This window comes from Streptomyces sp. S3(2020) (assembly GCF_013044505.1).
GTDB lineage: Bacteria > Actinomycetota > Actinomycetes > Streptomycetales > Streptomycetaceae > Streptomyces.
Genome location: NZ_JABERD010000013.1, coordinates 56650 through 99279 on the forward strand (window position 1 = coordinate 56650; position 42630 = coordinate 99279).

The 42630-nt window shown below is 70.8% G+C and carries 35 protein-coding genes and 1 pseudogene (1 of these 36 only partly in view); 23 read left to right on the top strand and 13 right to left on the bottom strand.

The annotated features are described in order from the left end of the window. A protein-coding gene (locus HLK59_RS07070; protein ID WP_171140422.1) for a glycosyltransferase crosses the window boundary here: on the top strand, nt 1-126 show its 3' end. 1104 nt of this gene lie to the left of the window's left edge; the window shows 126 of its 1230 coding nt (coding positions 1105-1230); its start codon lies beyond the left edge, outside the window; its stop codon occupies nt 124-126. A gap of 88 nt (nt 127-214) precedes the next feature. On the opposite strand, the gene HLK59_RS07075 is transcribed toward HLK59_RS07070, so the two are convergent. Further along, nucleotides 215-862, bottom strand: a complete 648-nt coding sequence (locus tag HLK59_RS07075) for a TetR/AcrR family transcriptional regulator (protein WP_171140384.1) — start codon at nt 860-862, stop codon at nt 215-217. A gap of 177 nt (nt 863-1039) precedes the next feature. On the opposite strand from HLK59_RS07075, the gene HLK59_RS07080 reads away from it, so the two are divergent. Beyond that, the gene (locus HLK59_RS07080; protein ID WP_171140385.1) at nt 1040-2281 is read left to right on the top strand and encodes a YncE family protein; all 1242 of its coding nucleotides are present in this window, start codon (nt 1040-1042) and stop codon (nt 2279-2281) included. 32 nt (nt 2282-2313) lie between these two features. On the opposite strand, the pseudogene HLK59_RS50825 reads toward HLK59_RS07080, so the two are convergent. From HLK59_RS50825 to HLK59_RS07090, 3 genes and pseudogenes are all read right to left on the bottom strand, one after another. Further along, nucleotides 2314-2533 (bottom strand): annotated as a pseudogene (locus tag HLK59_RS50825) (glycosyltransferase); the annotation flags it as partial. Nucleotides 2534-2655: 122 nt separating this feature from the next. After that, entirely contained in the window at nt 2656-4506 is a 1851-nt protein-coding gene (locus tag HLK59_RS07085; RefSeq protein ID WP_171140386.1) for a cellulase family glycosylhydrolase, read from the bottom strand. 93 nt (nt 4507-4599) lie between these two features. Beyond that, nucleotides 4600-6564 (bottom strand): TetM/TetW/TetO/TetS family tetracycline resistance ribosomal protection protein, encoded by a 1965-nt coding sequence (locus tag HLK59_RS07090; RefSeq protein WP_171140387.1) that lies wholly within the window; start codon nt 6562-6564, stop codon nt 4600-4602. A gap of 272 nt (nt 6565-6836) precedes the next feature. On the opposite strand from HLK59_RS07090, the gene HLK59_RS07095 reads away from it, so the two are divergent. From HLK59_RS07095 to rfbC, 9 genes are all read left to right on the top strand, one after another. Next, the gene (locus HLK59_RS07095) at nt 6837-7316 is read left to right on the top strand and encodes a (2Fe-2S)-binding protein (RefSeq protein WP_171140388.1); all 480 of its coding nucleotides are present in this window, start codon (nt 6837-6839) and stop codon (nt 7314-7316) included. Then, complete coding sequence (locus HLK59_RS07100; RefSeq protein WP_171140389.1) at nt 7313-9673, top strand: molybdopterin cofactor-binding domain-containing protein; 2361 nt, start codon at nt 7313-7315, stop codon at nt 9671-9673. Before HLK59_RS07095 ends, HLK59_RS07100 begins: the two co-directional genes overlap by 4 nt. Beyond that, nucleotides 9670-10524, top strand: a complete 855-nt coding sequence (locus tag HLK59_RS07105; protein WP_171140390.1) for a xanthine dehydrogenase family protein subunit M — start codon at nt 9670-9672, stop codon at nt 10522-10524. The genes HLK59_RS07100 and HLK59_RS07105 overlap by 4 nt, the downstream gene beginning before the upstream one ends. Before the next feature lie 33 nt (nt 10525-10557). Further along, on the top strand, nt 10558-11421 hold the full coding sequence (locus HLK59_RS07110) for a MoxR family ATPase (RefSeq protein ID WP_171140391.1): 864 nt from the start codon (nt 10558-10560) through the stop codon (nt 11419-11421). A 203-nt stretch (nt 11422-11624) separates the two neighbouring features. After that, nucleotides 11625-12581 (top strand): VWA domain-containing protein, encoded by a 957-nt coding sequence (locus HLK59_RS07115; RefSeq protein ID WP_346779667.1) that lies wholly within the window; start codon nt 11625-11627, stop codon nt 12579-12581. Further along, on the top strand, nt 12574-13671 hold the full coding sequence (locus HLK59_RS07120; RefSeq protein ID WP_171140393.1) for an XdhC family protein: 1098 nt from the start codon (nt 12574-12576) through the stop codon (nt 13669-13671). The genes HLK59_RS07115 and HLK59_RS07120 overlap by 8 nt, the downstream gene beginning before the upstream one ends. A gap of 11 nt (nt 13672-13682) precedes the next feature. After that, on the top strand, nt 13683-14267 hold the full coding sequence (locus tag HLK59_RS07125; RefSeq protein WP_171140394.1) for an SRPBCC family protein: 585 nt from the start codon (nt 13683-13685) through the stop codon (nt 14265-14267). Between the two features lie 684 nt (nt 14268-14951). Further along, nucleotides 14952-16904: a glycosyltransferase family 2 protein gene (locus tag HLK59_RS07135; protein WP_171140395.1), complete on the top strand. Its 1953-nt coding sequence runs from the start codon at nt 14952-14954 to the stop codon at nt 16902-16904. 4 nt (nt 16905-16908) lie between these two features. Then, entirely contained in the window at nt 16909-17517 is a 609-nt protein-coding gene (rfbC, locus tag HLK59_RS07140; protein WP_171140396.1) for a dTDP-4-dehydrorhamnose 3,5-epimerase, read from the top strand. 72 nt (nt 17518-17589) lie between these two features. On the opposite strand, the gene HLK59_RS07145 is transcribed toward rfbC, so the two are convergent. The 6 genes from HLK59_RS07145 to HLK59_RS07170 form a co-directional block, all read right to left on the bottom strand. Beyond that, nucleotides 17590-18444 (bottom strand): class I SAM-dependent methyltransferase, encoded by an 855-nt coding sequence (locus HLK59_RS07145; RefSeq protein WP_206326864.1) that lies wholly within the window; start codon nt 18442-18444, stop codon nt 17590-17592. A 25-nt stretch (nt 18445-18469) separates the two neighbouring features. Further along, nucleotides 18470-19330, bottom strand: coding sequence for a dTDP-4-dehydrorhamnose reductase (gene rfbD, locus HLK59_RS07150; RefSeq protein ID WP_171140397.1), 861 nt, complete (start codon nt 19328-19330; stop codon nt 18470-18472). Then, complete coding sequence (gene rfbB / locus HLK59_RS07155) at nt 19327-20307, bottom strand: dTDP-glucose 4,6-dehydratase (protein ID WP_171140398.1); 981 nt, start codon at nt 20305-20307, stop codon at nt 19327-19329. Before rfbB ends, rfbD begins: the two co-directional genes overlap by 4 nt. Continuing rightward, a complete protein-coding gene (locus HLK59_RS07160) occupies nt 20304-21371 on the bottom strand; it encodes a glucose-1-phosphate thymidylyltransferase (protein WP_171140399.1) in 1068 nt (355 codons plus the stop codon). The genes rfbB and HLK59_RS07160 overlap by 4 nt, the downstream gene beginning before the upstream one ends. 131 nt (nt 21372-21502) lie before the next feature. Continuing rightward, a complete protein-coding gene (locus tag HLK59_RS07165) occupies nt 21503-23959 on the bottom strand; it encodes a SpoIIE family protein phosphatase (RefSeq protein ID WP_171140400.1) in 2457 nt (818 codons plus the stop codon). 185 nt (nt 23960-24144) lie between these two features. Then, nucleotides 24145-25509: a S1 family peptidase gene (locus HLK59_RS07170; RefSeq protein WP_171140401.1), complete on the bottom strand. Its 1365-nt coding sequence runs from the start codon at nt 25507-25509 to the stop codon at nt 24145-24147. Between the two features lie 189 nt (nt 25510-25698). Between HLK59_RS07170 and HLK59_RS07175 the strand changes: the two genes are divergently transcribed. The 5 genes from HLK59_RS07175 (at nt 25699) to HLK59_RS07195 (ending at nt 32733) form a co-directional block, all read left to right on the top strand. Continuing rightward, nucleotides 25699-26112 (top strand): PaaI family thioesterase, encoded by a 414-nt coding sequence (locus HLK59_RS07175; protein WP_171140402.1) that lies wholly within the window; start codon nt 25699-25701, stop codon nt 26110-26112. A 445-nt stretch (nt 26113-26557) separates the two neighbouring features. Next, on the top strand, nt 26558-26773 hold the full coding sequence (locus HLK59_RS07180; protein ID WP_171140403.1) for a type A2 lantipeptide: 216 nt from the start codon (nt 26558-26560) through the stop codon (nt 26771-26773). A 116-nt stretch (nt 26774-26889) separates the two neighbouring features. Next, nucleotides 26890-27696, top strand: coding sequence for an HlyD family efflux transporter periplasmic adaptor subunit (locus HLK59_RS07185; protein WP_171140404.1), 807 nt, complete (start codon nt 26890-26892; stop codon nt 27694-27696). After that, nucleotides 27693-29915, top strand: coding sequence for an NHLP family bacteriocin export ABC transporter peptidase/permease/ATPase subunit (locus HLK59_RS07190; protein WP_171140405.1), 2223 nt, complete (start codon nt 27693-27695; stop codon nt 29913-29915). Before HLK59_RS07185 ends, HLK59_RS07190 begins: the two co-directional genes overlap by 4 nt. Nucleotide 29916: 1 nt before the next feature. Then, nucleotides 29917-32733: an NHLP bacteriocin export ABC transporter permease/ATPase subunit gene (locus HLK59_RS07195; RefSeq protein ID WP_171140406.1), complete on the top strand. Its 2817-nt coding sequence runs from the start codon at nt 29917-29919 to the stop codon at nt 32731-32733. Nucleotides 32734-32821: 88 nt separating this feature from the next. Here HLK59_RS07195 and HLK59_RS07200 read toward each other — a convergent pair whose 3' ends face one another. Then, complete coding sequence (locus HLK59_RS07200) at nt 32822-33652, bottom strand: alpha/beta fold hydrolase (protein ID WP_171140407.1); 831 nt, start codon at nt 33650-33652, stop codon at nt 32822-32824. 124 nt (nt 33653-33776) lie between these two features. Between HLK59_RS07200 and HLK59_RS07205 the strand changes: the two genes are divergently transcribed. The 3 genes from HLK59_RS07205 to HLK59_RS07215 all read left to right on the top strand — a co-directional run bounded on the left by HLK59_RS07205 (nt 33777) and on the right by HLK59_RS07215 (nt 36421). Next, nucleotides 33777-35279 (top strand): MFS transporter, encoded by a 1503-nt coding sequence (locus HLK59_RS07205; RefSeq protein ID WP_171140408.1) that lies wholly within the window; start codon nt 33777-33779, stop codon nt 35277-35279. A 70-nt stretch (nt 35280-35349) separates the two neighbouring features. Continuing rightward, nucleotides 35350-35844, top strand: coding sequence for an isoprenylcysteine carboxylmethyltransferase family protein (locus tag HLK59_RS07210; protein WP_171140409.1), 495 nt, complete (start codon nt 35350-35352; stop codon nt 35842-35844). Between the two features lie 175 nt (nt 35845-36019). After that, nucleotides 36020-36421 (top strand): STAS domain-containing protein, encoded by a 402-nt coding sequence (locus HLK59_RS07215; RefSeq protein ID WP_171140410.1) that lies wholly within the window; start codon nt 36020-36022, stop codon nt 36419-36421. 134 nt (nt 36422-36555) lie between these two features. On the opposite strand, the gene HLK59_RS07220 is transcribed toward HLK59_RS07215, so the two are convergent. Beyond that, entirely contained in the window at nt 36556-36978 is a 423-nt protein-coding gene (locus tag HLK59_RS07220) for a protease inhibitor (protein WP_171140411.1), read from the bottom strand. 314 nt (nt 36979-37292) lie between these two features. Between HLK59_RS07220 and HLK59_RS07225 the strand changes: the two genes are divergently transcribed. The 4 genes from HLK59_RS07225 (at nt 37293) to HLK59_RS07240 (ending at nt 41041) form a co-directional block, all read left to right on the top strand. Further along, nucleotides 37293-37844 carry a hypothetical protein gene (locus tag HLK59_RS07225; RefSeq protein WP_171140412.1) on the top strand — a complete coding sequence of 184 codons (552 nt, stop codon included), beginning with the start codon at nt 37293-37295 and terminating at the stop codon, nt 37842-37844. A 204-nt stretch (nt 37845-38048) separates the two neighbouring features. Continuing rightward, a complete protein-coding gene (locus HLK59_RS07230; protein ID WP_171140413.1) occupies nt 38049-39632 on the top strand; it encodes a cytosine permease in 1584 nt (527 codons plus the stop codon). 81 nt (nt 39633-39713) lie between these two features. Then, a complete protein-coding gene (locus tag HLK59_RS07235; protein ID WP_171140414.1) occupies nt 39714-40883 on the top strand; it encodes a lactate 2-monooxygenase in 1170 nt (389 codons plus the stop codon). Beyond that, on the top strand, nt 40880-41041 hold the full coding sequence (locus HLK59_RS07240; RefSeq protein WP_171140415.1) for a hypothetical protein: 162 nt from the start codon (nt 40880-40882) through the stop codon (nt 41039-41041). Before HLK59_RS07235 ends, HLK59_RS07240 begins: the two co-directional genes overlap by 4 nt. Here HLK59_RS07240 and HLK59_RS07245 read toward each other — a convergent pair. After that, nucleotides 41038-42630: RICIN domain-containing protein (locus HLK59_RS07245; protein ID WP_240982258.1), on the bottom strand; the 1593-nt coding region annotated here is incomplete at its 5' end. The two genes, HLK59_RS07240 and HLK59_RS07245, sit on opposite strands and share 4 nt — an antisense overlap.

Sequence of the window (42630 nt, forward strand, 5' to 3'; positions counted from 1 at the left end):
TCGGCGCTGGAGCGGGTCACCAGCGATCCGGGCTACCGGGATCGGGCCCGCGCACTGGGCGCACGCATCCGGGAGGAGGACGGAGTAGGCCCGGTACTGAACACACTGAACCGACTGGGAACCTGACAGAACGCGCCCCAAAGGGGCGCGGGGCTGTATCCATGTGCGGCTCCGCCGCGCGGGCGCGCCCGGCCCCCACCGGCCCGCGGGCTCTTCACCACCCAACGGGCCGCAGAATCGCCAACAACTGCCGCACCAGTTCCTCCACCACCTCGTCCAACGTCGCGTCCACCCACCCCGCACTCCAGTCGTGCAGCAACCCGTTCACCGCACCGATGAACGCCGCCGCCGGCAGCCGATAGTCCCGCGCCACCGCCTCCCCCCGCACCACGGCCGCGTTCGCCTCGGCACACAGCAGGTCGATCCACCCGGCGCGGCGGGCAAGGCGCTGTTCCTCCAGCCGCGGACTGACCCCGATGATCTCGACGAACGTGATCCGCACCCGGCGTGGATCTGCGGTGACGTTCGCGGCGTACGCGCGGAAGATCGCCTCCACGCGCTCGGCCAGCGGCAGCGACCCCGCGTCGGCCACCGCGGTGACGACCGCCGCCTCGGCCCAGCCGTTGACCTGGAGGTGGAGGGCGGCGAGGACGTCCTCGATGGTGCGGAACTCCTCGTAGAACTGCCGGGTCGACAGGCCCGCGGCCTCGCTGAGCGCGGCGACCGTGGTGTTGCGGTAGCCGGGGGTGTCGCCGAACAGCTGGAGCGCGGCGTCCAGGAATCTCCCGCGCCGCAGCGCCTGCCGTTCTTCGGCGGTCTTGCCGCCGTAGCGGCCGGTCGGCGCCTTGAGCCTGCCCGCCACTGTCACCTCCGTTGATCGTCCTCCGACTGGGCAAGTTTGTCGTGTGCGCAGTCTTGTGGACAGGGCGCCCCTTCCTTACTTTTCAGTAAGTTGATTCTGAAAGCGTCTGTATTCAGATTCACGAGCTCCGTCTTGGCATGTCCTACTCATGAACCCCACTCGGAGGAGAGAGCCGTCATGCCTGCCTTCAGACCCCGGCACCTTTGCGCCCTGGCCGCCGCCGTCGCCCTGACCGTCACCGCCCCGGCGACCGCCGGCGCCGCGGACGCCGCCGCGCTGCGCGAGGTGCTGTTCGTCGGCAACAACTGGGACGGCACCGCCGACGTCCTCAAGTCGACGGGCGACCTGGCGAAGATCGGCCGGATCAACGTCATCCCCGACAAGGACGCGCGGATGGCGGAGATCAACGCCGATCCGATCAAGTGGATCTACTTCATGGCCATCCGCAACGGTGTCGGCGAGGGCCATGACCAGTTCGTCGACGACATGTACACCACGCCGGACGGGGCGTCGGTCGTCGTCTCCCGGCCGAGCTTCGCCGACGTCGTGTCGATCAACCTGTCCACCGGGGCCATCAACTGGCGCTTCCCCGTGTCGGGTTACCGCTCGGACCACATGGCGGTCTCCCCCGACGGCACCCGGGTCGCGGTGTCCGCCTCGACCTCGAACACCGTGCACGTGCTGGACATCAACACCGGCAAGCAGCTCGGCAAGTTCACCACCGGCGACAAGCCGCACGAGAACATCTTCACCAAGGACGGCAAGTACATCTACAACATGGCGATCGGTGACGTGAACACCGACACCGACGCCCCCTGGCTGGACTGGACGAAGGGCGACCGGCACATCACGGTCGTCGACGCCACCACGTACCAGCAGGTCAAGATCATCGACATGCGGCCGAAGCTGGACGCGATCGGCCTCACGGACTACTCCGACGCGGTCCGCCCGGCCGTGTTCTCCCCGGACGAGTCCAAGCTCTACTTCCAGGTGTCGTTCTTCAACGGCTTCTTCGAGTACGACCTCGCCACCGACACGATCACCCGCACCAAGACCCTCCCGAAGAACCCGGCGACCAGCGACGACCGCACCACGTTCGTCAACGACTCCCGCCATCACGGCATCTCGATGAGCCCCGACGGCACCAAGCTGTGCGTCGCCGGGACCATGGACGACTACGCGACCGTCGTCAACCGCACCACGCTCCAGGAGGGCCCGCTCGTCACCGCCTCCAAGCCCTACTGGGCCACGGTCAGCGGCGACGGCAAGCTCTGCGTGGTCTCCGAGAGCGGCACCGACCAGGTCACGGCCATCGACTTCGCCACCGGCCAGAAGACGGTGTCCGTCCCGGTCGGCGACCACCCCCAGCGCGTCCGTCTGGGCCATGTCGCGACGAACTGGACGAGCCCGGCCTCCTGAACACGGTCGAGCGCGCCGGCCGTGAGCGACCGGAACGGCTGGTCCGCCGTCACCGGCCCGGGAATCGCGGGCACCCCGGCACGCAGTCCCGCCGCGGTGCCCGCTCCGGGGTGCTGGACCCAGGGCCGCGACCCGCGGGAACGGCGGAGTACGCGGCACCGACCCGACGGTCAGGACGTCATCGGCGTCGGACGCGAGTCCGGCCCCGCCGTTCTTCAGGTCGCCGCGCAGCCGGGTCCGCCGCAGGGCCCGTGGCGTAGCCGGGCCGGGTACCGCCTCGTCGTAGAGGTGGTACCCGGCCCGGCCGTGGGTGCCGGCGTGAGGACGCTGCCCTTACGTCGGGGTCCGGCCTCGACCCCGACGTACGGAGCAGGTCAGGCGAACTTCGCCGCCATCCACGCCGCCAGTTCGGACTTGGCGGCGTTCAGCACGGTGGCCGAGGGCGCGGTGGCCCCGTTGGTGACCAGTGCGTAGTGCAGGGTGCCGCTGTCGGTGTCGGTGAGCAGGAGGCGGCGGCTTCCGGTGCCGCCCGGTTCGGCGGTCGTGCCGACCGGGGTGGTGGAGGTGTACGCCGGCGGGGCGTACGCCGTGCCGAGGTCGGAGACCACGGTGGTGGAGGCGTTCGGGAAGGACGCCGGGAGGTGCAGTTCGGTGGGTGCCGAGCCGCTGCCCGAGCGCCAGACCTGCAGCGAGTACTGGCCTGAGCCCACCAGGCTGGACACGTTGGGCAGGCTGCTCGGGACCGGGTTCCAGGTCAGGGTCGTGGAGCCGTCGCGGGAGCGGTCCTCGTAGGTGAAGGCGAGGGTGCTGCCCGAGGTGGCGCTCGGGTAGATCCGGTCGAGGAGCCGGGCGTCCTGCCGCAGCACCGCCGTACCGGAGTCGTCGAGGCGGACCGCGGACAGATCCTCGTCGTTCCAGGCGTCCCCGGTGGTGAGCACCTTGTCGGGGTTGCCGTTCATGAGCTCGCTGTGACGGCCGTTGTAGATGTCCCACTGCCACTGCGAGCCGGACAGTACCGGTCCTGAAGTGGCGGGCGTGGTCCACCAGTTGGCCCCCTTCACCCGGGAGTCCAGGGCCTGGTACATCGCCTTGAGCACCGTCGGCGCCTTACCGGCGGTGGAGCCGTTCAGCGGGTGGCCGAACTCGCTGACGACGGCCGTGGTGCCGAGCGCCGAGGCCCGGTCGCGGACCGTGCCGAAGTCGGTCGTGTACTGGCCGTCTGCGGCGTTGCCCCACATGAGGATGCCGGAGATGGCCTTCTGGTCGTAGAAGTGGGTGTTGAAGACGTACCGGGAGCCGATGCTGCCCGCGTCGAGGAGGCCGCCCTCCTCCTTGCTGACGTTGCCGTTCCAGAAGAGGTTCGGCTCGACGAAGGCGGGTTTGTCGGTCCAGCCGGCCGCGTCCATCCGGGCCCGGAACTTCACGTAGAAGGGCCACAGCAGATCGCGTTCCCAGGTGCGGCTGGCCTGGCCGGATTCGTAGGTGCCGGCGTAGGGCTCGTTGTAGGGGTCGAAGCCGACGACGCCCGTGAACTGCTCGGTGGTGAGGTTCTGCTTGATGTACGCCATGGTCTTCTGGGCCATGGTGAGGAAGGAGTCCTGAAGGCCGTAGGCGTTGTGCCAGAAGTCGTACTGGGCGGCCTTCACCGCGCCGTTCTGGGTGATGTTCTGGCCCCAGAGGAAGCAGATCCCGCAGGATTCGTCCGGATAGTTGCCGAGGTCCACCGCCCATTGCGGGGCGCCGTCGCCCGTGTACCAGCTGTCCGGGTCGAAGAGGTAGCGGGAGTAGAGGTCCTGGTGGAAGTCGGGATAGACGCGGATGCCCGCGTCCAGGAAGGCGCCCATCTGTGCGGTGGCCGCGGCCAGGTAGGCCGTGTCCACCTGGCCGCGCACCGGCTCGGCGTACGCCCAGGAGAGCAGGAAGCGGACCGAGTTGCCGCCGCCGAGGGCTCTGAGGGCGGTCGCCGACTTCTTGGCGTCGGCCACGGAGGCGAAGGGGAGTCCGTGGTTCTCGTCGAGCTTGGTCTCGCCGGAGACGTTGTATCCACGGAGGACCACCTCACGGCCTTGGCCGTCGACGAAGCGGCCGTTCGACACGGTCAGCGCCGTGCCGTCGAACCAGAGGGAGTTGGGAACGGCGGCGGTGGCGGGCCCGGCACCCGCCACCGTCAGGGATCCGAAGAGGACGACCAGAACAGCCAGCAGACGCAACCGGATATTCGGCATGTCCACTACAGTCGGGCGATTTCCGGCCACCGTCAACACTTGTGACTCATGAGTAAGTCTCAGGTTTTCTTCACACGTTCTTTCTCAGCCACCTCAACTCCCCACTCGTCGCATCACGTTCAACAGGTACTCCTTGCGGTTCAGCGGGTTGTGGTCGGTGCGCGGACGGCGCGGCACATCACCGCGCACGACGGGCGCGTAGTGGTCGAACCCGCTCTCCAGCTCGCCTTCTCCCCGCGTGAGTCCGGGCAGTCGCTGCTCCAGTCCGTGCACCCGGGCCGCCGGCACCGCACCCTTGAGGACGCAGCTCCCGCCGCGCGTCTCGGTGGTCCGCGGCACGGCCTGGAGTGCGGCCAGCACCGGCAGCAGGGCGCCCAGGGTGTCCGCCGGGGCCTCGATCCGGAAGCGGTGCATCGGCTCGTACACCTGGCTCCCGGCCTGGCGCAGCGCCTCGGTCAGCACCAGCGGTGTCAGGCCGCGGAAGTCGGCTCCGGTGCTGGACATGCTCTTGTCGAAGCCCTGGTGGGCGTGGCTCTGGCGGGGCCAGTAGCCGGAGTGGGTCATGGTGACCGTGCAGTCGGTGACCTGCCAGCCGTTGAGGCCCTGGCCGAGGGTCTCGCGGACGGTGTCCTCGACGGCCTTGAAGAAGGCGTACGGCATGGCGCCCAGCTCCACCTCCAGCCGGAAGGCGACTCCCGACCCGGCCGGCGCGGGGTCGACGCGCAGGCCGACGGTCGCGAGGAACGGGTTGGCGTCCTTCTTGATGAACTCGGCGGCGGCCCCTGTCCCCGCCAGTCTCTCGATGCACAGCGGCGTGGTCTCCCGGAAGCCGACGGCGAGCCCGAACTCCTCCGCGAGAGTGGCTTGAATGACCTCCTTCTGAACCTCCCCGTAGAGGGAGACGGAGGTCTCCTGGCGTACCTCGTCGTGGCGCAGCGCGATCAGCGGGTCCTGCTCGGCGAGTTGGGCGAGCGCGAGGTGCAGGGCCCTGCGGTCCGTGTCCGGGCCCGGCACGACCACGGTCTCCAGGGTCGGCGGGGCGAAGAAGTGCCCGTGCGCCTCGCGGGGGTCTCCGACGGCGTCGCCGATCATGACATCGGTGAGGCCCCACAGCCGCGCGATCCGCCCCGCCACCACCGCGTCCTCGCGGACGTCCGTCCCGTGGTCGAAGACACTGACCGCGGTGACCCGGCCCTCGTCCCGCGCCTCACCGAACAGGACGCGGTCCCGGGTGCGCAGGGTGCCGGAGAACATCCGCACGTAGGCCACCTTCTCCCCCGCCGGACCCCGCTCGACCTTGAAGACGGTCCCGGAGACCGGACCGTCCGGGTCGCCGTCGGCACGCGGCAGCAACTCCCTGATCCCGGCGACGAGTTCGGGAACGCCCGCACCGGTGACCGCGGAGCCGAAGAACACCGGGTGGACGAGGGCCTGCCGGGTCCGGGCGACGAGAGCCGTGCGCACCCGGTCCTGCGAGAGCGTCCCCTCGACATAGGCCGCGAGCAGCTCGTCGTCATGGTCGGCGAGGACGTCGACGGGAACGCGGTCCGGGGCGAACGCGGCCTGCCGGGTGCCGAGCCCGACGGCCCGCCCCATCGGGACGACCGCGGGCGTGAGCCGCTCGGAGAGAGCGCGCAGGACACCGTCGTAGCGCGCCCCGCGACGGTCGATCTTGTTGACGAAGATCAGCGTGGGGATCTTCAGCCGCTGGAGGGTGCGCATCAGGACGCGGGTCTGCGCCTGGACACCCTCGACGGCCGACACCACAAGCACGGCGCCGTCGAGCACGCCGAGCACCCGCTCCACCTCGGCGATGAAGTCCGGGTGGCCGGGGGTGTCGATGAGGTTGACGGTGACGTCGTCGACCGCGAAGGAGACCACGGCGGACTTGATGGTGATGCCGCGCTGCCGCTCCAGCGCGAGGGAATCGGTCCGAGTGCTGCCGGCGTCCACGCTGCCGAGCTCGTCGATGACTCCGACGGAGTGCAGCAGCCGCTCGGTGAGGCTGGTCTTACCGGCGTCGACGTGGGCGAGAATTCCGAGGTTGAGCACGTGCACGAAGCGTCATGTCCTTAGAAGAGGGGGTCGTTCCTTCTTGGGTGGACATGCGTGCTCCTCGCATTACCGCGCTCCTCCGTCGATCGACTGTCGGTCCCCCGCAGTGCAGCAGACCCCCGCACCGGACGCCAACGAATTAACGGTCAACAAAGCCGCGTCCCAGCTCTCGCCCCCTCCCCTGGCCGGTCCTAGAGTGACGCCCATCACGTCAGGTGGCCGATTTTCCCCGCCAGCCCCCTGCTATCCCCTCGCACGGTTCCCTGGGAGGGCACATGACCCGTATCTCGGTGAAGGTGGACGGCACGAACTACCAGGACGAGGTCGAACCCCGTCTCCTGCTGATCCACTACCTGCGTGACCGGCTGGGCCTGACCGGCACCCCCGTGGGCTGCGACACCTCCAACTGCGGGGCCTGCACGGTCGACCTGGACGGCGCGAGCGTCAAGAGCTGCTCGGTCCTGGCCGTCCAGGCGGACGGGAGCGAAGTGACCACCGTCCAGGGGCTGACGTCGAACGGGGAGTGGACGGGACTGCAACGGGCGTTCCACGAGCGGCACGCCCTCCAGTGCGGCTACTGCACACCGGGCATGCTCATGGCGGCGCGGGACCTGCTGCGGGACAACCCGCACCCCACGTCGGACGAGGTCCGCCACGCCCTGGAGGGCAACCTGTGCCGCTGCACGGGCTACCAGAACATCGTGCGGGCGGTCCTGGACGTCTCCGAGAACGCCTCCGAGGAGGTGCGGACATGAGCGAGACCGTCGAGCGCGAGGTCGGCCGCTCCCGCCCGCGCAAGGAGGACGCCCGTCTGCTCACCGGGCAGACCAACTGGACCGACAACATCAGCGTGGGCGGACTGCTGCATCTGGCGATCCTGCGCAGCCCCATGGCCCATGCCCGCATCGACCGCGTCGACGTGACGCCCGCGCTCCGACGCCCGGGTGTCGTCGCGGCGTTCAGCGGAAGCGACCTCGCCGAGGGGATGGGCTCGCTGCCCTGCGCATGGCCGGTGACCGAGGACATCGTGCTGCCCGACCACCCGCCGATCGCCGTCGAGGAGGTGCGGTACGCCGGGGACCCGGTGGCGGTCGTGGTGGCCCGCGACCGGTACGCGGCCGCCGACGCCCTCGAAGCGATCGAGGTCGACTACACACCCCTGCCACCGGTACTGGACCTGGAGGCCGCGCTCGCCGAGGACTCCCCCCTGGTCCACTCCGACAAGGGCACCAACCGCAGCTACCGCTGGCCGCTGCGGACCGGCGAGGACTTCGACGCCGTACGCCGGCGCGCCGAGGTCACCCTCAAGCGCCGCTACGTCCACCAGCGGCTCATCCCCAACGCCATGGAACCGCGCGGAGTCGTCGTCACCCCGCTCGCCGCGTCCGGCGAGTACACCCTCTACTCCTCCACCCAGATCCCGCACATCCTGCGGATCATGCTCGCCATGGTCACCGGGGTCCCCGAGCACAAGCTGCGGGTGATCGCCCCCGACGTCGGCGGCGGCTTCGGCTCCAAGCTCCAGGTGTACGGCGAGGAGGTCATCGCCCTCACGGTCGCCCGCCGCCTCGGACGCCCGGTCAAGTGGACCGAGTCCCGCTCCGAGGGCTATCTGGCCACCCACCACGGCCGCGGCATGATCCAGGACATCGAGATCGCCGCGAACCGCGACGGCACCCTGCTGGGCCTCAAGGCCGACCTCCTCGTCGACATGGGCGCCTATCTGATGCTGGTCACGCCCGGCATCCCGATCCTGGGCGCGTTCATGTACCCGGGGATCTACAAGATGGGTTCCTACGAGCTCGACGTCACCGGCGTCTTCACCACCCGGACCCCCACCGACGCCTACCGCGGCGCCGGGCGCCCGGAGGCGACGTACGCCATCGAACGGATCATGGACGAGCTGGCGGTCGAACTCGGCCTGGATCCCGTGGAGTTGCGGCGCCGGAACTGGATCGGGCACGAGGAGTTCCCGTACACGACGATCGCGGGCCTGACCTACGACAGCGGCAACTACGAGGCCGCGACCGAGAAGGCGCTCGCGCTCTTCGACTACGACAAGCTCCGCGCCGAGCAGGCGGACCGCAACCACCGGGGAGACTCCGTACGCCTCGGCATCGGTGTGTCGACGTACACCGAGATGTGCGGGCTCGCGCCGAGCCGGGTGCTGCGGGACCTCAGGTACGCGGCCGGCGGCTGGGAGGCGGCGAGCGTGCGGGTGCTGCCCACCGGCAAGGTCGAGGTGGTCACCGGGACCAGTCCGCACGGACAGGGCCATGTGACCTGCTGGAGCCAGATCGCCGCCGACGTCCTGGGGGTGCCGTTCGACGACGTCCAGGTCGTGCACGGCGACACCCGGGCCGCCCCGCAGGGCATGGACACCTACGGCTCGCGCTCCCTCGTGGTGGGCGGCACGGCCGTTCACCACGCGGCGCTCAAGGTGGTGGACAAGGCCCGGAAGGTGGCCGCCCATCTGCTCGAAGCGAGCGAGCGGGACCTGGAGTTCACGAACGGCGTCTTCTCCGTCAAGGGCTCCCCCGACGCCCGAAAGACCCTCCAGGAGCTCGCCTTCGAGACGTTCTCCTCGCACGACCTGCCCGACGGCATGGAACCCACCATCAACGCCGGACACCTCACCGACCCGGACGACTTCTCCTACCCGCACGGCACCCACCTGTGCGCGGTCGAGGTCGACACCGAGACCGGGCGGACCCGCATCCGGTCGTACGTCTGCGTCGACGACGTCGGCAAGGTCGTCAACCCGATGATCGTCGAGGGCCAGGTGCACGGCGGCCTCGCGCAGGGCATCGCGCAGGCGCTGTACGAGGAGGCGGTCTACGACGACCAGGGCAACCTCGTCTCCGGCACGATGGCGGACTACCTCGTCCCGTCCGCGGCCGACCTGCCCGACTTCGTGACGGACCGCACCGAGACGCCGTCGACCACCAACCCCCTGGGCGTCAAGGGAGTCGGTGAGGCGGGGACGATCGCGTCCACGCCCGCCGTCGTCAACGCCGTCGTGGACGCGCTGCGCCCGCTGGGCGTGACGGAGGTACGGATGCCCTGCACCCCCGAGCGGGTGTGGCGAGCCATCGAGGAGGCCTCGGCATGATTCCCCCGGCATTCGACTACGCCCGTCCGGCCGACGTCGACGAGGCGGTACGCACGCTCGCCGGGGCCGGCGAGGACGCCAAGGTACTGGCCGGCGGGCAGAGCCTGCTGCCGCTGCTCAGGCTCCGCCTCGCCTTCCCCGAACTGGTCGTGGACGTCGGCCGCATCCCCGAACTGCACGGGGTCCGCGAGGACGGCGGCACCCTCGTCATCGGCGCGATGACCACGCACCACGAAGTGATCCGGGACCCGCTGGTACGCCGTCACGCGGGCCTGCTCGCCGCCGCCACGGCGACCGTCGCGGATCCCGCCGTACGGCATCGGGGCACCCTCGGCGGTTCCCTCGCGCACGCCGATCCGGCCGCGGACCTGCCCGCGGTGGTCCTGGCCCTGGACGGCGAACTGGTCGTCCAGGGACCGCGCGGACGGCGCACGGTCCCCGCCCGGCAGTTCTTCGTCGACTATCTGCAATCCGCCCTGGAACCGGACGAGTTGCTCGTCGAGGTGCGGGTGCCCAAGACGGACGGCTGGGGCTTCCACTACGAGAAGTTCCACCAGGTCGCCCAGGCCTGGCCGATCGTCGGTGTGGCCGCGCTGGTGCGCCGGGACGACGGGCGGATCGCCGAGGCACGCGTCGGTCTGGCCAACATGGGCACGACCCCGCTGCGCGCGACGGCCGCCGAGGAGGCCCTGACCGGTGCCGGGGACGCGGAGGCGGTGGCGCGGGCCGCGGAGGCGGCGGCGATCGGGACCCAGCCGTCGCGGGACCTGTCCGGCTCGCCGGAGTACCGGGCGCATCTGGCCCGGGTGCTCACCAAGCGGGCGGTGCTGACCGCCGCCGGAATGGGGTGAGGGACGATCACGGAGTTCGACGGCCCGGAGCAGGTGCGGGCCCGCCTGGAGGAGACGGGATACCTCGTCGACCACGGGCTGGCCGTCGCCTGCTTCCTGGCCCTCCGGCTGGCCCGGCCGATCTTCTGCGAGGGCGACGCGGGCGTCGGCAAGACCGCGCTCGCCTCCGCCCTCGCCGAGGCACTCGGCGCCCCGCTGATCCGGCTCCAGTGCCACGAGGGCATCGAGGCCTCGCAGGCGCTGTACGACTGGGACTTCCCACGCCAGCTGCTGCATCTGCGCGCCGCCGAGGCCGCCGGGGTCACCGACGCCGACCGTCTGGAGAGCGAGCTGTACGACCGGCGCTTCCTGATCGCCCGGCCGCTGCTGCGGGCGCTGGAGACCCAGCCGTCGGTCCTGCTGGTCGACGAGATCGACCGCGCGGACGACGAGTTCGAGGCGTTTCTGCTGGAGCTGCTCTCGGAGTACTCGGTGACCGTTCCGGAGCTGGGCACCCTGCGGGCCGAGGCCCCGCCCGTGGTCGTGCTGACCTCCAACCGCACCCGTGAGGTGCATGACGCGCTGAAGCGGCGCTGCCTCTACCACTGGTTCGACCACCCCGGGTTCGCCCGTGAACTCGCCATCGTGCGGCGGCGGTTGCCCAAGGTGTCGGAGCGGCTGGCGGAGCAGGTGACCGCGCTGGTGCAGACCTTGCGCTCGGAGGATCTGGTGAAACCGCCCGGCGTGGCCGAGACGATCGACTGGGCCGAGGCGCTGGATGCGTTGGGTGCGAGTGAGGTGGACGCGGAGTTGGCCGTGACGACGCTGGGGTCGGTGCTGAAGTATCGGGAGGACGTGGAGCGGGCGCAGGGGCTGGATTTCGCGGCGGTGCTGCGTGCGTCGGTGGATGTGCGGTGATGGGTCGTTGGTCGTCTGCTGCACCGTGGGGGCTGGTCGCGCAGTTCCCCGCGCCCCTTCTCGGCGACGGTGTGCTCGTTGGTTTTGCTCGTGCCCTGCGTGCGGCTGGCGTTGACGCCAGTGCTGAGCGGGTGCATGCCTTTTTGCGGGCCGTGGATGTGTTGGGGCCCTCCCTGCGGGCGGATGTGTATTGGGCGGGGCGGGTGACGCTGTGCGGGAGCCAGGACGATCTGGAGCGGTATGAGCGGGTGTTCGCCGCGTACTTCGGTGCCGGTGAACGGGCTCGGCATGAGGCGTCCGCACCCCCGCTGTCCCGGCTGCGGCTGCTCGTGCGGGATGCCGCTGAGTCTCGTACGACATCTGCGGACGACGAAGGACCGCCCACAACCTCTCTCGCCGGCTCCGCCGAGGTCCTCCGTCACCGGGACGTCGCCGAGCTGGACGCCGTCGAGCGTGAGCAACTGCGGCGTCTGCTGGCGGTGTTCGCCCTGCGAGGCGAGACCCGTCGCAGTGCGCGGCGGCGGCCCGCCCGGCGTGGGGACGTCGATCCGCGTCGGACGGTCAGGGAACTGCTGCGGCGCGGCGGGGAACCCGCACGACTGTGTCGGCACCGGCGGACCGAGCGGCCTCGCCGGGTCGTGCTGCTGGTGGACGTCAGCGGCTCCATGGCGCCGTACGCCGACGCGCTGCTGCGGTTCGCGCACGCGGCCGCCCGTGGTCCGCGCACGGAGGTGTTCACGATCGGCACCCGGCTGACCCGGGTGACCCGCGAACTGTCCCACCGCGACCCCGACCTGGCGATGAGGGCGGTCGCGGCGGCCGTGCCCGACTGGCGCGGGGGTACCCGGCTGGGTGTGCTGCTGCGCGAGTTCCTGAACCGCTGGGGGCAGCGCGGGACGGCACGCGGCGCGGTCGTCGTGGTGCTCTCGGACGGCTGGGAGCGTGGCGATCCGGAGGTGCTGGCGGCGCAGATGCGACGCTTGCGGCGGCTGGCCCACCGGGTGATCTGGGCCAATCCGCGCAGGGCCCGCCCCGGCTACACGCCCCTGGCGGCCGGTATGGCGGCGGCGCTGCCGAGCGTGGACACGTTCGTCGACGGGCACAGCCTGGCCGCGCTGGAGAGCCTGGCGGCGGTCGTGAGAGGAGCGGATCGTGCGTGAGATTCTCCCGGCGCTGAGCGCCTGGTACGCGGCGGGAGTGCCGTTCGGTCTGGCGACCGTCGTCGCCGTGAGCCGCAGCGCGCCGCGCGACCCCGGTGCGGCGATGGCCGTGGGACCCGGGGACGAGGTCGTCGGCAGTGTGTCCGGCGGCTGTGTGGAGGGGGCGGTGTTCGAGCTCGCGCAGGAGGTGGTGGCGAGCGGCGAGGCGCGGTTGCAGACCTTCGGGTACAGCGACGAGGACGCGTTCGAGGTGGGGCTGACCTGCGGCGGCGAGATCACCCTGCTGGTGCGGCCCGTCTCCCCGGCGACCGACCCGGTCTTCGGCGAGGTCGCCGGGTCGGTGGCGGCGGGGCTCCCGGTGACCGTGGCGACGGTGACCGACGGTCCCGCGCCGCGCGGGGGGACCCTCGCCGTGTGGCCGGACCGGGTCGCGGGGAGCCTGGGCGCCGACGGTCTGGACGTGGCGGTCACCGCCGACGCGCGCGGTGAACTCGCCCTGGGGGCTACGGGGTTGCGGCACTACGGCCCGCACGGTGAGCGCCGCGAGGACGCGGTCACCGTCTTCCTGCACTCCTTCGCGCCTCCCCCGCGCATGCTCGTCTTCGGCGCGATCGACTACGCCGCCGCGGTCGCCCGGATCGGTGACTTCCTCGGCTACCGGGTCACCGTGTGCGACGCCCGCCCGGTCTTCGCCACCCCCAAACGCTTCCCGCGGGGCGTGGACGTGGTGGTGGACTGGCCGCACCGCTACCTCCAGGGCACGGACACCGACGAGCGCACGGTGATCTGCGTCCTCACCCACGACCCCAAGTTCGACGTCCCGCTGCTTCAGGAGGCGCTGCGCCGGCCCGCGGCGTACATCGGGGCGATGGGCAGCCGTCGTACGCACGACGACCGGATGAAGCGGCTGGTCGAGACCGGGCTCACGGACCGTGAACTGGCCCGGCTGCGCTCCCCGGTCGGGCTCGACCTCGGCGCCCGCACCCCGGAGGAGGTGGCCGTGTCCGTCGCCGCCGAGATCGTCGCGCTGAGATGGGGCGGCACGGGAACCCCTCTGACAGCCACCGCAGGAGCCATCCACCCCCATTGACGGAGGAAGTCATGGAACTGCACCACGAGTTCACCGTGCCCGTACCGGTCGACGACGCCTGGCGGGCGCTCCTGGACATCGAACGCGTCGCGCCGTGCATGCCGGGAGCGACCGTGGAGGACTACGACGGCAAGACGGTGAACGGCTCGGTGAAGGTCAAGGTCGGGCCGATCACCGTGACGTACAAGGGCACCGCCGTCTTCGAGGAACAGGACGAGGACGCGCACCGCATCGTCCTCATCGCGAGCGGCCGCGAGACCCGCGGCCAGGGCACCGCCCGCGCCACCGTCACCGGCACACTCACCGAACAGGACGGCGGCACAGCCGTGTCGGTACGCACCGATCTGACGGTCACCGGGCGTCCGGCGCAGTTCGGCCGCGGGGTGATGGCCGAGGTCGGCGACCGGATCATCGGCCAGTTCGCGCAGAACCTCGCCGAACAGCTGGGCGACCAGCCCGAGGAGACACCGGCGCCGGCGGACGAGCCACTGGACCTCTTCCGCGCGGCCGGAGTCCCGGTCGCCAAGCGTGCGGCGGTCGCGGCGGCGGTGGTCGTGGCCCTGGTGGTGGTGCTACGGCGGTGGCGGCGCCGCTAGCCCCGGCCATGCTCGTCCATGGCGGACTGCTGAACCGGGGCGAGGGGGAGGTCGGCCCATTGGGGGAACCGGGTGGTGGGCAGACGGCGTACGAGCGTGGTGCCGGTCGGCACGCCGTCCACCTCAGCGGGGAGACGCCACCGACATCCGCCGAATCAGGGGGTTGGGACCGGCGACGACGGGTAGCTGGGGGCACAACGGAAGAGGGCGCACTCCCTCTTGGGCACCTCTGCCGGAAGGAGGTCCGTGACAGCGCACACTCGCAGCGCCCGGGCCGCTTCCGCACACACGGAGCGGCCCGGCCTTTGTACGCGTCCCCCGCGCACCTCACGGACGGTCATGGTGTGACACCGATCGAGTGACATGGAAGCCCCGGAGCCCCGCCGGCGCACATCCGTCGCCTGCCGACCGCAACCTTTCACTCGACCAAGCGCTCTACATGGGCGACATGTCTTCCGCGATCCACAGGTCCCCAGAGAGACACCGGAGCCGAGAACTCGACACTCGCGCACGGAGGTTCACCCTGCGGTCCGACTATCAGTGGGAGAGCGTCAACGTTCACCTGATCGGTATCCGATACGGGCGGTTGCCGAAGCCGGAACCGTAATGCCGTCGGGTTAGCATCTGGCCACAAGCACCGCACCGTGACAGAAACGACAAGCGACCCAAGGGGGACCGAGCCTCATGCCGGTCAAGGTCAGCGTCGTCGTCCCCGTGTACAACCCCGGGGTTTACATCGAGGACTGCATCGCATCTCTGAAGAGGCAGTCGCTGCCTCCCGACGAGTACGAAGTGGTCTTCGTCGACGACGGTTCCACCGACGGAACACCGGCAAGGCTCGATGAGCTCGCTGCCGAGGATTCCCACGTCCGAGTGATCCACCAGGAGAACTCCGGGTGGTCGGGCAAGCCGCGCAATGTGGGGATCGCCGCGTCCCAGGGCGAGTACGTCATGTTCGTCGACAACGACGACTACCTCGGCGACGAAGCCCTGGAGCGGATGTACGACTACGGCGTGGCCAACGGCGCCGACGTGATCGTGGGGAAGATGGCCGGCAAGGGACGTCCCGTCCCCGTCGAGCTGTTCCGCCGCAACCACCCGCACGCGACGGTCGAGAACGCCCCGCTCATCGACAGCCTCACCCCGCACAAGATGTTCCGCCGGGCCTTCCTCGACGACATCGGACTGCGCTTCCCCGAGGGCCGGCGGCGCCTGGAGGACCACGTCTTCATCGCCGAGGCGTATCTGCGCGCGGACAACGTCTCCGTGCTCAGCGACTACGTGTGCTACTACCACGTGCGCCGCGACGACGCCTCCAACGCCGGTTTCCAGCAGTTCGAACCGGCGGGGTACTTCAAGAACCTGCGCGAGGCCCTCGACGTCGTCGAGACGTACACCAAGCCGGGAGACCTGCGCGACCGTCTCTTCCGCCGCTGGCTGCGCAACGAGATGGTCGAGCGGATGCGCGGCAAGCGTCTGCTGGCGATGCCCGAGGACTACCGCCGCAGTCTGTTCACGGAGATCCACGCCACCGTCGTCGAGCGCTTCGGCCCCGGCGTCGCGGCCGGGCTCCCGCCGACACAGCGCGTCGTGGCCGAGCTGATCGCCGCGGACCGCTACGCCGATGTCGTCGCGTTCGCCGAGTGGGAGGCCGGCATCGCCCTCAGGGCGGTCCCGGAGGGCGTCGAGTGGCAGGACGGCTCGCTGCGGGTCGCTCTGCGCACCGAGTTCACCTCGGGCGGCGAGCCGATGCTGTTCCCCGCCGACGGCGTCCCGGCGACGGGCGGTCCGCCGCTGGACGCCGCCGAGGCCATCGCGTGGGTGTCCGCCGACTCCGTGGCACGGTTCGACACGACGACCGGCGACCTGCTGCTGCGCGAGCGCGCCAGCTCCGCCCAGCACTTCCAGTCCGTGCAGGTCACCCGGGAGACGGTCCCGGAAGGCGACGGCGACCGGGTGCGGCTGGTGCTGCGGGTGACGGCCACGGTCGACCCGGCCACCGCGGCGGGCGGCGTGCCCCCGGCCGACGGACTCTGGGACGCCTTCGTCCGCGTCCGCCTCGGCGGCTGGACCAAGGAGTGCCGGCTGGGCCCGGCCCCGGCCCACGACCGGCCCGTACCGCAGGCCGCCGTCGCGGGCGGCCGTACGGTCCTGCCGTACTGGACCCACCCGCACGGCAACCTCGCCCTCGCCGTGGACCGCGCACCCGAACGGCTCGGCCTGGACCGTGCCACGCCCGGGACCGTCACCGTCTCCGACGACCACATCCAGGTGCCCCTGCCGCTGTATGTGGCCGGGGAGCGGAAGATCGTGCTGCGGCTCGGCTCCGCGAGCATCGTGGACGTGCCCGGCACCCTCTCCCCCGCCGCCGACGGCTCGGGATCGGTGCTGGAGGCCGAGCTGCCGCTCGCCGAACTCAGGGCCTCCACCTGGCGGGTCGCGCTGAGTCCCGTCCCGGAGGCGACCGAACCGCGTTTCCTGGTGCTGCCGTTCGCCCTGCGCGTCACCGGCGAGACGGTCCGCGCGGTGCGCGCGCCCAACCCCGGTGGGCTGGAGCGGCTGGCCCGCCGGGTCCGCCGCAAGCTCGGCAGGGTGCTGCGCGGTGCGACGTCCCGGATCAAGAACGGCAGGAGGTAGCGGCGTGCGACCGCTGGGCATAGAGGGCGCCTGGGTGCTGGAACCCAAGGTGTTCCCGGACGAGCGGGGCAGTTTCCACGAGTGGTACCGCGGCGAGGAGTTCCGCGAGGCCACCGGGTACGACCTGTCGCTGGCGCAGGCGAACTGCTCGGTCTCCAAGCGGGGCGTGCTGCGCGGGGTGCACTTCGCGGATGTGCCTCCCGGCCAGGCCAAGTACGTCACCTGTGTACGCGGCGCCGTCCTGGACGTGGTGGTGGACATCCGTGTCGGCTCACCCACCTTCGGGAGCTGGGAGGCGGTGCGGCTCGACGACGACACACGGCACGCCGTGTTCCTCGCGGAGGGGCTCGGGCACGCGTTCATGGCGCTCACCGATGACGCCACCGTGGTGTACCTGTGCTCGACGGGATACGCGCCGGGACGTGAGCACGGGGTGCACCCGCTCGACCCGCAGCTGGGCATCGTCTGGCCCGAGGGGATCACGCCGGTGCTGTCGGAGAAGGACGGGCAGGCGCCGTCGCTGGCCGAGGCGGAGCGGTCCGGGCTGCTTCCCTCGTACGAGGAGTGCTCCGGCTACTACGAGCGGCTGCGCGCCGGGCGGCCCGGAGACTGACCGGACAGCAGTGGACCCCGTCCTTCGGCTCGAAGGGCGGGGTCCACTGCTGTCGTACCAGGAGCTGTCGTACTAGGAAGCCTTCGTGGCCTTGGCGGTGTCGGTGCCGTAGCGGGCCTTCAGCGCCTGGCGCTTGTTGCTGCCCTCCGCGTTCACGCCCTTCTCGATGATCACGAGATTGTGGAAGAAGTGGACGCCCACGATGTTGCGGTCGGTGTACGTGGGCTTGTAGTCCTCGTCCACGAACTCCTCGAAGTTCAGCCCGTCCGTCAGCCGCTTGAGCAGGCCCATGCTGGTGTCCGGGGAGTCGAGGTCCTCGCTGCCCATCCACTCGGGCCAGTAGGAGCTCTGGGTGTCCTCGACCACGTAGATGCCACCGTCCGCGAGCAGCGGGAAGAGGGTCTTGAACGTGGTGATGACATGCGGGCTGCGGTGGCTGCCGTCGTCGATGATGACGTCGAGCTTGCCGATCTTCCCGGCGATGGACAGCAGCGAGTCGGGATCGGACTGGTCGCCGATGTACGTCGTGATCCGGTCCTCGTCGACGAACGACTTGTCCTGGATGTCCACGCCGTGGATCTGCGCGTTGGGGAAGAAGGCCTTCCACATCCGCAGCGACGCACCGCCCTGGCCGGCCCGGGCGTAGCCGCCGATGCCGATCTCCAGGAGGTTGAACTCCTTGTTCTTCAGGTGCTGGAGGTAGCGCTGGTAGTGCTGCGCGTACTTGTGGGCGCCCCACTTGTCGGTCTTGAAGTGCGCGGCCAGCTTGCACAGGTCGTCGGAGATCGCGGCGACACCCGTGAGGGCCTTCGGCTTGGGCTTCGGCTGGGGACCGACCGTCCGCTGCTTGACCTTGCGCAGCGTCTGCCAGCCGCGCTCACCGACGACGGGTTTGACGGCCTTCTTCACGGCCGACTTGATCGACATGCTCCGGAATCTCCCTCTGTGATGGTCACGCCAGGGACGGAAAGGCCGCTCCCAGCGCCTCCCGCCAGTCTCGGATGGGGGCGAGGCCCGCCCGCTCCCAGCGCGCATGACCCAGCGCGCTGTACGCGGGACGGGGCGCGGGCCTCGGATAGGCCGCACTGCCCACCGGCCGCACCCGGTCGGGGTCGGCGCCGAGGTGCCGGAACACCTCACGCGCCAGTCCGTACCAGGTGGTCTCGCCGGAGCTGGTGGCGTGGAAGAGACCGCTCGCGTCCCGGCCGGAAAGGGGGCCGAGGTCGGCGATGCGGGTCGCCACGTCCGCGCTCCAGGTGGGCTGCCCCCGCTGGTCGTCGACGACGTCGACGGTGTCGCGGGAGGCCTCCAGTGCGATCATGGTGCTGACGAAGTTACGGCCGTGGGCGCCGTAGAGCCAGGCGGTGCGCAGCACGGCGCCGGTCTCGGGGAGCTCCTCCAGCACGGCCTGTTCGCCGGCCAGTTTGGTGCGGCCGTAGGCGGTGCGCGGCGCGGTCGGGTGGTCCTCGGGGTACGGGGTGCCGCGGGCGTCGCCGGCGAAGACGTAGTCGGTGGAGACATGGACCAGCCGCGCGCCCCGGGCCGCGCAGGCGCGGGCGAGGTTCCGCGGGCCGTCGCCGTTGATCAGCAGCGCCTGCTTCTCGTCGGTCTCGGCGTCGTCGACGGCGGTGTACGCGGCGCAGTTGACCACGAGGTCGGGGTGGTGCCCGGCGAGGACGGATTCGACGGCGTCGGGGTCGGTGATGTCGAGCGCGGCGCGGTCCAGGGCCGTCACCTGCTCGCCGCGGCGGGTCAGTTCGTCGACCGTGTCCCGGCCGAGCATCCCGCCGGCCCCGGTGACCAGCCACTTCATGCGTGCTCCTGGGCGACGCGTCGCTTCAGCGGCTCCCACCAGGAACGGTTCTCCCGGTACCAGGCGACGGTCTCGGCGAGGCCGGTCGCGAAGTCGTGCCGCGGCTGGTAGCCGAGCTCGGTGTGGATCTTGGTCCAGTCGACGGAGTAGCGCAGGTCGTGGCCCTTGCGGTCCTCGACGTACTCGACCATGTCCCAGTCGGCGCCGCTCGCTTCGAGGAGCAGTCCGGTCAGTTCCTTGTTGCTGAGTTCGGTGCCGCCGCCGATGTTGTAGACCTCGCCGGCCCGGCCCTTGGTGCGCACCAGGTCGACGCCCTGGCAGTGGTCGTCGACGTGCAGCCAGTCGCGGACGTTGCGGCCGTCGCCGTAGAGGGGGACCTTCAGGCCGTCGAGGAGGTTGCTGATGAAGAGCGGGATGACCTTCTCGGGGAACTGGTGGTGCCCGTAGTTGTTGGAGCAGCGGGTGACGCGGACGTCCATGCCGTGGGTGCGGTGGTAGGCGAGGGCCAGCAGGTCGGAGGAGGCCTTGGACGCCGAGTACGGCGAGTTGGGCTGCAACGGGTGGCTCTCGGGCCAGGAGCCGTGCTCGATGGAGCCGTAGACCTCGTCGGTGGAGACGTGCACGAACGGGCCGGTGCCGTGCCGCAGGGCCGCGTCCAGCAGGGTCTGGGTGCCGACCACGTTGGTCATCACGAAGTCGGTCGCGCCGGCGATGGAGCGGTCCACATGGGACTCCGCGGCGAAGTGCACGACCTGGTCGGCGTCGGCCATGAGCTTGTCGACCAGCTCCGCGTCACGGATGTCGCCCTGGACGAACTCCAGCCGGGGGTGGTCGAGTTCGAGGTTGTCCAGGGTGCCCGCGTAGGTGAGCTTGTCCAGCACGGTGATCCGTGGCGCGTCGGAGGCCTCCGAGGCGAGGAGTCTGCGCACGTACTGGGAGCCGATGAAGCCGGCGGCGCCGGTGACGAGGAGATTCATGAATGGATCTGCACCTTGCTGTGGTCTCCGAGCACGAGGCGGTGGGCACTGGGCATACCGGCCGTCGGGGTCACCTCGACATGGCGGCCGATGAGGGAGGACTCTATACGCCCCACGCCCTGGATCGAGGAGTCCCGCAACACGATCGAGAACTCCAACTCGCTGTCCTGGATCCGGCAGTTCTCCGCGACGGAGGTGAAGGGGCCCACATAGGAGTCGCTGACGACCGTCCCGGCGCCGATGATCACCGGGCCGACGACACGGGAGCCTGCGATCCGCGCCCCCTCCTCGACGACCACCCGGCCGACGAGCTCGGACCGTTCGTCGACCTCACCGTCGATGCGGTGCTCGATGGTCTCCAGGACCGTACGGTTCACCTCCAGCATGTCTCCGACGTTGCCGGTGTCCTTCCAGTAGCCCTTGATCACGGTGGAGCGGACGTCGGCGTGGATGTCGATGAGGTGCTGGATGGCGTGGGTGATCTCCAACTCGCCGCGCCAGGACGGTTCGATGGCGCGGACCGCCTCGTGGATCACGGGCGTGAAGAGGTAGACGCCGACCAGGGCGAGGTCGCTCTTGGGGGTCTCGGGCTTCTCCTCCAGGCCGATCACCTGGCCGGCGGAGTCGAGTTCGGCGACACCGAAGGAGCGCGGGTCGGGCACATGGGTGAGGAGGATCTGGGCGGCGGGCCGGTTGGTACGGAACTCGTCGACCAGCCCGGAGATGCCGCCGACGATGAAGTTGTCGCCGAGGTACATCACGAAGTCGTCGTCGCCGAGGAAGTCCCGTGCGATCAGCACCGCGTGGGCCAGTCCGAGCGGGCGCTCCTGGGGGATGTAGGTGATCTCCAGGCCGAACTTCGAGCCGTCGCCGACGGCTTCCTCGATCTCGGCGGCGGTGTCACCGACGATCACTCCGACTTCGGTGATCCCGGCGGCCGCGATGGACTCCAGACCGTAGAAAAGGACGGGTTTGTTGGCCACGGGCACGAGTTGCTTGGCCGATGTGTGGGTGATCGGCCGCAATCGCGTACCGGCGCCACCAGACAGGACAAGAGCCTTCATTTGGTTCACCTTAGTCTGGTTCGCCGGTAACAGGCTCGGTCCTCACCGTCACGGGGGTTCAACTTCCTTCTGCTCCACGGACGCACGGCGGGGTTCACGGAACCGGGTACCCCGCCAGCGTCGCTCGGCACTCACCCCTCCAGTGAGATCTCGCTCCACACCTGCTTGCCCCCGCTGACCGGCAGCGTCCCCCAGGCGTCCGACATGGCCTCGACGAGGAGGATGCCGCGCCCGCCGGTGGCCTCCCAGCCGATACGGGTCGCCCTCGCGGGGGTGCGCGGTGAGGAGTCGGCGACGGCGACGCGCAGCCGGTGGTTGACGAGGGTGAGGTCGAGGCGGACCCGGCCGTCGGTGTGCACGAGGGCGTTGGTGACGAGTTCGGACACGACGAGCAGCACGGTGTCCAGGACATCGCCGGACACGCCCCAGGCGCGCATGGTGCGCCGCGTGAAACGGCGGGCGTGGCCGACGGCCTGCGGGACGCGCCACACCGTCCAGCTCTCGCGCTGCGGACGGGTGGCCATGCCGTCGTAGCGCAGGAGGAGCAGGGCGACGTCGTCGCTGCGGCGGGCGCTGCCCAGCAGCGCGTCGGCGACGAGGCCCAGGTGGGCGGGGTCGGAGACGGACAGTTCGTGGGCGAAGCGGTCCATGCCCTCGTCGATGTCGGAGTCGACGGACTCCACGAGGCCGTCGGTGGTCAGGGCGACCAGGGTGCCGGGCCGGAGCCTGAGCGGGGTCATCGGGAAGTCCGCCTGCATGACCACGCCGAGGGGCGGGCCGCCGTCGGCCTCGGCGATCTCGGTTGCGCCGTCCGGGTGACGCAGCACCGGCGGCAGGTGTCCGGCGCGTACGCACCAGGCGGAGCCCTCCTCCATGTCGACGTCGACATAGCAGCAGGTGGCGAAGAGGTCGGTCTCCATGTCCATGAGGAGCCGGTTGGCATGGGAGACGACGACGTCCGGCGGGTGTCCTTCGACGGCGTAGGCGCGCAGGGCGGTGCGCATCTGGCCCATCAGGGTGGCGGCGGCCGCGCTGTGGCCCTGGACGTCGCCGATGACGAGGGCGACATGGTTGTCGGGCAGCGGGATCACGTCGTACCAGTCGCCGCCCAGCTCAAGCCCCGCGGTGCTGGGCAGATAGCGGGCGACCGCGATGGCGCCGGGCAGCTTGGGCAGGCGGCGCGGGAGCAGCTGGCGCTGGAGCATGCCGACGAGCTCGTGTTCGGCGTCGAAGGCGTGGGCCCGCATCAGGGCCTGGCCCGCGAGGCCGGCGGAGGCGGTGAGCAGGGCGCGTTCGTCGGGGCCGAACTCGTGCGGGGTGTCCCAGCCGATCAGACAGGCGCCGGCCATGCGGCCCCCGCCGGGCAGCGGCAGCACGGCGAGGCCGCCGGGGCCGACCTCGGCGAGGGCGGGTTCCAGGGCGGTGCCGGCGGGCCAGATCTGGGCGCGGCCCTCGCTCAGGGCGGCGGCGAGGGTGGGCATGGCGCGTACGGGCGCGTCGGGCCACTCGGTGCGCCACTCCAGGCGCCACAGCTCGGGCCAGGACTCCTGTTCGGGCGGGTCCAGGACGGTGACGATGAGCCGGTCGCCCTCCAGCTCGGCGAGTGCGATGCGGTCGGCCTGGAGCGGCTTGCGCAGGGCGGCGACCACGGCCTGGCTGACGTCACGCACCGTGCCGGCGGTGGCCAGGGCGGCGGCCAGGCGCTGGACGCGGGCCACGTCGGTGACGTCGGAGCGCAGGGTGGAGGCGTCGGCGACGGTGCCCACCAGGCGGGCGGGCCGGCCCTCGCGGCCCGGCAGAAGGCGGCCGCGCAGTCTGAGCCACTTGGGTGGGCCGGTGGGCTGGAGGACCCGGAACTCCAGTTCGCGGTCGCCGATGGACATGTGGTCCGCCTCGACGACCGACATCAGGGAGGGCAGGTCCTCGGGCACGGTCAGCGCCAGCAGGGTCTCGACGCGGCCGTCGAAGTCCTCGCGGCCCATGCGGAACAGTTCCAGGATGTCGACGCCGACCTCGACGCGTCCGGTGTCCATGGCGAGGCTGAAGGCGTTGGCGAGCAGTTCCTCGCCCTCGGCGGGCCGGGCCGGGGCGGCGTAGGCCACGGCGTCGGCGATCAGTTCCAGACAGGCCCGGTCGTCGGCGTCGAAGCCGTCCGGACGCTCGCTCACCGCGACCAGACAGCCTGTGCCGCCGTCCCCGCGGGCGGGCAGGGCGGCGAGGCAGAAGTCCCCCGCCGGTGTACGCCGTGCCTCGGCGGCCTCGGCGAGTTCCTCGGGGCCGAGCCAGGCGGCCTTGCCGGTGCGGTGGACGTCGGCCACCGGGGACTGTCCGGCGGCGGGATAGCCGTCGCGCACGCCGTACAGGGTCCGCGGCACCCCGACGGACTCCACCAGGCACAGCAGCTCGCCGTCCTGGCTCGGCGTGTACACGCCGGCGAAGGAGGCCCTGGCGAAGACGAGCACCTGCTCCAGGACGCGCCGCAGCCGTTCGGGCGAGCCCGGATCGGCCGTGACCGCTTTGAGGGCGATTTCGGCACGCGGCGTTCCCGTTCTGCGTCCCGCAGCGCCCTCACTGACCACGTCCGCCATTACAGCGCTTATGAGACACCCGCGCAGCCCCTGTGACCGTTCCGTGGAGTGTCCGCGGTGACTCTGCGCCGTCCGCGCCCGGAACCCACGCCGTCGTGCCGGGACGCACGAACGGTCCGGCCCTCCCGCCGGAGGGCCGGACCGTGTCCGTGGACTTGCTGGTGGGGCTTGGTGGGGCAGTGGGGTCAGTGGGTCTCGGTCAGGTCCGAGGCGCCGTCCTCCGCGCCCGCGCCGGCTTCCTCGCCGCCGACCTCCTGGCCACCGACCTCTTCACCGCCGACTTCTTCACCGCCGACCTCCTGGCCGCCGACCTCTTCGCCGCCGACCTCTTCGCCGCCGACCTCTTCACCCGCACCGGCTTCCTCGCCCGCGCCGGCCTCTTCACCGGCACCGGCCTCGTCACCCGCGCCGGCCTCCTCGCCGCCCGCCGCGTCGCCCGCGCCGAGGGTCGCGCCGACCGCCTCCAGGGCGGTGGTGACCGGCTGGAAGAAGGTCTCGCCGCCGACCGTGCAGTCGCCGCTGCCGCCGGAGGTCAGACCGATGGCCAGACCGTCCTGGGTGAACAGCGAGCCGCCGCTGTCGCCGGGTTCGGCGCAGACGTTGGTCTGGATGAGCCCGGTGACGGTGCCCTCCGGGTAGTTGACGGTGGCGTCGAGTCCGAGGACCTGCCCGTCGGCGAGGCCGGTGGTGCTGCCCATCCGGAACACCTGGGCGCCGACCGTGGCGTCCGCGGCCTGGGAGATCGCGACGGTCTGGTCGCCGACGTTGACCTCGCTCGGTGCGACGGTCGCCGGGTCGTTGTACTTGACCAGCGCGAAGTCGCCGTCACCGGGGAAGGTGGCCTGGTCGACGGTGGCGATCGGGGCGCCGCCGTCCGCGTCGGACCACTCCGCCGCCGCGACACCGCAGTGACCGGCGGTCAGGAAGGCCGGGGTGCCGTCGCCCGCGGTGACGTTGAACCCCGCCGAGCAGCGGGCGCCGCCGGCGAAGATGGCGTCGCCGCCGGAGAGGTACGTCTTGAAGGTGCCGGCCGACTTCTTGATGGTCGCCATGCCCGAGCCCAGCGTCTGGACCGTGGACTCCAGCTGGTCCCACTTGTCGCCGGTGACCGTGGTGTCGGCGGTGACGAGGATCTTGTTCGTCCGGGGGTCCACGGCCCAGGCGGTGCCCGGGATGGTGGCGTCGGCCTTCAGCGTCTGCGCGCCGGCCGCCAGTTCGGCGAGGCTGTTGTCGACCTCGCGTATCTCCGCGCCGGCCTTCTTCGCCTGGACGATCACGTTGTTGTTGTCGCCCGAGATGACGTTGACGACGAGCTGCTGCTGGTCCGCGTCGTAGTACGAACCGGCGAACGCCTCGCCGAGCAGGTCCGCGAGCTGCGAGGCGAGGTCCGAGGCGTCCGATGCCTTGAGGGTCTTGGGGGCGGCAGCCTGGCCCGAGGAGCTGTCCTGGCCGGCGTTGGCCTGCGGCAGGAGAATTGCGGCTGCTCCGAGCGCCACCACGCTGCCCGCTGCGATCGCGGCCTTGCGCTTCGGAATTCGCTTGTGACTCAAACTACTCGACCTCCTGAAGGACGGGGTCAGTGCCGCCGGTCGTCGGCGGCTTGTCGGGGCGCCTGGATGGCAGTGGGTACGCAGGAGTCACGTGGGGCGTTCAATTCCGTTTGCAGGCAATCTCTTTACGCAACCGGGAATCGGCCAGGGTCCGCGTCCGGCGGGCCGACAGCGGGAACAATCCCCCATATGACGATGACCACCGCCGAAGCCGACAAGATCCTCTCCGACAACTTCGCCCCTTGGGTCCTTGAGCTGGGCCTGTCGGTCGAGGCCCTGGGAGACCACCGCGCCACCCTGCGTCTGCCCTGGTCGGACCGCCTGTCACGGGAGGGCGGGGCACTGTCGGGACAGGCCCTGATGGCCGCCGCCGACACCGCCACCGTCATCGCGGTCTCGGGGGCGCGCGGTGCCTACGGACCGATGACGACAGTGCAGCAGTCGACGTCGTTCCAGCGTGCGGTGGCCGGTTCGGATGTCCTGATCGAAGCGGTCGTCACCAAGCTGGGCCGGCGCATGGCGTTCGCCGACATCACGATGACCGACGCGGAGTCGGGCGAACTCGCGGCCCGGGCGAGCACGGTGTACGCACTGCTGGGCTGACACGGTCCGCAACCGGTCGGCGACCGTCGGTCCCGGATTCCGTCCCGAATCCCGGCTTCAGGGAATCTGCACATCCAATACTCAACGAAGTCACCGGGTGCGGTGGTTCTGCACAATCCGGCGAGGCCTCGTACGTCATTGGGGCGGGAGTGTCGCATTCGTTTCCCGGGCCGCAAGAGCGCGTATGAACGGAACACGTGCCGGGTGTGAAGAAGTCGCCAGCGAGCCGTGCGCACTCCTGCACCGTTCGGTGCTTGTGGGGCTCAAGTTGCCTGGTGAGGCCGTTGGTTGATTGGAAGGGCACGGCTGCCGCGTGCTTTGATCCATCGCACCGCAGGAGCCGCACAGGGCTTCGGAAACGGGCGCTGGGCGCCTGCGGTCGCGGCCGTCCCCAGAGGGGTCACCGCTCCCCCTTGTGAATATCCATATGAAGGGAAGTTCCATCATGAACTCCACCCCCCAGGTTGAGACCGTCGAGATCTCCGACGCCGAGCTCGACAACGTCTCCGGCGGCCTGCAGCTGAACGCCCTGGGCACCGTCACCGGCCTGGTGGACGGCATCGCCCCGGTTTCCGGCCTGGTCGGCACGGCTGTCGGCACCGTCGAGGGTGTCACCGGTCTCTCCGTGGCCCCGGTCACGAACCTGGTCGCCGGTCTCTGATCGCACCTTGTGCCGTGAGTCCCGGAGCCGTTTCCCGGCTCCGGGACTCACGGATGCCATGAAGCAACCGGCTCCCAGGGGCCGGTCCACTGTCGTTTTCAGGTGAGGGAAGTTCCGTGCAGTTCCGCCAACAGGCCCTCGCCAAGCTCCAGTCGCCGGAGGAACTCGACCTCCCGGTGCGGTTCGCCCGCCCCCAGGGCTGGCTCGCGCTCTCCGTGACGGTGGTCGTCATGGCCGCCGCGTCGGTGTGGGCGGTGACCGGTTCGGTCGCCTCCACCGTGAGCGCGTCCGCGATCCTCACCCACGGTCAGGGCAGTTACATCCTCCAGAGCCCCGTCGCGGGCCAGGTCACCGCGGTCCTCGCCGAGCAGGGCGAGCGGTTGCCCGCCGGTTCCCCGGTGCTGAAGGTCCGTACGTCCGACGGCGACAGCGTCGTCCGCTCGGTAGCCGCGGGGCGGATCACCGCGCTGGCCGCGACCATCGGGCAGATCATCCAGACCGGGGCGAACGTCGCCGCCGTGGAGAAGGTCGCGCACACCGAGGACCCCCTGTACGCCACGGTGTACGTGCCCGCCGAGAACGCGGCGTCCATCCCCGCGCACGCCGCCGTGGACCTCACCGTCTCCTCGGTGCCCACCCAGGAGTACGGCGTGCTGCGCGGCCATGTGAAGTCGGTGGACCGCTCGGCGCAGTCGGCGCAGCAGATCTCCGCGTTCCTCGGGGACAGCCAGCTCGGCGAGCAGTTCACCAAGGACGGCAGGCCGGTGGCCGTCCTGGTGAAGCTGGACACCTCGTCCGGCACGAAGAGCGGCTACACGTGGTCCTCCAAGGACGGGCCGCCCTTCACCCTCACCTCCATGACCGTGGCCACGGGTTCGATCCGGCTGGCCGACCAGCGCCCCGTCGATTGGCTGCTGCCGTGAGCACCGCACAGGACACCCGCAGCAGACGCCGCGCCACCCCGCCCAAGCGCCCCGTCCCCAAGGGGAGGGCGAAGACCGTCCGTACGCCCACCGTCCTCCAGATGGAGGCCGTGGAGTGCGGTGCCGCCTCGCTGGCGATGGTGCTGGGCCACTTCGGCAAGCACGTCCCGCTGGAGGAGCTGCGCATCGCGTGCGGTGTCTCGCGCGACGGCTCCCGCGCCAGCAACCTCCTCAAGGCGGCGCGCAGTTACGGTCTGACCGCCAAGGGCATGCAGATGGACACGGCAGCCCTCGCCGGGGTGAGGACGCCGGCCGTGCTGTTCTGGGAGTTCAACCACTACGTCGTCTACGACGGCATGGGCCGCCGCTTCGGCCGCCGCGGGGTGTACATCAACGACCCCGGCAAGGGCCGCCGGTTCGTGCCCATGGAGGACTTCGACTCCAGCTTCACCGGTGTCGTCCTGGTGATGGAGCCGGGCGACGGCTTCACCAGGGGCGGGCGCAAGCCGGGTGTGCTCGGCGCGATGCCGGCCCGGCTGCGCGGCACCGCGGGCACGATGCCCGCCGCGGTGCTGGCGAGCCTGCTCCTCGTGCTGGTCGGCGCCGCGGTACCCGCGCTGAGCCGTACCTATATCGACATGTTCCTGATCGGCGGGCAGACCTCCCTGCTCGGCGTGCTGTTCGCGTCGATGGGGACGTGTGTCCTGCTCACCCTGGTCCTCACCTGGCTGCAACAGGCGAACCTGCTGCACGGCCGCATCATCTCCTCCACGCTCTCCAGCGCCCGCTTCCTGCGCCATCTGCTGCGGCTGCCGGTGACGTTCTTCTCCCAGCGCAGCCCGGCCGACCTGGTGCAGCGACTCCAGTCCAACGACGCCGTGGCCGAGACCCTGGCCCGCGACCTCGCGGCGGCGGGCGTGGACGCGGTGGTCGTCGTGCTCTACGCCGTGCTGCTGTACACCTACGATCCGCAGCTCACGTTCGTCGGTATCGGTGTCGCCCTGTTCAACATCGTCGCCATGCGGGTCGTCATCCGGCTGCGCGCCACCCGTACGGCGAAACTCCGCGCGGACAGCGCCCGGCTCACCAACACCGCCTACACGGGCCTCCAGTTGATCGAGACGATGAAGGCGACCGGCGGCGAGGACGGCTACTTCCGCAAGTGGGCCGGGCAGCACGCCACCACGCTGGAGGAGCAGCAGCGGCTCGGTGTGCCGAGCGCCTGGCTGGGCGTCGTCGCCCCGACGCTGGCCTCGCTGAACAGTGCGCTGATCCTGTGGATCGGCGGTATGCGCGCGGTGGAGGGCGGTATCTCGGTCGGTCTGCTGGTGGCGTTCCAGGCCCTGGTCACCCGCTTCACCGCCCCGATCACCCGCCTCAACGGAGTCGCCGGGCGCATCCAGGACTTCGCGGCGGACGTGGCCCGTCTCAAGGACGTGGAGAACTTCCAGGCGGACCCGCTCTACGGCCGCCCCGGAGCCGGCGACTCCACGCGCCGTCTGCACGGCCACGTCGAGCTGGAGAACATCACCTTCGGCTACAACCCCCTGGACAAGCCCCTGTTGACCGGCTTCGACCTCACCGTCGGCCCCGGTCAGCAGGTGGCCCTGGTCGGCGGGTCGGGCAGCGGCAAGTCCACGGTCTCCCGGCTGATCTCGGGCCTGTACACGGCCTGGGAGGGTGTCATCCGTATCGACGGACAGCGGCTGGAGGACATCCCGCGCGGGGCGCTCGCCTCCTCCGTCTCCTTCGTCGACCAGGACGTCTTCCTCTTCGAGGGCTCGGTCCGCGACAACGTGGCGCTGTGGGACCCCTCGATCCCGGACGAGGCGGTGGTGGACGCACTGCGGGACGCGGCGCTGTACGACGTGGTGATGCGCCGCCCCGGCGGCATCCGGAGCCGGGTCGAGCAGGACGGCCGCAACTTCTCCGGCGGTCAGCGCCAACGCCTGGAGATCGCCAGGGCGTTGGTCCGCCGCCCCAGCATCCTCGTGCTGGACGAGGTGACGAGCGCCCTGGACGCGGAGACCGAGCAGATCGTGATGGACAACCTCCGCAGGCACGGCTGTGCGTGTGTGGTGATCGCACACCGGCTCAGCACCGTGCGCGACAGCGACGAGATCGTCGTCCTCCAGCACGGCACGATCGTGGAACGCGGGCGGCACGAGGAGCTGGTGGCGCACGGCGGTGCGTACGCGGCTCTGGTCAGGGAGCGTTGAGATGACCACCGCACACGAAGGGGACGTCGTCCTCACGGCGCTCGGCGCCATGGGTACCCCCGTCGACTGCTCCGGGTTCAACCGCCTCGATCTCGAAGGCCCGCAGGTGCTGTGGCTGGTCGCGTCGGGAGCCGTGGACCTGTTCGCGGTGGACGCCGAACAGCAGGGCCACTGGCACCACTTGGGCCGGCTGGAGGCGGGCTCCCTGATCCTGGGGCCCGGTCCAGGACCGCAGCACACCTTGGTCGCCCGCCCGCTCAGGGACTGTGTGGTCCACCGCATCGGTCTGCGCGAGCTGTACCAGCCCGCGAACACTCAGACCTGGTCCTACGACGAGTACGGCAACCCCCAGTACGTACCGCCGACTTCGAGCCCGCTGGAGTACGCCCTCGCCCTCGGCGTCGGCCGCAGCCTCTCGATCCTCTTCCAGGCGCCGATGGCGAACGAGCGGGCCGCCGAGGTGACGGACGACGACGTGTTCTGGATGCAGGTGCCGCCGGGCAGCGTGCAGTACGGATCGCTGTACGGCGCGGAGGCGGCCGCCGACCTGCTGATGGACCCGGCGATGTGGCAGAGCATGGTCGATCAGCAGTACCGGCTGCTGACCACGCTGGACCGCTGGATCGAGCAGCTGGAACGCACCCACGAGACCCGTACGGCGGAGGGCATCAAGGCGGGTGAGGCGGTCCGCGCCCAGGCCGACCGGACCCTGCTCGCGTCGATCGGCAAGTCCTCGGACCGGCGCACCACGGCCGCCGACGCGGACGCCTCCTACGCGGCGTGCAGGCTGGTCGCCCGGGCCGCCGGGATCACGCTCGCCGACCCGGCGCAGAGCGGCACCGGAAGCGATCGTCTCGACCCGGTCGAGCAGATCGCGCTCGCCTCCCGCATCCGGGCCCGGGCCGTCCGTCTGGACGGCACCTGGTGGCGGGACGACGTCGGTCCGCTGGTGGGGCACCGTGCGCTGTCCGGTGCTCCGGTCGCGCTGCTGTGGCGGCGCGGCGGCTATGTGGCGGTACATCCGGCGACGGGCCGTGAGACCCCGATCGAGAAGGCCAACGCGGAGGAGTTCGAGCCGCGTGCCGTCATGTTCTACCGGCCGCTGCCCGAGCGGCGGCTCAGTCCGCTCGGGCTGCTGCGGTTCAGCATGCAGGGCATGGGCGGGGACCTGACGAATCTCCTGCTCAGCGGGCTCGTCACGGTCGCGATCGGGGCGATCGTACCGATCGCGACCGGCAGGATCCTCGGTGAGTTCGTGCCGAAGGCGCAGACGCATCTGATCGTGCAGGTCTGTCTCGCGGTGATGATCAGCAGTTTCGTCGCCGCCGCGTTCATGCTGCTCCAGAACCTGACCATCCTGCGCCTAGAGGGCCGTATCGAGGCGACCCTCCAGCCGGCGGTCTGGGACCGGCTGCTCCGGTTGCCGACGAAGTTCTTCACCGAGCGGTCCACCGGTGAGCTGGCGAGCGCGGCGATGGGCATCAGTTCGATCCGCCGGCTGCTGGCCGGAGTCGGGCCGGTCGTCGCCCAGTCGGTGACCGTGGGCGCGATGAACCTGGGGCTGCTGTTCTGGTACAGCGCCTCGATGGCGATGGCGGCGATCGGCATGCTCGTGGTCATCGCCGGGATGTTCCTGGGGCTCGGGCTGTGGCAGGTGCGCTGGCAGCGGCGTCTGGTGGTGCTCGGCAACAAGCTGAACAACCAGGCCTTCCAGACCCTGCGCGGGCTGCCCAAGCTGCGGGTCGCGGCCGCCGAGAACTACGCGTACGCGGCCTGGGCCTCGCAGTTCGCGCGCAGCCGGGAGCTCCAGCAGAAGGTGGGGCGGATCAAGAACCTCACCACGGTGATGGGCGCCGTCTATCTGCCGGTCTGCACCCTGCTGATGTTCATGCTGCTCGCGGGGCCGGCGCGCGGGTCGATGTCGGCGGCGGCGTTCCTCACCTTCAACACCTCGGTGACGATGGTGCTGACCTCCGTCACCCAGCTGACCGGCGCCTTCGTCTCGGCGGTGGGCGCGCTGCCGCTGTTCGAGGAGATCAAGCCCGTCCTCGACGCGGCCCCCGAGGTACGCACGGCCAACACCCGCCCCGGTCCGCTGTCCGGCGGGATCGAGGCGCGCCGGCTGTCCTTCCGCTACTCCGACGACGGCCCCCTCGTCCTGGACGACGTGTCGTTCGAGGTGCGCCCGGGCGAGTTCGTGGCGGTCGTCGGCCCCAGCGGCTGCGGCAAGTCGACGCTGCTCAGGCTGTTGATCGGCTTCGATCCGCCGGTCTCGGGCAGTGTGCTGTACGACGGTCAGGACCTGGCGGCGCTCGACCAGTCGGCGGTGCGCCGGCAGTGCGGGGTGGTGCTCCAGCACGCCCAGCCGTTCAACGGCTCGATCATGGACGTCATCTGCGGGACCGAGCCGTTCACGCCGGAGGAGGTCATGGCGGCGGCCGAGATGGCGGGGCTCTCGGAGGACATCAAGCGGATGCCGATGGGACTGCACACGATCGTCTCCGGCAGCGGTGCGGTCTCCGGCGGCCAGCGCCAACGGCTCATGATCGCGCAGGCGTTGATCCGCCGGCCGCGCATCCTGTTCTTCGACGAGGCGACCAGCGCCCTCGACAACGAGACACAGCGCAGGGTGATCGAGTCCACCAAGGCCCTCAACGCCACCCGCATCGTCATCGCGCACCGCCTCTCCACAGTCCTGGACGCCGACCGTGTGATCGTCATGGAGGACGGCAAGGTGGCCCAGCAGGGCCCGCCCGCGCAGTTGCTCGCGGACACGGGAGGGCGGCTGCACGAGCTGGTACGCCGACAGCTGGCGTGAGAGGGCCGAGTCGAGGGCGTGGACGCGGCGCTGCGCGTTCTGCCGGACCCGGGCCGGACCCCCGTATGCCTCTGCGGTCGTACGCCGGTCAAGGCATACGTGGCTGGGGCGGGCGGTTGTCCGAACGTACCCAGGTCGCCAGTGCCCGCAGCGCCGTCGCGAACCGGGCCGGGTGTCGCAGGAACTCCATGTGGATGCCGGGGAACTCCACCCAGGGCGCGCCGATCCGGCGGGCGATCTCGACCGACGGCCGGGCGTAGTACGTACCGCGGTCCTCCGCGCCGGCGGCCAGGACGATCGGGAACGGCGCCGCCGCCAGCGCGGCCTCGTCGGGGCGGAAGCCGGCGAAGCCCTGCCATTCGGCGCCGAAGAGATGGTCCTGGTTGCCGAGGAAGCGCCGCCACAGATCGTCCGGCCAGCGATACGTCCCCTCGCCGCGCACGGTCTCCGCGAACCGGCGCCCCGCCGCGGGCGCTCCACCCTCGGCGTAGCGGCCGGCCAGGTCGGCGAAGAAGCCTCGGGCGGGGTCGTCGTCGGGCAGGACGTTCACGGCGGGCGGTTCGTGGGCGATCAGGCCCACCAGGGAGTCGGGGTGCCGGGCGGCGAGAGTCAGCCCGATGATCGCGCCCCCGCTGTTGCCGAACACCAGCGCCCGACCGTCGGCCAGGCCGTCGATGAGGGCGCGGGCGTCGGACGCCTGCCGCGCGAGATCCATCGGCCCGCCGGAGCGGCCGGTGCTGCGCGAGTTGCCGCGCCGGTCGTAGGTGATCACCGTGAACGCGTCGGCGAGGTCCGCCGCGACCTCCGTGTAGTAGCCCGCGTCGCCGCCCGCGCCGCTGATCATGAGCAGCGCCGGACCGCTCCCCCGCACCTCGTAGTACAGGCCTGCGCCGTCGACCTCGAATGTGCCGCTGCTCACACTCAACCCCTCTCCCCATCGAAACTTTGCCGTTTCGCTAAAAGTGCTCTAGCCTCGATGTGTACGAAACAGTTTCGTTTACGAGTTGGTAAAATCCGAACGACTTCCCTGGAGTGGTTCCGCCATGTCCCAGAAGACCCTGACCGAGAGCGCCCCCGCGGGCGCGGTCGAGGCGTCGCCCGAGGCCTCCGCCAAGCGGTGGTGGATCCTCGCGGTCATCGCCCTCGCCCAGCTGATGGTGGTCCTCGACGCGACCATCGTGAACATCGCCCTTCCCTCGGCCCAGGCCGACCTCGGGTTCTCCGACGGCAACCGGCAGTGGATCGTCACCGCGTACGCGCTGGCCTTCGCCTCCCTCCTGCTGCTCGGCGGCCGGATCGCCGACCTCTTCGGCCGCAAGCCCGCCTTCCTGATCGGTGTCGTCGGCTTCGCCGCGGTCTCCGCGCTCGGCGGTGCCGCCACCAACTTCGAGATGCTGGTCACCGCCCGTGCTCTCCAGGGTGCCTTCGGCGCGCTGCTCGCGCCCGCCGCGCTCTCCCTTCTGAACACGACGTTCACCGACGCCAAGGAGCGCGCCAAGGCGTTCAGCGTCTACGGCGCCATCGCCGGCGCGGGCGGCGCGGTGGGTCTGCTGCTCGGCGGCGTCCTGACCGACGCCCTCGACTGGCGCTGGACCCTCTACGTCAACGTCGTCATCGCCGTGGTCGCCTTCGTCGGCGGCTGGTTCCTGCTCCACAACCACCGCGACGCCGCCGGCTCCAAGCTGGACGTGCCCGGCACGATCCTCGTCGCCGCCGGCCTGTTCTCCGTGGTCTACGGCTTCTCCAACGCCGAGACGCACGACTGGAGTTCGCCCGAGACCTGGGGCTTCCTGATCGCCGGCGGTGTACTGCTGGCCACCTTCACCTGGTGGCAGACCAGGGCCGCGCACCCCCTGCTGCCGCTGCGCATCCTGCTCGACCGCAACCGCGCGGCCTCCTTCGTCGCGGTGCTGATCTCGGGCGCGGGCATGTTCGGCGTCTTCCTCTTCCTCACCTACTACCTCCAGCTCAACCTGGGCTTCAGCCCGACCAAGACCGGTGTGGCGTTCCTGCCGATGGTCGCCGCGCTGATGGTGATGGCCCAGCTCGGCACGACCGTCCTGGTGCCGCGGATCGGCCCGAAGGCCGTCGTCCCGCTGGGCTTCGCGATCTCCGTGGTCGGCATGGCCTGGCTGACCGGGATCGGCACCGACTCCGACTACCTGACCGCCGTGCTGCCCCAGCTGATCATCATCGGCGCCGGTCTCGGCATGGTCATGCCGGCGGCCATGCAGCTGGCCACCGGCGGAGTGGCGGCCGAGGACGCGGGTGTCGCCTCCGCCACGGTCAACGCCATGCAGCAGGTGGGCGGTTCGATCGGTACGGCGCTGCTGAACACGCTGGCCGCGAGCGCCGCGACCGACTACCTGTCCGGGAAGGACGCGACCAGCAAGCTGGTCCAGGCGCAGGCCACGATCGAGAGCTACACCACCGCCTTCTGGTGGTCGGCGGGCTTCTTCGCCGCCGGTGCGCTGATCGCCTTCCTGCTCTACCGGCGCGGGGTCCCGGAGCAGGACGCCGACGCCGCGCCCGTCGTCCACATGTGACCGCCACCTGAACCGAGGGGCCACCGTCTGCAGGGAGACGGCGGCCCCTCCTCGCTGTCATGGTGGCGGTATGCGCACACCGGCGGCGGCACTCGGCAGCACGGTCTTCTTCGCACTCGCGCCCGGCACGGTGGCCGGGCTGCTGCCGTGGTGGCTGACGCGGTGGGAGGCGGGCGACTGGTGGCTGCCGCTGCGGCTGCTCGGCCTGGTCCCGCTCCTCGCCGGCGCGGCCGTCCTGCTGGCGGCCTTCGTACGGTTCGTACGGGAGGGCCTCGGCACCCCCGCGCCGGTCGCGCCGACCGAACACCTCGTGGTGGGCGGGCTGTACCGGCATGTGCGCAACCCGATGTACGTCGCCGTGGTCGCCGCGATCGGCGGCCAGGGGCTGCTGCTCGCCCGGCCGGTGCTGTTCGTGTACGGCGTGTGCGCCTGGGCGCTGATGTGGGCGTTCGCGCGGTGGTACGAGGAGCCCGCGCTCGCCGACCGGTTCGGCGCGGAGTACGCGCGGTACCGCGGTGCCGTACCTGGCTGGCTCCCTCGGCTCACGCCCTGGCGCGATGCGTGACGGCCCTCGAACAGGGCGCCGTCTTGCAGAGAAACCGAATAAAAGTCAATAATCGCTGGCGGAATTCACCATGTTGAGTGAACTAGATCTTGCGCCGGTCTCCTCAGGGATGTCTCACACCTCGCCGGGGTAGCTACCGAGATCGAATGTGCGCCCCTGCCGAGGTGGAGCCGACATGACACCGGAGTCCGGCGATCGCGCCCCCGGACGTTCCGAGGGCACCGACGGATCCGGGCCCCCGGCTGCCAACCCGTATGCCCGCACCTACCGGCACGCGCCCTTCACGGTGGTCGAGGCCGCGGGCGAGATCGACATGGCGACCGCGGGCTTCCTGGCCGAACATCTTCATGCCGCGACCGAGGGCGAGCGGCCGGACGTCCTCGTCGACCTGCGTCCGGTCGACTTCTTCGACTGTTCCGGCCTGCGGGTCCTGTGCCGGGCGGACTCCCGGGCACGGGAGCACGGCGGGCGGCTGCGGATCGTCTCGCGGAGCGCGCGCATACGACAACTGCTGCGTGCCTCGGGGCTGCTGGGCCGTTTTCCGCCACTGCCGGACCTGCCTGAGCAACAGGGCTGACCCGAAGGCCGGCCGGGCGGCCCCACTCCGCCCAGCCGACCCCCGTACGAGATCGCGAGGGATCCCCGCGTCAGGGCTCGCGCTCCCCAGCCACGAACCGCTGTCGGTGCGCGGGGACTCCGCGACCCCGGTCCCTAGAACGCGAAGAGGCTGGTCCCGTGGGTGCTCTTCACGCACTCGTTGGCGAAGGTCCGCTCGTAGGAGACGCGTCTGCCCTGCCAGACACCGTCGACGGTGACGACCACCGGGTCGTACTCCTTGGTGCACAGCACGTCGCCCCGGCCCGTCAGCGCGTCGAAGTCGCCGCCGGCACCGCGCAGTTCGGCACAGGCGAGCGCCGCCGCGGGATGGCTGCCGGAGGAGGTCGGGGCGCAGGTCAGGGTGACCGCGCGGGCCGGGGTGGCGAGGGCGGCGTCCTCACCGTGGCCGACGGTGAGGACCAGGGCCGAGGGGGCGTAGAGCGAGGCGGGGGCGGCGAGAGCGGTCCCGGTGAGGGGGCCGCAGACGGCGGTGGCCGTCAGAGCGAGGGTCGCTGCCCAGCGCGCGGTGTTCCGCATTGTGTGCATCCTTCCGCTGATACGGGGGTGGTACCGGGCCCGGCGCGATCGGTGCCGGACCGGCGAGCGGGAGTCTGCCGAGTCCGCGGCCGAATCTCACATCGACCCCATGTGTTTCAGTAACCTTGCGTGTTGAATCAGTGGCGTGAAGTCACGTAATTCGAACGCGTCTGCGCCGCAACCACGCGGTTCTTGATCGTCCCGACCGACCGAATGGCCGGTTCCCCCCGCCTCCGCAATAGGCCTGAAACATTCCGGTTGAGCTCTCGGCTGACCCTCCGCACACCCCTTGTGTTCATGTCTCGGTGGAGTAATTGATTACGACAGAGCAGCGAGAGAAGCTGCGCGGCTGGTTCGCCGGCCGCCTGCCCGACGATCTCTTCGAGGAACTGGCCGAACTGACGGTCGACCGCGAGGAGATCACCGTCATCGGCCGCATTCCCGCGCCCCGGCTCGCCGAGGGCGTTTCGGCCACCGAGCGGGAGGCCGCCGTGCGGAGCCGTGTCCAGGAGTTCCGGGAGCGCACCCGGCAGACCCGGATCGAGGTGGCCGTCGAGGCCGAGCACCGGTTCCGCAGGAAGGTGTCCTGGGGTGTGGAGTGCGACGGGGAGCGCGCCCTGTTCACCCATGTCGCCGCGCCCGTCATGACCCGGCTGCGCCAGCCCGAGCGCCAGGTCCTCGACACCCTCATCGCGGGCGGGGTGGCCCGCAGCCGCAGCGACGCGCTGGCCTGGTGCGTGCGTCTGGTCGAGAAGCACACCGACGACTGGCTCGCGGAGCTGCGGGAGTCCCTCGAACACGTCCAGCGGGTACGGGCCCAGGGCCCCGACGCCGAACCGGAGGACGCGCCCTCGGACACCGAGTGATGGAGGTTCCGTACAGCCGCGACACGAAAGATGGATGAACCGTCTTCTGGTGTGGCTCTCGACCCCGGCCGTACCGTCGGCAGACCCCCGAGAGGACGGCATCCCCTCGTGCCGCACACCCCCGCCAAGGCGAGCGGCCGTCCCTCACCCCGCATCTTTCGCGCCACGACGCGCTCCACCGCCGGTCCCCTCGTTGGAGCCCCCTTGTCCCCGCAGCCCGACACCTCCCCCGCGCCGTCCCTGACCGAGGTCGAGACCCATGGCGTGGACCGCATCCCCGACGCCGAGCGCACCGCGACCCCGCTGGATCTGTTCCGGCTCGCCTTCGGCGGCGCCAACACGTTCTCCACCTGTGTGCTGGGCGCCTTCCCGATCCTGTTCGGCCTCTCCTTCTGGCAGGGGCTGGCGGCCACGCTGCTCGGCGTCGTCGCGGGTGCGCTGATCCTGTGCCCGATGGCGGTGTTCGGCCCGGTCAACGGCACCAACAACGCCGTGTCCTCCTCCGCGCACCTCGGTGTGCACGGCCGGGTGATCGGCTCCTTCCTCTCCCTGCTGACCGCGATCGCGTTCTTCTCCATCTCGGTGTGGAGCTCCGGCGACGCCCTGGTCGGCGGCGCCCACCGGCTCTTCGGCCTGCCGCGCGGCGACCTCTCGTACGTCGTGGCGTACGCGCTGTTCGCCTGTCTGGTTCTCGCGGTGTGCGTGTACGGCTTCCGGTTCATGCTGTTCGTCAACAAGATCGCGGTGGCCGCGGCGAGCGTACTGTTCCTGCTCGGCGCGATCGCCTTCGCCGGCGACTTCGACCCGTCGTACGCGGGTGTCTTCACGGACTCGGCGGACGCGGCCACGCAGTCGCTGTTCTGGCCGTCCTTCATCGGCGCGGCGCTGATCGTGCTGTCGAACCCGGTGTCGTTCGGCGCGTTCCTCGGCGACTGGTCGCGCTACATCCCGGCGAGCACCCCGCGCCGCAAGGTGATCGGCGCCGCGTTCCTGTCGCAGATCGCCACGCTGCTGCCGTTCCTCTTCGGCCTGTCGACCGCCAGCATCATCGCGGCCGAGGCCCCGGACTACGTCGACCCCGCGGCCCCCGACTTCGTGGGCGGCCTGCTGGCGATCTCGCCGGGCTGGTTCTTCCTGCCGGTCTGTCTGATCGCGCTGATCGGCGGCATGTCGACGGGCACGACGGCGCTGTACGGGACCGGTCTGGACTTCTCGTCGGTGTTCCCCCGGCTGTCGCGCGTGCAGGCGACGCTGTTCATCGGGGCCCTGTCGATCGCGTTCATCTTCATCGGCCGGTTCGGCCTGAACCTCGTCCAGTCGATCTCGACGTTCGCCACGATGATCATCACCTGCACCACGCCGTGGATGGTCGTGATGATGCTGGGCTTCTGGACCCGCCGCGGCTGGTACGACCCCGAAGCCCTCCAGGTCTTCAACCGCCGTCAGCGCGGCGGCCGTTACTGGTTCGCGCACGGCTGGAACTGGCGGGGCATGACCGCCTGGTGGGTGTCGGCGGTGATCGGTGTGCTGTTCACCAACATCCCGGGCCAGTTCGTCGGACCGCTGGGCGACCTCGCCGACGGAGTCGACATCGGCCTGCCGCTGTCCCTGGTCGTGGCGGCGGTGCTGTTCCTGTCGCTGCTGCGGCTGTTCCCCGAGCCCCGGGCGGTGTACGGGCCCGAGGGCGCGCGGCTGGCCCGTACCGTCGACGTGCCGGTGCCGCCCATCACGGGGCCGGGCGCGGAGTCCGGCGAACCGGAGCCCGTCGCGACGTCGAACGGCGGCTGACCCCGGGGTTCTGACCGGCGTTTACTCGCCAGTATCGTCGGAGCGCAACGCGTTCTCAGCGACGAGAGGCGGGACGTACGGATGGCGAAGCACTGGGCGGACTTCCAGTACGAGATCTATCTGAACGGCATGTCGGGCGCCGTACCGCGGCTGCCCACCGATCTGACCCGGCTCGAGGAGCTCACCGAGCGGCGTCTCGGCCCCGGCCCGGTCGGATACGTGGCGGGCAGCGCCGGTGACGGGAGCACCGCCCGGGCCAACCGGGCGGCCCTTCAGCGCCGTCGGATCGTGCCGCGGATGCTGCGCGACGTGCACGAACGGGATCTGTCGGTCGAGGTGCTGGGCCGCGCTCTGCCCGCCCCGCTGGCCCTGGCACCGGTCGGGGTGCTGTCGATCATGCACCCGGGTGCCGAGTCCGCGGCCGCCCGGGCCGCCGCGGCGCAGGGTGTGCCGTACATCCTGTCCTCGGCGTCCAGCACACCGATGGAGCAGGTCGCGGAGGCGATGGGGGACGCAGAGCGCTGGTTCCAGCTGTACTGGCCGAAGGACCCCCAGGTGGCCCTGAGCTTCCTGAACCGGGCGAAGGCCGCCGGGTTCACCGCCCTCGTCGTCACCCTGGACACCCCGCTGCTGGCGTGGCGGCCGCGCGACCTCGACCAGGCCTATCTGCCGTTCCTGCACGGGGTGGGCACCGCCAACTACTTCTCCGACCCGGCGTTCCAGGCTGGCCTGGCCAAGCCGGTGGCCGAGGATCCGAACGCGGCCGTGCTGCACTTCGTCGGCATGTTCGCGGACCCGGGCAAGACCTGGCCCGACCTGGCGTTCCTGCGGGAGAACTGGGACGGGCCGATCGTCCTCAAGGGCGTCCTGCACCCGGACGACGCACGGGCGGCGGCGGACGCCGGGATGGACGGGGTGGTGGTGTCCAACCACGGCGGCCGTCAGGTGGCCGGTTCCGTGGCGGCGGCCGACGCCCTGCCGCGGGTCGTCGAGGCGGTCGGCGACCGGCTGACCGTCCTCTTCGACAGTGGGATCCGCACCGGCGACGACGTCTTCAAGGCGCTCGCGCTCGGGGCGCGGGCGGTGTTCGTCGGGCGGCCGTACGTCTACGGCCTGGGCCTGGACGGACAGCCCGGTGTCGAGCACGTGATCCGCTGTCTGCTCGCCGAACTGGACCTCACCCTCGCCTTGTCCGGGCACTCCTCCCCCACCACCGTGGGCCCCGCCGACCTGGTCGAGGACCCCGTATGACGACCACGGCCCTGCGGTCGCCGCGGGCCCCGGGTGTGGTGTTGTCGCCGCGCGTCGGGGGTGTCACGCGGGAGACACCGGTGCGGATCGCCCTGGCCGCCGGTCAGAACGTGGCCGGCCGTCCGGCGGGCGACCCGCACCTTGATGTCGTGAACTAGACGGGTCCTCCGACCGCCTTGGCGGACGGGGTGCCGGTGCCGGGGACCGAGAGCGCACCGGTGCTCGGCGACGCGGGGTCGGTCACCCAGCGCTGTCCGTCGGAACCGTCACGCACCTTGACGACGATGTCGGCGTCCGCCGTCCCGGTGGTGGAGGTCAGGGCCAGCTGCTCGTCCCAGCGGGTGATCAGCTCGCCCTGCACGGTGATGTCGTAGCGCACGTCGTCCTCGCGCTTGCTCTTCTCGTCCGCGCAGGTCCCGAGGATGACCACACCGGCGTCCACGTGCGAGTCGAGGCAGAGGTCGGGGGCGGCGGCGCTGCGCAGCAGTCCGTCGTCCTCGTACGTCCACTTCTGGCTCTCCGCGTCCGAACAGGTCTCCAGTTCGGTACCGGCTCCCTTCCGCACCTCGCCCCGGATGTCGAGGCAGAGGTCGGCTGCGACGTTCCGCAGCCTGGACTGCCGTGGGATCAAGGGGAGTTGGGCAGTGCCCGGCGGGGAGGAGGACACCCCGCCCGAGGCCGACTCGCGGCCCCCCGAGGCGCTGGTGGAAGCGGTCGGGTCGGCGCCGCCGTCGTCCGACCACAGGTTCGTGGCCAGCACGCTGGCGATCAGTCCGGCGGAGGCCAGGCCCACTCCGGTGAGCAGTACCCGTGAGGGCCGCGGTCCCTCCGGGGGGCGGCGGCCGGGGGACGGGATACGGGACAGGAGGCCACGTCGTCCGCCGCCGTGCCGGGCGCCGCCGCGACCGCGCGGGCCGGAGTCGGTACGGCCGGAACGGGACTCCAGGTAGCGGCGGGCGCCCCAGCCGAGTACCGCCTCGGCGAGCAGCACACCCAGGCCGCCCTCGAAATGGCTCAGTTGTTCGGCGGCGAAACGGCAGTAGCGGCACTCGGTCAGATGCTGCTGGACATCCGGCAGCAGGGCTCCGCCCCGGCGAATCGGAACGTCCAGGAGACGGTTGTAGAACCGGCAATCCTTGGTCGGCGCGAGTTCCCGATGGGCATGTACACAACCTTCGCGGAATTTTTCCCGCGCCTGTTCGAGAGCGGCCGACGCGGTGTCGGTATCCATGCCGAGCAGACCGGCGGGTACCGCAATCGGCTCGGCCTCGACCTCGGTGTGCCAGAGCAGACAGCGGGCGAGTCCGGGCAGGGCCTGGAAAGAACGCTCGGCGAGTTTCCGGTTTTCGGGCGTCATGGACTTCGCCGCCCGCATACCGCGGCCGCCGGCCGGTTTCCCGAGGTCCGGAAGAACACCGGATATTCGGTCCTCGGCCGACCAGTCGCGAACGGTGTCGCGCACACGCACCAGGAGCCTCGGGCGCAGTGCGGTGGCCTGCTCACCGAGGGCCAGCCGGTCCAGGACCTGGTGGAAGGTGGCCGCGGTCACCATGGAGGCGACGTCCGACCGGGAGGCGAGACAGATGACGGCGTACTCGTGGACGGGCGGCCAGTGCCGCGCCATCAACAGTGCGGCCGCCTGGGCGGTCTCGCCGTCCGGACGCCCTCTGAGCAGGGAGGCGAGGTCGTCGTCGGATTCCCCCGGAACGCCGCCCGGCGGCGGGTATGGAGGGCGAGGGGGGTGGGG

Coding starts and splice junctions, on each gene's coding strand:
- HLK59_RS07085 (WP_171140386.1), bottom strand. CDS start 4,506: ATGCCGAATATCCGGTTGCGTCTGCTGGCTGTTCTGGTCGTCCTCTTC.
- HLK59_RS07235 (WP_171140414.1), top strand. CDS start 39,714: ATGGCGAAGCACTGGGCGGACTTCCAGTACGAGATCTATCTGAACGGC.
- HLK59_RS07180 (WP_171140403.1), top strand. CDS start 26,558: ATGAACTCCACCCCCCAGGTTGAGACCGTCGAGATCTCCGACGCCGAG.
- HLK59_RS07100 (WP_171140389.1), top strand. CDS start 7,313: ATGAGCGAGACCGTCGAGCGCGAGGTCGGCCGCTCCCGCCCGCGCAAG.
- HLK59_RS07215 (WP_171140410.1), top strand. CDS start 36,020: ATGACACCGGAGTCCGGCGATCGCGCCCCCGGACGTTCCGAGGGCACC.
- HLK59_RS07175 (WP_171140402.1), top strand. CDS start 25,699: ATGACGATGACCACCGCCGAAGCCGACAAGATCCTCTCCGACAACTTC.
- HLK59_RS07125 (WP_171140394.1), top strand. CDS start 13,683: ATGGAACTGCACCACGAGTTCACCGTGCCCGTACCGGTCGACGACGCC.
- HLK59_RS07210 (WP_171140409.1), top strand. CDS start 35,350: ATGCGCACACCGGCGGCGGCACTCGGCAGCACGGTCTTCTTCGCACTC.
- HLK59_RS07205 (WP_171140408.1), top strand. CDS start 33,777: ATGTCCCAGAAGACCCTGACCGAGAGCGCCCCCGCGGGCGCGGTCGAG.
- HLK59_RS07220 (WP_171140411.1), bottom strand. CDS start 36,978: ATGCGGAACACCGCGCGCTGGGCAGCGACCCTCGCTCTGACGGCCACC.
- HLK59_RS07240 (WP_171140415.1), top strand. CDS start 40,880: ATGACGACCACGGCCCTGCGGTCGCCGCGGGCCCCGGGTGTGGTGTTG.
- rfbB (WP_171140398.1), bottom strand. CDS start 20,307: ATGAATCTCCTCGTCACCGGCGCCGCCGGCTTCATCGGCTCCCAGTAC.
- HLK59_RS07105 (WP_171140390.1), top strand. CDS start 9,670: ATGATTCCCCCGGCATTCGACTACGCCCGTCCGGCCGACGTCGACGAG.
- HLK59_RS07160 (WP_171140399.1), bottom strand. CDS start 21,371: ATGAAGGCTCTTGTCCTGTCTGGTGGCGCCGGTACGCGATTGCGGCCG.
- HLK59_RS07195 (WP_171140406.1), top strand. CDS start 29,917: ATGACCACCGCACACGAAGGGGACGTCGTCCTCACGGCGCTCGGCGCC.
- HLK59_RS07095 (WP_171140388.1), top strand. CDS start 6,837: ATGACCCGTATCTCGGTGAAGGTGGACGGCACGAACTACCAGGACGAG.
- HLK59_RS07080 (WP_171140385.1), top strand. CDS start 1,040: ATGCCTGCCTTCAGACCCCGGCACCTTTGCGCCCTGGCCGCCGCCGTC.
- rfbD (WP_171140397.1), bottom strand. CDS start 19,330: ATGAAGTGGCTGGTCACCGGGGCCGGCGGGATGCTCGGCCGGGACACG.
- HLK59_RS07145 (WP_206326864.1), bottom strand. CDS start 18,444: ATGTCGATCAAGTCGGCCGTGAAGAAGGCCGTCAAACCCGTCGTCGGT.
- HLK59_RS07165 (WP_171140400.1), bottom strand. CDS start 23,959: ATGGCGGACGTGGTCAGTGAGGGCGCTGCGGGACGCAGAACGGGAACG.
- HLK59_RS07135 (WP_171140395.1), top strand. CDS start 14,952: ATGCCGGTCAAGGTCAGCGTCGTCGTCCCCGTGTACAACCCCGGGGTT.